General features: G+C 37.7%; 44 protein-coding genes and 5 pseudogenes. 16 read left to right on the forward strand and 33 right to left on the reverse strand.

Features of this window, described 5'->3' with window-relative positions; genetic code table 11:
* Positions 1-24: 24 nt before the first annotated feature.
* A pseudogene (locus LFLEISCH_RS14985) lies at positions 25-682 on the forward strand (YhgE/Pip family protein); the annotation flags it as partial.
* Between the two features lie 207 nt (positions 683-889).
* Positions 890-2,743, forward strand: coding sequence for a YhgE/Pip family protein (locus tag LFLEISCH_RS06040; protein ID WP_479481408.1), 1,854 nt, complete (start codon positions 890-892; stop codon positions 2,741-2,743).
* Positions 2,744-2,771: 28 nt separating this feature from the next.
* Here the strand turns inward: LFLEISCH_RS06040 and gad are convergent, their stop codons facing one another.
* Positions 2,772-4,175, reverse strand: coding sequence for a glutamate decarboxylase (gad, locus tag LFLEISCH_RS06045; RefSeq protein ID WP_007474210.1), 1,404 nt, complete (start codon positions 4,173-4,175; stop codon positions 2,772-2,774).
* A gap of 267 nt (positions 4,176-4,442) precedes the next feature.
* Here gad and LFLEISCH_RS06050 point away from each other — a divergent pair, with 267 nt between their 5' ends.
* Positions 4,443-5,201, forward strand: a complete 759-nt coding sequence (locus tag LFLEISCH_RS06050) for an acyltransferase (RefSeq protein WP_007474212.1) — start codon at positions 4,443-4,445, stop codon at positions 5,199-5,201.
* A gap of 264 nt (positions 5,202-5,465) precedes the next feature.
* Here LFLEISCH_RS06050 and LFLEISCH_RS06055 read toward each other — a convergent pair whose 3' ends face one another.
* The 7 genes from LFLEISCH_RS06055 to LFLEISCH_RS06080 are packed head-to-tail and all read right to left on the reverse strand — an operon-like array spanning position 5,466 to position 11,555.
* Positions 5,466-6,800, reverse strand: a complete 1,335-nt coding sequence (locus LFLEISCH_RS06055) for a GntT/GntP/DsdX family permease (RefSeq protein ID WP_007474214.1) — start codon at positions 6,798-6,800, stop codon at positions 5,466-5,468.
* 18 nt (positions 6,801-6,818) lie between these two features.
* On the reverse strand, positions 6,819-7,832 hold the full coding sequence (locus tag LFLEISCH_RS06060; protein WP_007474216.1) for a sugar kinase: 1,014 nt from the start codon (positions 7,830-7,832) through the stop codon (positions 6,819-6,821).
* A gap of 11 nt (positions 7,833-7,843) precedes the next feature.
* Positions 7,844-8,587: a 2-dehydro-3-deoxy-phosphogluconate aldolase gene (dagF, locus tag LFLEISCH_RS06065; protein WP_373852533.1), complete on the reverse strand. Its 744-nt coding sequence runs from the start codon at positions 8,585-8,587 to the stop codon at positions 7,844-7,846.
* Complete coding sequence (locus tag LFLEISCH_RS06070) at positions 8,587-9,690, reverse strand: DgaE family pyridoxal phosphate-dependent ammonia lyase (RefSeq protein ID WP_007474220.1); 1,104 nt, start codon at positions 9,688-9,690, stop codon at positions 8,587-8,589. The genes dagF and LFLEISCH_RS06070 overlap by 1 nt, the downstream gene beginning before the upstream one ends.
* Entirely contained in the window at positions 9,662-10,573 is a 912-nt protein-coding gene (locus LFLEISCH_RS06075; protein ID WP_241432882.1) for an amidohydrolase/deacetylase family metallohydrolase, read from the reverse strand. The genes LFLEISCH_RS06070 and LFLEISCH_RS06075 overlap by 29 nt, the downstream gene beginning before the upstream one ends.
* Complete coding sequence (locus tag LFLEISCH_RS15860; protein WP_241432883.1) at positions 10,533-10,790, reverse strand: amidohydrolase family protein; 258 nt, start codon at positions 10,788-10,790, stop codon at positions 10,533-10,535. The genes LFLEISCH_RS06075 and LFLEISCH_RS15860 overlap by 41 nt, the downstream gene beginning before the upstream one ends.
* Before the next feature lie 60 nt (positions 10,791-10,850).
* Positions 10,851-11,555 (reverse strand): GntR family transcriptional regulator, encoded by a 705-nt coding sequence (locus LFLEISCH_RS06080; protein WP_007474222.1) that lies wholly within the window; start codon positions 11,553-11,555, stop codon positions 10,851-10,853.
* 199 nt (positions 11,556-11,754) lie between these two features.
* Between LFLEISCH_RS06080 and LFLEISCH_RS06085 the strand changes: the two genes are divergently transcribed.
* Genes LFLEISCH_RS06085 through arsC form a run of 3 tightly spaced genes read left to right on the forward strand, consistent with a single transcriptional unit; the run spans position 11,755 to position 13,769 of the window.
* Positions 11,755-12,075: an ArsR/SmtB family transcription factor gene (locus LFLEISCH_RS06085; protein WP_007474224.1), complete on the forward strand. Its 321-nt coding sequence runs from the start codon at positions 11,755-11,757 to the stop codon at positions 12,073-12,075.
* The gene (gene arsB, locus LFLEISCH_RS06090) at positions 12,072-13,361 is read left to right on the forward strand and encodes an arsenite efflux transporter membrane subunit ArsB (RefSeq protein WP_007474226.1); all 1,290 of its coding nucleotides are present in this window, start codon (positions 12,072-12,074) and stop codon (positions 13,359-13,361) included. Before LFLEISCH_RS06085 ends, arsB begins: the two co-directional genes overlap by 4 nt.
* Before the next feature lie 15 nt (positions 13,362-13,376).
* On the forward strand, positions 13,377-13,769 hold the full coding sequence (gene arsC / locus LFLEISCH_RS06095) for an arsenate reductase (thioredoxin) (RefSeq protein WP_007474228.1): 393 nt from the start codon (positions 13,377-13,379) through the stop codon (positions 13,767-13,769).
* A 37-nt stretch (positions 13,770-13,806) separates the two neighbouring features.
* Here arsC and cshA read toward each other — a convergent pair whose 3' ends face one another.
* From cshA to LFLEISCH_RS06170, 15 genes and pseudogenes are all read right to left on the reverse strand, one after another.
* A complete protein-coding gene (cshA, locus tag LFLEISCH_RS06100; RefSeq protein WP_007474230.1) occupies positions 13,807-15,315 on the reverse strand; it encodes a degradosome RNA helicase CshA in 1,509 nt (502 codons plus the stop codon).
* Positions 15,316-15,724: 409 nt separating this feature from the next.
* Positions 15,725-16,417, reverse strand: coding sequence for an alpha/beta hydrolase (locus tag LFLEISCH_RS06105; RefSeq protein ID WP_007474232.1), 693 nt, complete (start codon positions 16,415-16,417; stop codon positions 15,725-15,727).
* Between the two features lie 33 nt (positions 16,418-16,450).
* Positions 16,451-17,827 carry a UDP-N-acetylmuramoyl-tripeptide--D-alanyl-D-alanine ligase gene (locus LFLEISCH_RS06110; protein ID WP_007474234.1) on the reverse strand — a complete coding sequence of 459 codons (1,377 nt, stop codon included), beginning with the start codon at positions 17,825-17,827 and terminating at the stop codon, positions 16,451-16,453.
* Between the two features lie 59 nt (positions 17,828-17,886).
* Positions 17,887-18,999 carry a D-alanine--D-alanine ligase gene (locus tag LFLEISCH_RS06115; protein ID WP_007474236.1) on the reverse strand — a complete coding sequence of 371 codons (1,113 nt, stop codon included), beginning with the start codon at positions 18,997-18,999 and terminating at the stop codon, positions 17,887-17,889.
* Between the two features lie 312 nt (positions 19,000-19,311).
* Positions 19,312-19,632, reverse strand: a complete 321-nt coding sequence (locus tag LFLEISCH_RS06120) for a DMT family transporter (protein ID WP_007474238.1) — start codon at positions 19,630-19,632, stop codon at positions 19,312-19,314.
* A gap of 1 nt (position 19,633) precedes the next feature.
* The gene (locus tag LFLEISCH_RS06125; protein WP_007474241.1) at positions 19,634-19,963 is read right to left on the reverse strand and encodes a DMT family transporter; all 330 of its coding nucleotides are present in this window, start codon (positions 19,961-19,963) and stop codon (positions 19,634-19,636) included.
* A gap of 13 nt (positions 19,964-19,976) precedes the next feature.
* On the reverse strand, positions 19,977-20,534 hold the full coding sequence (locus tag LFLEISCH_RS06130) for a TetR/AcrR family transcriptional regulator (RefSeq protein WP_007474243.1): 558 nt from the start codon (positions 20,532-20,534) through the stop codon (positions 19,977-19,979).
* Between the two features lie 71 nt (positions 20,535-20,605).
* A complete protein-coding gene (locus LFLEISCH_RS06135; RefSeq protein WP_007474245.1) occupies positions 20,606-21,376 on the reverse strand; it encodes a hypothetical protein in 771 nt (256 codons plus the stop codon).
* Positions 21,377-21,544: 168 nt separating this feature from the next.
* Positions 21,545-21,691 carry an Lmo0850 family protein gene (locus LFLEISCH_RS15380; protein WP_007474246.1) on the reverse strand — a complete coding sequence of 49 codons (147 nt, stop codon included), beginning with the start codon at positions 21,689-21,691 and terminating at the stop codon, positions 21,545-21,547.
* Between the two features lie 227 nt (positions 21,692-21,918).
* Complete coding sequence (locus LFLEISCH_RS06145) at positions 21,919-22,647, reverse strand: amino acid ABC transporter ATP-binding protein (protein ID WP_007474248.1); 729 nt, start codon at positions 22,645-22,647, stop codon at positions 21,919-21,921.
* A complete protein-coding gene (locus LFLEISCH_RS06150; protein WP_007474250.1) occupies positions 22,644-24,062 on the reverse strand; it encodes an amino acid ABC transporter substrate-binding protein/permease in 1,419 nt (472 codons plus the stop codon). The genes LFLEISCH_RS06145 and LFLEISCH_RS06150 overlap by 4 nt, the downstream gene beginning before the upstream one ends.
* Before the next feature lie 253 nt (positions 24,063-24,315).
* On the reverse strand, positions 24,316-24,693 hold the full coding sequence (locus tag LFLEISCH_RS06155; protein WP_040504780.1) for a RidA family protein: 378 nt from the start codon (positions 24,691-24,693) through the stop codon (positions 24,316-24,318).
* Between the two features lie 89 nt (positions 24,694-24,782).
* Positions 24,783-25,121 (reverse strand): hypothetical protein, encoded by a 339-nt coding sequence (locus LFLEISCH_RS06160; RefSeq protein WP_007474253.1) that lies wholly within the window; start codon positions 25,119-25,121, stop codon positions 24,783-24,785.
* Positions 25,122-25,271: 150 nt separating this feature from the next.
* Positions 25,272-27,921 (reverse strand): annotated as a pseudogene (locus LFLEISCH_RS06165) (cation-translocating P-type ATPase).
* 361 nt (positions 27,922-28,282) lie between these two features.
* Positions 28,283-30,006 (reverse strand): annotated as a pseudogene (locus LFLEISCH_RS06170) (ABC transporter ATP-binding protein).
* 120 nt (positions 30,007-30,126) lie between these two features.
* Between LFLEISCH_RS06170 and psiE the strand changes: the two are divergent.
* The 6 genes and pseudogenes from psiE (at position 30,127) to LFLEISCH_RS06205 (ending at position 37,255) form a co-directional block, all read left to right on the forward strand.
* Positions 30,127-30,537 (forward strand): phosphate-starvation-inducible protein PsiE, encoded by a 411-nt coding sequence (gene psiE / locus LFLEISCH_RS06180; RefSeq protein ID WP_007474257.1) that lies wholly within the window; start codon positions 30,127-30,129, stop codon positions 30,535-30,537.
* A gap of 58 nt (positions 30,538-30,595) precedes the next feature.
* Positions 30,596-31,508: pseudogene (locus LFLEISCH_RS06185) on the forward strand (AEC family transporter).
* Positions 31,509-31,742: 234 nt separating this feature from the next.
* On the forward strand, positions 31,743-34,025 hold the full coding sequence (locus LFLEISCH_RS06190) for a glycosyl hydrolase family 18 protein (RefSeq protein ID WP_040504781.1): 2,283 nt from the start codon (positions 31,743-31,745) through the stop codon (positions 34,023-34,025).
* 105 nt (positions 34,026-34,130) lie between these two features.
* Complete coding sequence (locus LFLEISCH_RS06195; protein ID WP_007474265.1) at positions 34,131-34,601, forward strand: hypothetical protein; 471 nt, start codon at positions 34,131-34,133, stop codon at positions 34,599-34,601.
* A 110-nt stretch (positions 34,602-34,711) separates the two neighbouring features.
* Positions 34,712-35,176 (forward strand): GGDEF domain-containing protein, encoded by a 465-nt coding sequence (locus LFLEISCH_RS14640; protein ID WP_159099761.1) that lies wholly within the window; start codon positions 34,712-34,714, stop codon positions 35,174-35,176.
* Between the two features lie 110 nt (positions 35,177-35,286).
* Positions 35,287-37,255: pseudogene (locus LFLEISCH_RS06205) on the forward strand (fructose-1,6-bisphosphatase).
* Between the two features lie 370 nt (positions 37,256-37,625).
* Here LFLEISCH_RS06205 and LFLEISCH_RS06210 read toward each other — a convergent pair.
* From LFLEISCH_RS06210 to tagD, 5 genes are all read right to left on the reverse strand, one after another.
* On the reverse strand, positions 37,626-38,402 hold the full coding sequence (locus LFLEISCH_RS06210; RefSeq protein WP_007474268.1) for a DUF6270 domain-containing protein: 777 nt from the start codon (positions 38,400-38,402) through the stop codon (positions 37,626-37,628).
* 11 nt (positions 38,403-38,413) lie between these two features.
* Entirely contained in the window at positions 38,414-39,283 is an 870-nt protein-coding gene (locus tag LFLEISCH_RS06215) for an XcbB/CpsF family capsular polysaccharide biosynthesis protein (RefSeq protein ID WP_007474270.1), read from the reverse strand.
* A gap of 126 nt (positions 39,284-39,409) precedes the next feature.
* Positions 39,410-40,555, reverse strand: coding sequence for a CDP-glycerol glycerophosphotransferase family protein (locus LFLEISCH_RS06220; protein ID WP_077907963.1), 1,146 nt, complete (start codon positions 40,553-40,555; stop codon positions 39,410-39,412).
* Positions 40,555-41,766: a glycosyltransferase family protein gene (locus LFLEISCH_RS06225; protein WP_040504782.1), complete on the reverse strand. Its 1,212-nt coding sequence runs from the start codon at positions 41,764-41,766 to the stop codon at positions 40,555-40,557. Before LFLEISCH_RS06225 ends, LFLEISCH_RS06220 begins: the two co-directional genes overlap by 1 nt.
* 73 nt (positions 41,767-41,839) lie before the next feature.
* Entirely contained in the window at positions 41,840-42,238 is a 399-nt protein-coding gene (gene tagD, locus LFLEISCH_RS06230; protein WP_007474272.1) for a glycerol-3-phosphate cytidylyltransferase, read from the reverse strand.
* A 451-nt stretch (positions 42,239-42,689) separates the two neighbouring features.
* Here tagD and LFLEISCH_RS06235 point away from each other — a divergent pair, with 451 nt between their 5' ends.
* Positions 42,690-43,355, forward strand: a complete 666-nt coding sequence (locus LFLEISCH_RS06235) for a hypothetical protein (protein WP_007474274.1) — start codon at positions 42,690-42,692, stop codon at positions 43,353-43,355.
* Positions 43,356-43,406: 51 nt separating this feature from the next.
* Here LFLEISCH_RS06235 and LFLEISCH_RS15865 read toward each other — a convergent pair whose 3' ends face one another.
* Positions 43,407-43,733 carry a hypothetical protein gene (locus LFLEISCH_RS15865; protein WP_241432884.1) on the reverse strand — a complete coding sequence of 109 codons (327 nt, stop codon included), beginning with the start codon at positions 43,731-43,733 and terminating at the stop codon, positions 43,407-43,409.
* The gene (locus tag LFLEISCH_RS06240; RefSeq protein WP_241432885.1) at positions 43,715-45,748 is read right to left on the reverse strand and encodes a cation-translocating P-type ATPase; all 2,034 of its coding nucleotides are present in this window, start codon (positions 45,746-45,748) and stop codon (positions 43,715-43,717) included. Before LFLEISCH_RS06240 ends, LFLEISCH_RS15865 begins: the two co-directional genes overlap by 19 nt.
* A 163-nt stretch (positions 45,749-45,911) precedes the next feature.
* On the opposite strand from LFLEISCH_RS06240, the gene LFLEISCH_RS06245 reads away from it, so the two are divergent.
* Complete coding sequence (locus LFLEISCH_RS06245; protein ID WP_007474276.1) at positions 45,912-46,475, forward strand: GNAT family N-acetyltransferase; 564 nt, start codon at positions 45,912-45,914, stop codon at positions 46,473-46,475.
* A gap of 14 nt (positions 46,476-46,489) precedes the next feature.
* Here LFLEISCH_RS06245 and nifJ read toward each other — a convergent pair whose 3' ends face one another.
* From nifJ to LFLEISCH_RS06260, 3 genes are all read right to left on the reverse strand, one after another.
* A complete protein-coding gene (gene nifJ / locus LFLEISCH_RS06250) occupies positions 46,490-50,203 on the reverse strand; it encodes a pyruvate:ferredoxin (flavodoxin) oxidoreductase (RefSeq protein ID WP_007474278.1) in 3,714 nt (1,237 codons plus the stop codon).
* A 203-nt stretch (positions 50,204-50,406) separates the two neighbouring features.
* Positions 50,407-51,252, reverse strand: a complete 846-nt coding sequence (locus LFLEISCH_RS06255; RefSeq protein WP_007474280.1) for an aldo/keto reductase — start codon at positions 51,250-51,252, stop codon at positions 50,407-50,409.
* A 259-nt stretch (positions 51,253-51,511) separates the two neighbouring features.
* Complete coding sequence (locus LFLEISCH_RS06260; RefSeq protein WP_007474282.1) at positions 51,512-52,555, reverse strand: alpha/beta hydrolase; 1,044 nt, start codon at positions 52,553-52,555, stop codon at positions 51,512-51,514.
* 188 nt (positions 52,556-52,743) lie between these two features.
* On the opposite strand from LFLEISCH_RS06260, the gene LFLEISCH_RS06265 reads away from it, so the two are divergent.
* Positions 52,744-53,958 carry an argininosuccinate synthase gene (locus tag LFLEISCH_RS06265; protein WP_007474284.1) on the forward strand — a complete coding sequence of 405 codons (1,215 nt, stop codon included), beginning with the start codon at positions 52,744-52,746 and terminating at the stop codon, positions 53,956-53,958.
* A gap of 3 nt (positions 53,959-53,961) precedes the next feature.
* A partial coding sequence (locus LFLEISCH_RS15870; RefSeq protein WP_007474286.1) for a hypothetical protein occupies positions 53,962-54,091 on the forward strand: 130 nt, incomplete at its 3' end.

A 54,091-nucleotide genomic window follows, 5' to 3' on the forward strand; every position in this document is an offset into this window, starting at 1 on the left:
GATTGGTGATGATAGAACGTGTTAATGTTAAAAAACGAATGGAAACGACTTTTCAATAATAAAATTTTACTTATTTCTTCCATCGTAATCTTATTTATCCCGATTTTATACGGTGCTTTTTTCTTAAAATCCGTTTGGGATCCGTACGGCAAAACTGGTGACTTGCCAGTAGCTGTTGTCAATCATGATGAGAGCGTGAATTATCAAGGAAAAACGCTCGATGTCGGGAATGAACTTGTCAATAATTTAAAAGAAAATAAAGATTTAGATTGGAATTTCGTAAACGCAGATGAGGCAAAAAAAGGTCTGGACAATGGGAAATACTATATGGTTGTGACAATTCCTAAAAACTTCTCTAAAAATGCTTCTACTGTTTTAGATGAAAATCCTAAAAAAATGAATTTAACTTATAAAATTAATCCTTCTCAAAACTACATTGGTGAAGTAGTAACCGAGCAAGGAGCGAATCAATTAAAAAATGAAGTCGCAACAAGTGTGACAAAAGAATATGCCAAGAGCGTTTTTGCGCAAATTAAAGAAGTTGGTTCTGGTATGTCAGAAGCAAGTGACGGAGCTTAAAAAATTAAACGATGGCTCAGTTAAGCTTGCGGATGGTAATCAAACCATTACTGAAAATTTAAATAAACTTGCAGAAAGTACTTTGACTTTTAAAGACGGAGCAGAAAGTGCAAACAACGGGGCCGGAAAATTAAAGAACGGCGCAAGTCAAATCAATGTTGCCGTTGGACAAGCTATTGGTGGCGCAAGTCAGTTGACTGATGGGGCAAACAAATTAAGCAACGGACAAGCTACTTTTTCTAGCAAGTTAAATCAGTATACTGATGGCGTCTCAAAGTCGTCTAACGGGGCCGAAAAACTCTACCCTGCTATGACACAACTAAACGGCGGTATTAATCAATTAGCAGGACAACTCCCTGCTTTATCAGGTGGCGTCAGTCAATTAGCTAATGGACAAAAAGACTTAAATAGCGGCATCACTAAGTTATCTGCTGGTTTAAGCCAAGCCTCTAAACAAGTGGAAGCAAGCTTAAAAGAGGGAAATTCGAAAGAAGCACAAGATAATATCAAAGCATTAGAAAACGGCATTTCGCAAATGGAAGCGGGTATTTCCGAATTAAATGCGACGATTAACGCTACCGGTACAGGTGACAATAATATATTATCGAAACAATTAAAAGAGCTTCAAGCTGGATTAGAACAATTAAAAGCAAGTAATAATACCTCTTACAATTCGGCGATTGAAGAAGGCGTTAATCAAGCTATAAAACAAGCTGGTATTGATCCAAATTCCGCAGAAGCAAGTAAAATTATTGCGGTAGCAAAACAAGGCGCGAAAGCAGGAGCAAACGGGGTTAACAATGTTCAAAATCAAAATATTGAAGAAGCCTTAACTAAAATTAATCAATCACTCCCTGCTATTACTAAATTATCTCAAGGTGTCGCTCAGTTAAATGCGGGAGCTACTCCAGTAAAAGATGGCGTTTATTCGCTTACTAGCAAAACAAAATCCTCACTTGCTAGCATGCAAACATTAGCAGATGGGCTGAATCAACTTCAAACTGGTGCTATGGCGGCACAAAATGGTAGCTCCAAACTGGTAAATGGAACAAGCCAATTACAAGCGAACGTGCCAAGTCTTACAAATGGGGTTAATAAGCTATCGGACGGGTCACAGCAAATCACTTCAGGAATGGGAAGTTTAAATGGTGGCCTGAAAACGTTGGCGGGTAATAACGGAGCACTAAACGGGGCGAGTGCCGATCTTTCAAGTGGGGCAAATGCGCTTAGCGGCGGATTAAATCAACTGTCCGCGAAACTACCAACTCTTCACGAAGGAACAAACGCACTTTCAACTGGTCTTGGCTCGTTAGAAGGCGGCGTTTCAGCGCTTGCGACAGGGGCCGGTCAAATTAGTGACGGGTCACAGCAACTGGCAGATGGTTCCAAAGCACTTGGCACCGGTTTAAACCAAGTAAATGATGGTTCCAAAGAACTTTCTGAAAAACTGGCGGACGGGGCAAAACAAGTGAACGATGCGAAGGCAACAAACAAAACTTACAATATGTTTGCTACGCCTACAAAACTTTCTGAGGAAAAAATAAGTGAAGTTCCAAACTACGGCCATGGTTTAGCGCCATACGTTTTATCGCTTGGATTATATGTTGGGGCGCTTGTATTTAACTTTATCTTCCCAATTCGTCGTCCTTCGATGACACCTTCAAGTGGTCTTGCATGGTGGTTTAGCAAATTCTCAATTGGCTTTATGGCTGCGATTTTACAAGCTGTTATTTTAGATGCCATCATGCTAATGCTAGGGCTAGGAGTGAACAGCCTTCCAGAGTTCTTCATGATTTCAATCCTAACATCGCTCACATACATGTTCTTAGTCATGTTCCTTGCGATGACTTTCGGAAATCCTGGACGATTCATTGCGATGGTGCTACTCGTCTTACAACTAGGCGGCGCTGGCGGTACATTCCCAATGCCACTCACAAATTCATTCTTTAACTTTATTCATCCGTTCCTACCAATGTCGTACTCCGTTTACGGGTTTAGACAAGCCATTTCTTCTGGTTTAGGAAATTCGGTTTATGTGCATAGCGCCATTATTCTCTTCATCATCTTCATCGTGTTCAACATCCTACTAATTGGCACCATGTACTTGAGAAAAAATAGACGCTTTAAAGTCGATAATGAAAGTTTAATTGAACAAGAAGCATAAAAAGAGGGCGCGAATCGCGCCCTCTTTTTTAATGTGTAAAACCATACGTTTTGTTTTCCCCTTCATCATGATACAAAATCCGCGCTGCATTTAGTTCTTGAATGGCATCATGAAAATCCAAAACAAGCTCTTCCGCCATATTAAAACCTAAATCCGCACGGCAGACATAACGCTGAATCACAGTATCTTCCATCGCATTTGGTAGCGGATAAGCCGGCACTTGCCAACCTTTCATTAATAACCGGTCCGCCAAATCATAAAGCGTCCAAGGCACGCCCGCATCCTCTTTTAACTTATAACAAACAATAGGAATATTTTCTCCGTTGTTATAAATTTCAAAAAGCCCCGTTTTGTCTATTTCTTTTGCTAAAAATAGCGCGACCTTTTTTGTCCGTTCATGGATTTCCTGATAACCGCTAAAGCCAAATCGCAAAAAATTGTAATACTGACCAATAATTTGACTCGCACTCCGCGAAAAATTAATCGCCATTGTAGGCATCTTGCCGCCTAAATAACTCACTTCAAACACTAGTTCTTTCGGTAAATATTCCTTGTTCCTCCAGACAATCCAACCAACACCAGGATAAACAAGCCCGTATTTATGTCCCGATGTATTAATCGAGACCACATTTGGAAGCCTAAAATCCCATTCCAATGAGGGATCTACAAACGGAGCAAACATCGCCCCACTCGCCCCATCAACATGAATCACAAGCTCATGCTCATGCGTTTCATTATAATCGCCAACAAGCGCATCTAATTTTTTAATATCATCAAATTTCCCTGTATAGGTAATGCCTAAAATCCCAACAATCCCAATCGTATAATCGTCCACATAGTCCAAAACCTTTTCCGTATCTATGCTTAAATGGGCTGCGTCCATTGGCACTTCCCGCATTTCAATATCCCAGTACACACAGAATTTTTCCCAACAAACCTGATATCCTGACGAAATAACTAAATTCGGTTTTTGACGCATCACATCGAGCCCTCGTTTTAGTGCTAAATTACGCCATCTAAATTTCATCGCCATTCCGCCAAGCATGCACGCCTCACTAGATCCGACCGTTGAGGTCCCCATATACGTTTCACTAGGTGGGGCATTCCAAAGGTCCGCCAAAATGTTGACACATCGATTTTCAATTTCCGCCGTTTGCGGGTATTCTGATTTATCTATAGCATTTTTCTCCAACGTTTCCGCCATCAAACGCTCTGCCTCAGGTTCCATATACGTTTGACAAAACGTCGCCAAATTTTGTCTGGCATTTCCTTCATCGATAAGTTGATCTTTCACAAGTTGGTAAGCAATCCTTGGTTCCATACCACTTTCTGCCATTTTATATTTAGAAACCGTCATTCCCTCTTCTTCTGAACCAAAAATTGGAACTTCATATCGCTTGTCCCATTTTTTATCTTTCTCACCATAAAGCATATTCTCTTACCTCCTTTTCATTTCCCTCTACAGATACCCCTAATTGAAATTCAAAAACTAATTTAGTTTCGCATACTACTTTTCTAAGATCACTCTTTTGGCAAAATTTTTTTCAGAAATTAAAAAAACCAAATATAGATTATAATTAGAAATTTTTGATTAAAAGGTAATAGATTGCTATACTAAAATTGTGAATTTTTAGTATAAAAGTTCATTTATACATAGAAAAAGTTACAACAACTTATGATTAGAGGGGGATAATCAATAATGTTTGAAACTGAAATGGATGCTAATCAAAATCTATTTTTCAACCAAGATAAAGTCCAATTGAATCATTCAAAAGTAGTTTTTAAAGGTAAAAATAATTGTCTGATTTTAGATGAAGGAGCTATCTTAGACCATTCAGAACTTATATTTTACGGAGATAATGCTTTAGTTTATATTAAAAAAACGTATAACAAACATATCCATACAAAATTAAGTGTCCATACAGGTTGCACCGTTTTTATTGATGAAGGCGCTTCATTCAATGGCCGCCTAAATATTATGGTATCCGAACATCAAAGCCTAATTGTCGGAAAAGATGTTATGTTTTCCTTTGAATCTTGGATACGCACCTCTGACGTTCATGCCATCTACAATGTTGAAAACGGCAACCGAATAAACTCCGGGAAATCTGTTTTCATCGGTGAACACGTCTGGCTAGCCCAAGATGTTAAAGTTTTAAAAGGGGCTACAATCGGTTCTGGAAGCGTGGTAGGCGCTGGGGCAGTCGTTACCTCTACCGTACCAAATAATAGCATCGTAGCTGGAAATCCCTCTAAAGTAATTAGACATAATATTTTTTGGGAGCGACCTTCTATGCACAATAAACATCCCGAAACACTCCCATCAAAACAAAACCCTGTCAATCCTTTTTTCTATAAAGGGGCATCCAATCAAAAAGAATGGCAGGAAAATGGAAAAAACTTATCTAATACAGAAAATCCACTAGATAAAAAAAAATTTAATAGATCAAGCTTATAGTGGATTAAAACTACTTTGTGATTTGCCTTCCCCAGCAAAAAAATGGTGGCAATGGCGTAATACAAAAGCTTAATTATTTCCTCATTAGATTCTATTTTAGAATTATGCAAACATGTAAAACTAGAATTCTTTATTTAACAAAAAAGCACCCCTTATCATTTACTCAGCTAAGTATCATATTTTTTAATAGCCAAACACCCAAAAGGTTAGATTTTCCGTCTAACTTTTTTGGGTGTTTGTAAATGTTTTTATGGGGTTCTCTCCTTAAACAAATATATCTACAATAAGAACCATAAAGAACACACTAAAGGATAACAAAGTTTCTAAAACTGTCCATGTTTTAAATGTTTCTTTCACTGTTAATCCAAGATACTCTTTTACTAACCAGAAACCAGCATCGTTAACATGGGATAACATAAGTGATCCAGCCCCCGTAGCTATAACAAGCAAAGCCGTGTTGACACCTGTCATACTCTCAACAATCGGAGCAACAATTCCAGCAGCTGTCGTTAATGCTACTGTAGCGGACCCTGTCGCAACTCGAATTAATCCTGCTACACAGAAACTCATTACAATAGGTGATAGGTGCATTTGACTCGACAAGTTAGCAATCGCTGTTGCAACGCCTGTATCAATTAAAATTTGTTTAAAAGCTCCACCAGCACCTATGATTAAAATAATGGATGCAAGAGGCTTCATACTCTCATCCGTTAAATCCCGAATAATATCTGCTTTTAATCCTAAACGGAAACCTAAGAAATAATAGGCCACAAAAACTGAGATAAGTAAGGCAATAAGCGGGTTTCCAATAAATTCAATGACATTTGTAATCTCTGTTGGCAGTGTAAAGAGTGCTGCAATCATAGTAAGGAGCATTAAGATAATCGGTAAAAATACGATGAAGAATGAAATCCCAACAGAAGGTAACCGTTCATTATCTTTTATGGTATCAGGACGTATTAAAGTTGGTTCATGTTCTGGTGTAATTCGTTTACTAATGAATTTGGCATACAGTGGTCCGGCTATAATACCGGCTGGTAAGGCAAAACAAATAGCATAAAGTAATACTTGGCTCACGTTAGCATTATAGATACTAATCGCTGTCATCGCACCTGGATGAGGAGGAATTATACCGTGCGCAATGGATAAACCTGCTAGCACTGGCAAACCAAGCAATAAAATATTCTTTTTAACCGTTTTTTGTATAGATAATACAATAGGTAATAAAATAACTAAACCAACTTCAAAAAAAACTGGAATTCCGATAATTAGACCTGAAAAGAACATAGCCCATGGCAAGCGTTTAATTCCAAATTTTTCAATAAAGAAATTAGCAATTTGCATACCCGCGCCTGAGGTGGACATCATTTTACCCAAAATAGTTCCTAATGCAAGTATCCCTACAAGATGGCCTAAAACCGCGCCAACTCCAGTTTCAAATGCACCAGCAATTTTTCCCCAAGGCATTCCCGCAAATATAGCTAAAAAGATAGTAGCAACTGACAAGCTTAGATAAGCGTGCCATTTCCACCAAGACACTCCCAAGATAACGATTAAAATAGCGATAATGGTAATTGAAAATAAGTAAATATCTTGCATATTTTTCTCCCTTTCTTTTTAGCGAATCAATGTTTGCCGTTCGCCGTTCATTAATGATTGCACTTCTTCTACGTTTGTATACGGCACATCTCCTGGAATAGTATGGGCTAAAACTGCATTACAGGTAGCAAATTCCAGCACCTCTTCTTCCGACCACGTTTCTTGATTTAATCCATAAATAATACCTGCTGCATAAGCATCTCCTGCGCCGATACGATCATAGATTTCAACAGGCCACTCTTGACTCATTTTGAAAGATTCTCCGTCCATAAATCCACTAATCATGTGCTTTCCGTCTCTATCATTACGACTTGTTCCAACATACGTTTTCACACCATACTTTTGTTTTAAAATTTGTATTCCTTCTTCTAATTGGGAGCCATAAGATTTTTCTTGATTAACCGAAATATCTAGAAGTTCCTTAATGTCCCGAATACCTCCAAATACAACATCCGCTTTATAAAGAATCTTTTCATACTGTGCTTTAATAAACTCGTGACTGTGCTCCGTATTTAAACTTGGACGATAATTAAAATCAAAATACAATTTTTTCCCTAATCGATTGGCATAGTCTGCAAGCTCTAGCGCAGTAGTTCGTGTTTTTTCATTTAACAATAATGTAATCCCACAAATATGGATGATATCATTCGCCATAACGGCTGCTTCCAAATGATAGCTTTCTGGATTTGCTTGACAAAAAGCGCTCGCAAGTCGATTTTGGTAGGTCACAACAGTTGGCCGAATGCCATAACCTAACTCTACAAAGTAGCTTCCAATATGGTGATGTTGATTAAAATAAATGAAATCATCTTGAATCCCATATTTCCGTATATCTGAGGCAGCCGCTTTCCCAACATGATTATCAGGTAAACTTGTTAATAAACTTACTTCCATACCAAAGGACTTTAAATTAGTAAGTAAATTAACACCTGTGCCAGTAACTTGATAGGTTAGTTGATTCGTTTGTTCAAGAAGCATGTAATCTGGGGGACTAAAGCGCAAATTTACTTCTCCATATGATAATACTTTCATACTCCCTACCTCTAATCCGTTAATTTTTTCATCATGTTATAAAGTGTTTGAACATCTTCTGGTCTTGTATCATTGCTTTCTTTATCAATAATAGAACTATATACATGCGGAATGACTTTCTTCACACCAGCATCTAAAGCAATTTTTACAATCTCTTCAAAATTATCTAATGTAATGCCACCAGTTGGCTCTAAATAAAAATCGTTCTCTGCACACGCTTTAGCCACAGCACGATATTCCTCAACATGCTCTAAACCTTTCATTGGGAAATATTTAATAGAGCTGCCACCCATATCTTTTAATAAAGCAATAGCCGTTTCTATAGGTACTTCCGCCGCAGCTTCTTGACTACTTAACGGTCCCGTTGCAAGATTCACATAACCTACACGTCCTGTTGGTGAAACAAGACCATTGACAATCGTATCATCTTGATTTAACAAAGCGCGACTCGCACCGACACCAGTAAATACTTGGTTCACATGTTGCGGTTGAAGCTTAGCTGAAATACGTGTAACCATTGCGCTTTGATTTGGATTTCCAGCACCTAATCCTACTGATAACGCATTATCCGTTGCTTCAATATATTTTTGCATATCCTCTATAGCTGCTTCATCTGTTTTGTAATTAATAGAAAGTACCCCCAGCACAACATGACCTTCTGCAGCTTCATAACATTCTTTCGCATTTTCTACTGAATTAGCTAAGACATTTAAGCAAATACGATTATTTAAATAGTTTGGTTCTTTTTTCATGATTATTTCCCACTTTCCATAATTTCTTTTAGACGATTTTCGATAAGTTTCATTTCTTCTTGATCAACCGCTCGAATATCAAACTCGATAATACCGTTATTCGCTTGATATTCGCGCGTATAAATCGCAGGATTTTTTTCTTTTAGTAAAGCAATGACTTCCATAGCACTTTTTTCTAACACTTTAACAGAAGCTCTGTAAATATCTCGTCCAGCAGCATCTTGTACTTGTTTAACTTCGATACCGTGAATTTGATTTAAAGATTCGATAAAAGGAGCTAATCGCTCTTGCATTTCCTGACCTGTTTCTCCTTGTGTGGTGATGTAGCGCTCGACTGCTCCAGTGAATGCAATAATATTTTCTTTACCAATTTTCATTGCTCGTCCGATACCTTTTGATTGCATTCGCACCCAACTAATAGGCTCTTTCTTTCCTATTACTAGTCCAGATGTTGGACCATCAATTGCTTTTGCCCCACTATAAATAACTAGTGTTGCTCCTTCTCTTGCGTATTTATACAAATCTTCTTCTGCAGCAGCATCTACAATAAGAGGAATATGATATTTCTCGCTAATAGACACCATATCTTGCACGGTCAGCATACTTTTTTGAACGGTATGATGACTTTTAATATAGAGAAGTGCAGCGGTCTGGTCGGTTATCATCATTTCAACATGCTCTTTTGAACACATATTCGCGTAACCTGCCTCGCGCACCTTACCTCCTCCTAGCTCTACCATAACTTCTACCGCTGTGCCGTAATCCACATTATGCCCTTTTGGGAGAATGATCTCTCGCTTTGTTATTTCTTCGGCATACGGATGATAGGTATGATAGACATTTCCTTGTCCAATAAGTGCTGCTACAGATTGCGCAATACCTGCTGAGGCACTGGACACAATCACAGCATCCTCAACTTTTAATAAGTCCGCAATATAAGCCCCTGTTTTTTTGACTAAATCAGCCATTTCGAAAAAGTTTTGGCCACCAAATTTCTGCAAGGCAACAATGTCGTCTGGGGTTTTGGAAACACCTAAAATGGTCATTTTACCAGAAGCATTGATAACTCTTTTTAAATTATATTTTTGATATAGGTTCATTTTCATAAATCTCTCCTCCAACAATTGTACAAGTAGGGATGATTAATTCTCGAGTGACTTCTTTATTGCCATTAGAATCGACAAGCTCTTTTGTTCCTTTGACAATATCAAATATCGTAATGTCGGCATCGTAGCCTACTTCTAACCTCCCTTTATTTTTCAAATGAAAGTTATCCGCAGCATGTTCTGTTACCATCAACATAATTTCTTCTAGGGAGTATCCTACCACGCGTAATTTTTCCATTGTAGTAGCTAAATCAAAAACCGGACCAGATTCTCTATTTTTATAATAAATATCTGTACTTAAGGAAAACGGTGTCATGCCGGCTTTTTTTGCAAGACTTGCTGTTTTAAAATTAAAACTATCTGTCCCGTGCCCAATATCAAAACGAACCCCACGTTTATAAGCATCCCATGCACATTCTTTAATAGTTTTTGTGGTTTGATTGATTATGCCATTTTCTTTTCCATTAAAGCAGTGGGTTAAGACATCACGTTTATCGAGTCTTTCTAACACCTCATTTAATTCTGGCGGATTAGAACCAATGTGTACCATAATAGGCAAATCATGAAGTTCAGCTTGTAATTCCTTCGCTATCTCTAGTGGAATGTAATTATTATCGCCAACCACCGTTTTACTCATACGTGCTTTTAGGCCTAAAATAAAATGAGGTAAGGCTTCTACGCATTGTTTTACGAGTTCTTTTTGAATGTTCTTCATATTTGCCAATTCATTTTGAGCGATAATCCCCGTTTTTGAGATATTAATTAACGCATACACATTTGTCTTCGCACTGCGAGTATGTTGATAAAATTCTTGAATGGTGTCAGCACCTGTCGAACCAGCATCAATTATTGTCGTAACACCTTTTTTTAATTCCAATTTCATCTGGAGAATCGTAATAAATGGGCATATCATTATCACAATGCACATGATTATCAATCCATCCGGCCGAAATAAAGCGCTTACTTTTTAAGTCTACTATTTTTTCCGCTTTTTCATTTTGGATAGAAGGAGCTACTGCTACTATTTTTCCTTGTTTAATGGCTACACATAAATTATTACCATCCACCGTTTTAGCATTTTTTATTAAGATATCAAACACAATATAACCTCCTTCTGAAAACATTGTAACATTATAATGTTTAAAAAGTCAATGAAGTATTTATACTTCATATTCAATCCTATACGGAAATACTTGTGTATTGTAGGTCCCGGTGGAATACTCAATTAAATTTCCTTTCTGGTCATAGGACTTTCTTGTTCTCCTTAACCCCGTTGCTGTATCTGTTTTCAGTAGTGTTTGTTCCTCTTTATTTAGTGCAATACCTTCGAAGGCATCATCAAAAAAAGCAACAATTTGATGGTTTTCTTTTAACAATTGATATAGTGAAATATGATCTAAATTTAAGTTTCCAGAAGATATCTCATTTACTTTTCGGATATAGTGACGATAAATAATATAAGGTATGTCATTTAGAAAATACATTCTCTCAATGTATGTCACTTCACTATCAAAAGCTTGTTTAATACCGTCAATTTCTGGATTAGCGATGGTTTCAATGCTTAGAATTTTCTTTTCGATGCTAAATCCTGATTCCTCCACGATTTTAGAAAACGATTTGGCTTTCGATAATTTATTAAACAGTTGGTTACTTACGACTAAAGTTCCTTTTCCGCGCCTCTTTTCCACATACCCTTCTGCCGCTAATAAACTAACAGCTTGTCGGATTGTCACTTTACTTACATGAAACATTTTTTCTAGTTCAGGCTCACTAGGGATATAGCTACCAACTGGATAACTCCCATTTAAAATTTTCTTTTTAATCTCTAGGGAAATTTCTTGATATAAGATAATATTATTTTTCACTCCTTACCCCTCCCAACTTATCACAATTTATAAATGTAAATGATTTACTGAGCATCATTTTTCTAATTTACATTCCATCGCCTATTATATCATATACAATCTTAGTCGTGATGAATTTCATTTTATAGTATAAACACTCTAAATATAGACAATCGTCTATATAGATGATATTCTATATTCAAAAGGAGGAGATAAAATAGTGTCTTACAAAGATTTAGCTGCTGTTCTAAAAATACTATCTGATTCAAGTAGACTTGAGATTTTGGATTTACTATCATGTGAGGAAAAATGTGCGTGCGATTTATTGAAACACTTTCAATTTTCACAGCCCACACTTAGTTATCATATGAAATTTCTAGTTAATTTTGGAATAGTAAAAGCTAGAAAAGAAGGAAATAAACAAATGTATTCCCTAGACCATGAAAAATTTACGGAAATTATTCAAAAATTAAATTTGATTGAGTCATCCAACCAACTATGTATTTGTCAAGATATGAAAACCGGAGTTTGTGAGCCATGATATTTTTAGCTATTTGTATTTTCATAGTGACATTACTATTTGTAATTTGGCAACCAAGGGGTTTAGATATCGGCATAACAGCTTTAGCGGGCGCGGCCCTAGCCATTATTTTAGGTGTAGTCCACTTTAGTGACATCATAGAGGTTACAGGAATTGTTTGGAATGCAACCCTAACATTTGTGGCTGTTATTTTAATTTCTCTTATATTAGATGAAATTGGTTTTTTTGAGTGGTCCGCCTTACATATGGTTCGCGCTTCAAAGGGAAACGGCTTAAAAATGTTTATTTTTATTATGTTGTTAGGCTCAATAATTGCTGCTTTTTTTGCAAATGATGGAGCCGCTTTAATTTTAACACCCATTGTGTTAGCAATGGTTCGCCATTTAGGCTTTCAAGACAAAGTTATTTTTCCTTTTATTATCGCCTGCGGATTTATTGCAGATACAACTTCTTTACCACTAATTGTAAGTAATTTGGTTAATATTGTTTCTGCCGACTATTTTAATATTGGATTTATTGAATATTTTAGTCGAATGATTATTCCCAATCTATTTTCGTTGCTAGCAAGTATTGTAGTTTTATGGCTATATTTTAGAAAATCCATTCCAAGGCATTTTGATTCGAAGCACCTCAAAAATCCTAAAGAGGCTATCAAAGATCCTAATCTGTTTGCTATTTCTTGGATTGTTCTGGCATGTCTACTTATAGGCTACTTAATTAGCGAATTTATTTCTATCCCTGTTTCATTTATAGCGGGAACAATCGCCATTATTTTTATTTTACTAGCTCGTAAATCAAAAGCCGTTCATACGAAACAAGTCATTAAAAGCGCACCTTGGAATATCGTATTATTTTCCATTGGAATGTATCTTGTAGTATTTGGGTTAAAAAACGCAGGAATTACAACACTTTTAGGGTATCTATTAAGCAATTTGTCATCTTACGGCTTAGGAAGTAGCATTTTTGGGATGGGATTTATTGCTACTTTTCTCTCCTCCATTATGAACAATATGCCTACTGTATTGATAGATGCTATTGCCATCAGCCAATCACATGTTTCAGGCGTCCTTCAAGAAGGGATGATTTATGCCAATATCATAGGTTCTGATTTAGGACCAAAAATTACACCTATTGGTTCACTAGCTACCTTGCTTTGGCTCCATGTCCTCACACAAAAAGGTGTAAAAATTTCGTGGGGAACCTATTTTAAAACAGGGATTATGATTACTATCCCGGTATTATTTATCACATTGCTTGGCCTATATATTACGCTATTATTATTTTAGAAAAGAGGGTTTTCTTTGAAAAAAACAATTTATTTTATTTGTACAGGAAATTCATGCCGTAGCCAAATGGCGGAGGGCTTTGGAAAAAAATTTTTAGGTTCTGATTGGGAAGTATATTCTGCCGGAATTGAAACGCATAGTGTTAACCCTAAAGCAATTGAAGCCATGAAAGAAGTCGATATTGATATTTCAAACCAAACTTCTGATTTAATTGACCCGGCTATTATAAATAAATCCCATTTAGTTGTGACACTTTGCAGCGATGCTGATAGTAAATGTCCCGTTTTACCGTCTCATGTTACAAAAGAACATTGGGGATTCGATGACCCTGCAGGAAAAGACTGGTCAGAGTTTCGGCGTGTGCGAGATGAAATTGGTCAGGCCATTAAAAACTTTAAATTAAGATAAAAAAATTACCCCTGTCTATTATGACAGGGGTAATTTTTTATTTAGATTTCTTATAGTTGCCTTTTCCACCAGAACGTTCTCCGTTCGGGCGACGGTCACGACTGCCGCTATTTGAACCACGACGGCCTTTTCCGCTATTGTTACGATCACGATAACCGCCTTTTCCACCACCACGGTAGTTTCCTTTACCTTTGCCATTACCGCCGCCTTTTCCACCATAACGAGATGGTAGAGGACGTTCTTCTGTAATGTGTACCGGTGTTTGGTCTGGCTCTTTAGCAAGCATCTTCAACATAGCTGCAGCAATATCAGTCGCATCATATTTTTCTAGTAATTCACTAGCTACAGCTTTATAATCCGCAAGATTTTCTTCTGTTACAATTTCAGTAATTTTCTCAGTTGCAATGCGAAGTTGTCCAGCAAAAGCCTCATCCCAAGTCGGCGGCTTAAGAGGTTGCATACGTTTTTTCGTTGTTTGTTCCACTGTACGAAGGTAACCCATTTCGCGTGGTTGCACAAAGGTAATAGCCATACCTTCCTTACCAGCACGACCAGTACGACCAATACGGTGAACATAGCTTTCTGGATCTTGTGGAATATCATAGTTATAAACGTGTGTGACACCTGAAATATCTAGACCACGAGCCGCAACATCCGTCGCAACTAGTACATCAATTTTTCCTTCTTTAAACTTACGGAGAACACTCATACGCTTAGCTTGCGTTAAGTCTCCGTGGATTCCTTCAGCGACATAACCGCGCATATCAAGAGCTCTTGAAAGCTCATCCACACGGCGTTTCGTACGTCCAAAAACAATCGCAAGTTCTGGGGATTGTACGTCAAGAAGACGACTTAATACATCAAATTTTTCTTTTTCATGAACTTTAATGAAAAATTGTTCAATTAAAAGAGCTGTCATTTCTTTGGCTTTAATGCGAACCATTTCCGGATCGTGCATAAAGCGCTCACCAATACGACGAATTGGATCTGGCATTGTTGCTGAGAATAAAAGCGTTTGGCGTTCACTAGGAACTTCTTTTAAAATCGATTCGATATCATCGATGAAGCCCATGTTAAGCATTTCATCAGCTTCGTCAAGTACGAGTGTTTGTACGTTATCAAGTTTTAAAGTACGACGATTAATATGGTCTAAAATTCGACCAGGTGTACCGACAACAATTTGAGGTTTCTTTTTAAGCGAACGAATTTGACGACTGATGTCCGAACCTCCGTAAACCGCTAAAACACGCACATGTTTGTCATAACTTAATTTGTATAACTCCTCTGAAACTTGAATGGCTAATTCACGCGTCGGTGCAATAATAAGTGCTTGCACATCACCATTTTTTTGGTCAATTTTTTGAATCATTGGCAGACCAAAAGCCGCTGTTTTACCCGTACCAGTTTGCGCTTGTCCAATTAAATCTTTTCCTGCTAAACCAATTGGAATTGTTTTTTCTTGAATCGGCGTTGCCTCTTCAAACCCCATACGCTCTACTGATTTCACAATTTTTTCGTCCAGACCGAACTCTGAAAACTTTGTCAATGTCATTTCTCCTTTACCTAATTAAAGTTTGGGTAGGAGAGCTTTATTTTCTCATCTACATTCTCCAAACGAATATTTTGATGAAAATAAACGTTCTAAGTTTCATTTTATGGCATAAAAAAATTGATTTTACAATCAATGCCATTTCGCACCTTCCAAAAATGTTATAAATTAACAATTTCGATGCACATAAATAAAAAAAGCCCTCATATTATCACTAGGCTGAATATTTTAACCTAATAAACTTCCACTATTCATAATAACATGTATTTCACTACTTTTCAATGCGAAACAATTATTTCCCTTGCCATTTTGCGAATAAAAATATAGAAAGCGCTTCAAATATACGGAAATAATCATAAATTTTACTTTTTAACTCTTTTAGTACCCACTAAAAAAAGGACTTGTTTCACAACAAATCCTTTTCTTTTTGTAAAAAGCGTAACAAAGACTCAAAAAGCAACTCGCTTTCTGAATCCTCACAAATATAGTGCCCGGATTCCTTTAAGTAAAGCAACTCTTTTTGCGATTTAATCGTATCCATCAAAAATGCAACACTTGATTCAGCGGGGATTACTTTATCTTTTATACCTTGGGCAATAAAAGTGGGAACATCAATGTACTCAAAAACAGGCTTTGCATGTGTCAACATTTTTGCAAGCTGCAATTTAGACGGATCAGGCACGTCCTTAAAACGTTTAAAATAACGGCTTAGAACGGACTCCGGTTTAACATTTTGAGCTAAAACTTGTTCTTTTTCAGAAACTAAATCAGGCCAATCTAAAAAATTAGCAGACGTGCTAAGTAAAGCAAGCTTTCTAACGCCCGGATGGTGCCTTGTGAGCCAGCCCGCTAAAAGGCCACCAGAACCAAAGCCAATGATATACACTTCATCATCTTCCTTTAGCAACTGCGTCAAAATGCTTTCAATGAAAACATGCCAATCCAGAAACGTAGCATTTTTTAAAAAGTTAGCGCGGTTTTGTCCGGGAAAAGTGGGTGTTAAGATATCCCAATCCGTATGCTTTTTCAAAAAATCACTAAGTGGCATAATTTCATCAGGTGTCCCCGTATAACTATGGATACACAAACATGCTACCATTTTTGTCAACTCCTGTTTTGTAGTTACAACATATTACCCTATCATAAGTTTTTCCACGATATCTTTCAAGCCCATTCCATAAGAACCTTTGACCAGAAGCCACTCATTTCCATCAACATCCGCCAAAATGGCTTCCTGAAGCGCTTCTTTTGTTTTAAAATAGTGGATTTTTTCTTGACCAATTTGACTCGCACAAGCTTCGCAAAAAGCAGACATCGCCTCACCATAAGCAAAAACGCTATCAATACTCCCCTTTTGCAAAATTTCGCCTGATTCGCGGTGAAAACGTTCCGAATCCTCACCAAGTTCGAGCATATCTGCCACTAAAATCTTTTTCGCCTTTCCTTCCGAATCCATATGCATAAACGTATTCAAAACTGCCTTTAAAGCCGTTGGACTCGAATTGTAAGCATCATTTAAAATTTTGGTACCATTTGGTGCCGTCAGCCATTCTAAACGGCTTTTAGAGCGCTCCATTGACTTAAGCGCCGTCTGAACTTCAAGAGTAGAAATATCAAGTGCCTTAGCAGCTAGCATAACAGCCATTGTATTATATACATTATGTTCGCCAATAATAGGTACAAAAACAGGGACATCTGCCGCCCAATTTGTCGTAAACGAAGTTCCATCTGATTTTGTATCAATCGACAGCGGATAAATCGATGCCGTTTGTTCGCGCCCAAAAGTCGCTGTCTGATACCCTCTTTCTTTATCCAAATGCTTCCGAATTAATGCCTCTTCATTCGGGTAAATGAGCAGTCCATTTTCCTTCAAACCAGCCGTGATTTCAAGTTTTGCTTTGGCAATCTCATCCCTTGAACCTAAATATTCAATATGGGCCTCCCCAATATTGGTGATAATCGCCATATCAGGTTCTGCAATTAATGATAATTTTTCAATTTCATAGCGGTGATTCATGCCCATTTCTAAAATCGCCACTTCCGTATCTTCCGGCATCGTTAAAATGGTGTAGGGCAGACCAATATGATTATTAAAGTTGCCTTTTGTCGCATGAACACGGTATTTCGAACGGATAGTTGCGCTTGCAATATCCTTGGTTGTCGTTTTTCCGTTACTTCCTGTAATCGCTATAACAGTAGGTTTCACTTCTGCTAAATATTGCTTTGAAAGCTCTTGAAGCGCAAGAAGCGTATCTTCCACTATCATAATCGGGAAATCAGTTGGCGGATGCGGCACATCTTTTTGCCAAAATGCAGCAGCTGCCCCAAGTTCAATGGCTTGTTTTACAAAAGTATGCCCATCGCGCGTATCCCCTACAAACGGAATAAACAGGTCTCCCTTTTTAATCTGACGCGTATCAAAACAAATGCCCGTAATGAGTGTATCATCAAAACTAGCATCCTTTTTCACCTCAATAAGTTTTCCAATTTGTCCAATTGTTTTTTTCATGTCGAATCTCTTCTCCTATAAAAAAGCAGTTTGCAAAAAGTCAAACTGCTTTTCCTATTTTAATCTTCTAAACTATGTTTCAATTTACTTTTCGTCTCATAGCGTTCAAGCGCTAATTCAACCAGTTGTTCAATTAATTTATCGTAAGGTAAGCCACTCGCCTGCCAAAGAAGTGGGTACATACTGACAGGTGTAAATCCTGGCATCGTGTTCACTTCGTTTAAATAAATGTCTTCCTGTTCTGTGACAAAAAAGTCCGCACGCACAAGGCCACTTCCGTCAATACCTAAAAAGGCTTGAATCGCAAAATCTTTAAGTTTAGCGAGAACCTCATCTGTCACCTCAGCCGGAATCACAAGCGTTGTATCATTATCCTGATACTTGGCTTTATAATCATAGAAGCTAGAATCAGCCCCTTTTGGTAAAATTTCGCCAGGGACGGAGCACACAGGCGTATCATTTCCCAGTACCGCTATTTCGATCTCGCGTGCCACAACACCTTGTTCAACAACCACTCGACGATCATATAAAAAAGCCTCTTCCATAGCCGCTTCAAGCTCTTTTCTATTCGAAGCTTTACTAATACCAACACTGGAACCTAAATTAGCTGGCTTAACAAACATAGGGTACACCAGTGCTTCTTCCATATCCGTTAACATTTCTTCTTTAAACTCGCGCCAATCGATTTGACGAACGGCTACAGCTGGAAGTTGCGGGATACCTGCATCTGCAAATATTTTTTTCATCACAATTTTATCCATCGCAGAAGAGGAAGCAAGAACACCGTTACCAACATAAGGCAAGTCTAAAACTTCTAGCAAACCTTGCACCGTGCCATCTTCACCATTTGGTCCGTGTAATAGCGGAAATACAACCGTGTTTTCCGTTTCCCCAGAAATGGCAGCAGGACTTACTGCATAACCAGTAGAAGTTTCTCCTTCTTTTTCAGAAAGCTTCAAAGTATCTTCTGGTGAAAAGCGTAATTGCTCGCTAAAGCCTAACTTTCCTGTAATTTCCGGACCGCTAACCCATTTTCCATCGTTTGTTATGTATACAGGATTGGCTTCAAATTTATTTAAATCAAGCGCATTTATAACAGAAAAGGCTGTCTGAATGGACACCTCATGTTCGGCTGATTTCCCGCCATATAATAAAATTAATTTTGTTTTCAATACTACCCCTCCGAAACTTGGATTTCTGTAGTCTATTTTACCATGTTTTAAGCAGAAGAAAAGAAATTTCTATATAAAGTTTTAAAAAAAATAAAAAAGGAGCAATCGCTCCTTTCAGCTTGTAGAAAAACTCAAAGCTTTCGCAAAACAAAACGATCCTCGCCAAAATCGGACTGCTGAAAAATGGTGAGATTCTAGGCAGTGGCGAGTACCGGAGCGGAGCGTACTCGAGTACGTGAGCACCGGAACGGAGGCCCTAACGACGAAGATTGCCGTTTGTCAGCAGTCTGAAAGGAGCAATCGCTCCTTTTTTTATACACCTGATGTAAGCTTAAGTCCAATGACTCCTGCAATAATCATACTAATAAAAAGTAATTTCATCGCACTTTTACGTTCTTTAAACAAAATCATTCCCATAATAACACTTCCGACCGCCCCAATTCCCGTCCATATCGCGTATCCAGTACCAATCGGAATCGTTTTTAGCGCATGAGACAAGAGAAAAAGACTGATTGCCATAAAAAGAATCGTTAAAATTGAAAATTTAAGATTTTTAAATCCGTTTGATAGTTTCATCGTCACAACAAATGCCATTTCACAAATCCCAGCGATAAATAAAAACAACCAAGCCAATTTAATTCGCCTCCTTCCCATCCACTAATTTTAGCCCAATAATGCCCGAAATAAGGACAACTAGGGACAAGATTTTAAAAATACCTGCCGCTTCGTTTAAAAAGAGTATTCCAACAATCGCCGTACCTGCTGCACCGATGCCAGTAAAAACCGCATACGCCGTCCCAATTGGAATTTCTTGCATCGCCCTTGCAAACAAACCAAAACTAATAATAAGAAAAAGAGCCGTTAATAAGCTCCAACCTAACATCGTAAAACCATGTGATTCTTTTAAGCCAAAAGCCCAAACAATTTCCGATAAACCTGCTAAAACAAGATATAGCCAAGCCAATTTTATTTCCTCCTCAAACCATTAATCCGTTTAAAATTTCAAATGCCGATTTACGTCGCTTCTCAAATTCCAGTTTGTTATATAATTCATGCTCTACAGAAAGTCCGTCAATGAAACAATAAAACGCATGAATCCACCGTTCTTTTTCTGCTTGATTCATATGAATTTCATTTAAAAATGAACCAATCATTTCAAAAGTGAGGGCTTCATAGCTTTCCGTTTCTTGAATTAAACGCTCTTTTAGACTTGTGGGCGGGAAATAAACGGAGCGTTGAAAAAATTTTTTTGTTTCAGGACTTGTTTCAAAATCCGTCGCATCATAAAATACCGCTTTTAAATAGTCTTGCAGCGTTTTATATTCATCTCGATTAAGCCCCTTAAAGCTTTTCATTTCCGTTTGAATAACATCTTTATAAACCGCCATATAAAGTGCTTCTTTTGATTCGAAATGCGCATAAATGGAAGGTGTTTTAATCCCTGCTTCTTTTGCGATTTCAGAAAGCGCTGTACCGTCGTATCCTTTTTCTGCAAACAGGTGAAGTGCAGCTTGTTTTAGTTTTTCTTTAGACATAAAAAAGCCTCCTTAACTAACGTTCGTTAGTTTTAGGATAACAAAAAATAGATTAAAAGTAAAGCATTAATCTATTTTTCTAAACAAGTCCATTCATTTTTCTTTAAATCATAAACAAGGTGCGCAATAATTTTTGAATACGCAATCTCTTCTCCCGTGTGCTCAAGCTCAATGATATCATCATCTAATTGAACACCAACTGGGATGCGTATTTGCGTTCTCGTTTTTTCAGCTGCAGCAAAAGCAATGCACGCGCCTTCTTTAAAATAAGCTGAAAAACGTTTTAGTAAATCCATAGACGGACTTTTCACGTATTTGCGTTTATTTAGCGACAAAAAGGTTTTTTCATTTAAAATAGCGGCTGTCTTTTTGGCAACAACAAAGCCTAGAACAGCATAAAAATGATTCATATTTCGGTAATACGTTTTATTATAACGACCATCTTTTTTGGTTAAATAAACAAAGTTATTTTGTAATTTATAATAGAAAGGTGAACGTAAATGTCTGCCTGTGTGCGCCAAATAAAGCATTTCAGCAACTTCTTGAGGTGAAAGTTGATTGACAAGATCAATATCTTCAAAATCAATCCAACAAAATTCACCTAATTGTAAACCTGGGTGTGTTTTTAATTGTTGCAAATCGCTTGCCTCTAAAAAGTCAAACGCTGTGTGCGTATTATAAGACGAATCTTTTATGTGATGCTTAATTAAAAGAATGTTTTCAGGCGGAAGTGTTACACCTTGCATGAAATCACAAAAAGTAATGCCACTCGTGACTACATTGTTGATGACATTATCCATATGTATGTAAACAGATTTTTGATTAAAAGTATCTTTTCTCATCGCCTATTCCCCATCTAATCAATTTATCGGATTCTCGCCGTATAGAACTATCATACACCATTTCATTCAAATTTGTATAACAATACAATCAAAACTAAATTACTTTACGATGACAAATTTATAAAAAAGAGCCTTCTAAACCATTTAAGGAATAAAAAGCTCTTTTTATTAACGTAAACCTAGTTTAACATTTGGCATTTGCTTTACTTTTAAAGCTTTCCAAATATCCGTACGCGATTTCGTTTTTTCGACAACAATGCCTTTTTGTTCTAAATCTCGAATGATTTTATTAAGTTCTTCATGGCTTTCTCTCATATATGACCACTCCGTTCCCAAAATTAAGTTTTCATTCATATCTCTCTCTTTATTCTCACTTTAACACAAATGTAAACATAAAAATAGCCCTATTTTTAAATTTATAACAAAAAACAGCATCACTTTTCTAAGAAAGCGATTGAAAAACGAATTTTAATGTTCACTAGCTAAATTATCATTAAGATTTAAAATAAAAACAGGCTGGCATACACCAAACCTGTCTTTATTTATAAAACTTTATCAAGAAAACTAATGGTACGTTCATGTTTAGGGGCATCGAAAATCTCTTCCGGTTGCCCTTCTTCTACAATATAACCACCATCCATAAAGATAACACGGTCTCCTACTTCACGCGCAAAGCCCATTTCATGTGTAACAACAAGCATCGTCATTCCCTCTTTCGCAAGGTCTTTCATGACATTTAATACTTCCCCTACCATTTCCGGATCAAGCGCTGAAGTTGGTTCATCAAATAACATAATATCTGGATTCATCGCAAGCGCTCGTGCAATCGCTACACGTTGCTTCTGTCCACCCGATAATTGGCTCGGGTAACTTGTTTCCTTATCCGCTAAACCAACACGTTTTAGTAAATCTCGACCTAGTGCCTCAGCTTCACTTTTCGTTTTCTTTTTTAATTCTACAGGTGCAAATGTAATATTTTCAAGAACCGTTTTATGTGGAAATAAGTTGAAATGTTGAAAAACCATCCCAATATTCTCACGTACTTTATTAATGTCAGTTTGCTTATCTGTTAAATCGAAGTCATCAACAATCACTCGGCCGCTATCAATTTCTTCTAATTGATTCATGCAACGTAAAAACGTACTTTTTCCAGAACCAGAAGGACCAATAACGCAAACAACTTCTCCTTCTGCCACTTCAAGGTCAATGCCTTTTAATACTTCATTTTGGCCAAAGCTCTTTTTTAAATCTGTGATTTTTAACTTTGTCATTTAGAAAGTCTCCTTTCAAGCACGTTTGAAAGTTTTGTAAGTAATGTGATTACAATCAGGTACATAATCGCTACAACAAGCCAAATGCCAGATGTTTCGAACGTACGCGCGATAATGATTTTACCTGATTGCGTAAGTTCAACAATCCCGATAACACTCATGATAGAGGTATCTTTAAGCGTAATAACAAATTGATTAATAAAACTTGGCACCATAACACGAACGGCTTGAGGTAAAATAATTTTCATCATTGACTTCCCGTAAGGAATCCCTAGAGAACGAGCGGCTTCCATTTGTCCCTTATCTACGGCTAAAATACCACCCCGAATAATTTCTGTGATATACGCCCCAGCATTTAAACTTAGTGTTAAAACGGCAGCAAGATTCGGATCCATTTTAAAGCCAAACGCTTGTGGAATCCCGAAATAAATGAAGAACGCTAAAACAATAAGCGGAATTCCTCGGAAAATATCCACATAGACAGTCGCAATACCGCGTAAAAACGTGCTACGACTTACTTTTAAGAAGCCAAAAACAAGCCCTAAAATTGCGGCGAAAAATAGAGATATAAAGGTCAATTTAATAGTGTTCCAAAGACCTAGAAGAAGCGCTGGAGCACTTGCAACTAGCGTGTCCCAAAACGAATCTTTTTCAACATCAGAACCAATATAACGATCTAAAATGTCATCATAAGTTCCGTTTGCTCGAATATTTGTTAAACCTCGATTAAATTTCTCAAGAAGTTCTGTATTTTGATCTTTCTTAACAGCAAAGCCGTATTGTGCTCCGCTTTCTTTTTGCGTGACAATTTTAAGGCCATTTCCGACTTTTACGCCATATGCTAATACAGGATAATCATCGAATGCGGCAGATGAATTGCCCGTTTTAACATCTTCATACATACTGGCCGAATCATCAAAAGGGACTAAGGTATAGCCATATTTGTCTTTATTTTTTTCAGCAAAAGCATAGCCTTCTGTGCCTGTTTTAACCGCAACTTTTTTCCCTTTTAAATCCTTATAAGATTTGATGTCATTATCATCTTTTTTAATAGCCATTACAACACCAGAATCAAAGTACGGATCAGAGAAATCAAATTTCTTTTTACGTTCATCCGTGATACTCATTCCGGCAATTACACCATCAACTTGGTTTCCTTCAAGCGCTTGAACCGCTGCATTAAAGCCCATCGGTTTAACCGTATAGGTAAAACCTTGATCTTTTGCGATGGCTTTTAAGATGTCCATATCAATTCCGATAAGTTCACCTTTTTTATTTTGGAACTCAAACGGCGCGAAAGTTTCGTCCGTTGCAATTTCATAATCGACATCCGCTGCATGTGCAGGTGTTAGAAAGCCTGTAAAAATAAATGCAAATACGAATAGAATAGGTAATAGACATTTAAATCGTTTCATTGTATCCTCCCTTATGTATGAACAAATAACTATGGAAGCTTTAAACTTGTTGAAAAACTTTTCACTTTTAGCATTTTACCATAAGGGAACGTTATTGACCATATTTATTTACGATAAGTTTTTTCATATGACACATCAATGTTAGGTTTTATATCATTACTTTTTCTCCCCAAAAACAAGACAACTAAACTGTTTATTTAAAGCAAATAAAAAAAGTTGCACCTCACATAAGAAAGGACAACTTTTTATATTTTTATACTTCTGCTACGACTTCAATTTCCACAAGAGCATTCATTGGTAAAGCGGCTACTTGAAAAGCACTTCTAGCTGGAAAAACACCCGTAAAATACGTCGCATAAATTTCATTCACTTCTTTAAAATCTTGTAAATCTTTTAGAAAAACCGTCAATTTAACCGCCTTTTCAAGACTTGACCCTGCTTCTTCCAGCACATTATGAAGGTTTTGAAAGACTTGTTTCGTTTGGTTAGCAATTCCTTCTTGTAACTCACCCGTTTCTGGATTTACGCCAATTTGACCGGAAGTAAAAACAAAACCACTTGCTTTCACTGCGTGAGAATACGGTCCAATTGCTTGAGGTGCTTTATCACTATGTACTTTTTCTTTCATCATAACCCTCCAAAAATCATATTTCTATTATATTAATTCAATTAGAATTCTTTTTCAATACTTTATTTTCTAATTTTTCGAAATCCATATACTTATGTGGCTGAAAAGAGTTGTTTTTTTTCGCATTGAACCTGATATAATTTCCGTCCAATCTCCTCTTCTTCCACTAAAAGCTGCTCTTGACACGTTATCATACAGCGTTTAATTTGCTCTTCTAAATTATCGAGACTTTCAGACCTTAATTGATGAATGAGTTTTTGCAACTCGCCCGTTTCAGAATATTCGTTTGAACAGCTCTCTTGATGATATTCGTTGCCACTTGGGTTTTTAAGAAGTAACATCATTTTAGCTTGTTCATCTCTAATATGCTGCAATGCCTTTTGTAGTTCTTCTTCTCTACTTAGTATGATGGACATTTTATCTCTATACACAAACCCTACCCCCTATGTTTAATCTTCCACAATATAAGTCTACCACGAAACACTTGCAAAATCTGTGACAGTTTCATGAACGTTATGGCGATAAAAGGGATAAAAAGGATGTATTAAAAAAGCCAGATGTTCGCACATCTGGCTCACTTATTACGCTTGTCTCATTTTATTTGACACAAGTTTGACAACTTCCATTAAAATTACAGCTGCAATAGCAAGCCCGGCTGCAATACCCCATTCACTCCAGCCAAAATTTTGAGGAATAGAGAAAATCTCGCGCGTAAATGGTAATATAGTCAGGATATAAAGAACAAAACAAACCGATACCGCTAAAAGAACATATTTATTGCTGAAAAAGCCAGCACCAAAGGCAGTTTGAGTGTTCGATCTAGCCGCAAAAGTTTGCAAGGTTCGCGCTAAGATAAGCGTTGTAAAGGCCATCGCAACACTCATTTCCGGACTATGCTCTAAACCAATATACTGAGAAATAATAACCGCAATACCGATTAGCGTTCCCCTAATAACAACCGCCTGCATAGTACCACCAGCAAAAATGCCTTCTTCTACATTTCTTGGCTTCCGTTTCATCACATCAGGTTCTGGTTTTTCCATTCCAAGCGCTATCGCAGGAAGTGAATCATTTACTAAGTTGATGAATAAAAGTTGGAGTGCTGTGAACGGATTAATCCAATCTACAATAAGAGCAAATAAAATCGCAATAATCGCGCCTAAATTACCCGCAAATAAATAACCAATCGCTTTTTTTATATTATCAAAAACAGTCCGACCGACGCTTACCGCATCCACAATAGAAACAAAATTATCATCCGTTAAAATCATCGCCGAAGCATCTTTTGCCACATCTGTTCCGCTACCCATAGCAACACCAATATCCGCCTGTTTAAGCGCCGGCGCATCATTCACTCCGTCTCCAGTCATAGCTGTAATTTTATTTTTCTTCTGCCATGCTTTTACAATTCGAATTTTATTTTCCGGCGAAACACGTGCATAAACCGCAATGTGTTCTAATTTTTCTTCAAGCTCCGGCTCACTCATCGCATCAAGTTCTTGCCCTGTAACTGCGAAATCTGTTTCATCCATCAAGCCAATATCGCGACCAATCGCTTGCGCTGTTGTTTTATGGTCACCCGTAATCATAACCGTCCGAATGCCTGCTTTTTTGGCCTCCTCAATCGAGCCATAAACCGCTTCACGAGGAGGATCAATCATCGCCGTTAAGCCAACTAAGACAATATCATGCTCATCCGCAGTCGAAATATCTACTTGATTACTGTCTAAACGCTTGTAGCCATATGCCAGAACACGCAAAGCTTGATTAGAAAATTCCTCATTGACGTTTTGTAGCTCCGTTAGCATCTCTTCCGTCATTTCCACTTCTTCGCCGTCTTTGTAAACATATTTCGCACGGCTGAACATAACATCAGGCCCGCCTTTTGTAAGCATCGCCTTTTTCCCGTCAAATGTATGAACCGTTGACATTAATTTCCGATCCGAATCAAACGGAATTTCGCCTTCCCGAATAAAAGCATCGCGAATTTCATTATAGTTTTTATTTTTTCGATTACTAAACGCAATTAATGCCACTTCAGTCGGATCCCCGAGTTCCAAGCCCTCCTCATTAATATTTGAGTCATTACATAAAACAGCAATATAAATGAGGCGTCTCTCCCCCTCCGTCCAATTTTCAGGATTATCAGGAAAATTTTCTTTCGTGCCATCGGGTAAAAAGTAATCGACAACCGTCATTTTATTTTGCGTCAAAGTCCCCGTTTTATCCGTACATATGACACTTGTCGAGCCTAAAGTTTCAACAGCGGGCAACTTCCGAATGATGGCATGTTGTTTCGCCATTTTATTCGTCCCAACCGCCAGCACAATCGTTACAATAGAAGAAAGAGCTTCCGGAATCGCAGCCACCGCAACCGCAACGGCAAACATGAAGGCATTTAAAATCGCCTGCGTAAAATCGACACCTTCGCTACCCCCAAAAAAAGACGCGGGAAGCCTCTACGGCAAAAATCAGAATACAAAGCGCTAAAATCGCAAACCCTAGCTTTTTACTAAAACTTTCTAATTTTTGCTGTAATGGGGTTTGTTTCGCTTCAGCTGTTTCCAGCAACCCAGCAATTTTACCTATCTCCGTTTGACTCCCCGTACCAGTAACAACGAAAAGCCCGCGCCCATAAGCTACTAACGAGCCACTAAAAACCATGTTGACACGGTCGCCTAGTCCCACTTTTTCCGGAATGACATCAACAGACTTTTCAACCGTTTCCGATTCCCCAGTTAGCATGCCTTCATCTACTTTTAAAGTCCCACTTTCAAGCAACCTACCATCAGCCGGTATAAAATCTCCTGCATCAAGTAAAACAATGTCACCCGGGACTAATTCATTGGCATGGATGGTTTGTTTTTCGCCATCTCGAATTACTTTTGCTGATGGTGCAGACATTTCACGTAGCGCATCAAGCGAGCTTTCTGCTTTCCTCGTTTGCACCACACTAATAATAGAATTAACAATTAAAACAACAAAGATGATGAGGGATTCAATGATTTCACCTAAAACAAGTTGCACGAGTGCGGCGGCAACCAAAACGATGACCATCGGATCCTTAAAAGTTTCTAAAAAAAGTTTCCAGATGGGATCTTTTTCCTTTTGCTTTAATTCATTTAACCCATATTTCTCTTGACGACTTTTGACGGAAGGACTTGTTAAGCCTTTGTCTGTTGCATCTAATGCCTTTAATGTAGCATCCACTTCCTCACGATAAAATTCCACAGATAAAAAACAGCTCCTTCCAATTTAGCTATACCTTTCAAGTATATCAGTTCACTATGTAACATTTCTCACGATTTACAAAATCTTAACATTATTTACCCGAAAATTTACAATTCCAAGCATGAAAAAAAGAAGAGAAATCACTCTCTCTCTCAGTCTTGTAGAAAAAACTTCAAAAGTTAACAAGCAAAAACAAAACGTCTTCATCCAACCAAAATCAGACTGCTGACAAAATGGTGAGATTCTAGGCAGTGCCGAGTACCGGAGCGGAGCGTACTTGAGTACGAGAGCACCGGAACGGAGGCACTAACGACGAAGATCGCCGTTTGTCAGCAGTCTGAGAGAGAAATCACTCTCTCTTTTACATATTTCTTCCAAATTGAGCTTCATAAAGACGCTTATACACCCCATCTTGTTGTAAAAGTTCCGTATGACTGCCTTGTTCCTTAATCCCCTCTTCATTTACAACAATAATCCGGTCCGCATGCTGAATGGTTGCAAGGCGATGTGCAATAATTAGCGTTGTCCTCCCATCTGCCAGTTTATCAAGCGACTCTTGAATCACTCTTTCTGTCTCTGTGTCTAAAGCTGAGGTTGCCTCATCTAAAATTAAAATAGGTGGATTCTTAAGAAACATACGCGCAATCGCAAGACGCTGTTTTTGACCGCCGGACAGCTTAACACCGCGTTCTCCAATAATCGTATCAAGACCAGCTTCCATATTTCGAACCACATCTTCTAAATTCGCTAATCGAATCACATCGTAAATTTCTTCATCCGTAGCATTTAATTTTCCGTAAGCAATATTCTCTCGCACAGAACCTGAAAACAAAAAAAACATCCTGTTGCACAACACCAATTTGTTCACGAAGAGAAGCAAGCGTTAAGTCTTTTATATCATGATTATCAATTGTGATAGTACCGTTTGTTGGCTCATAAAAACGAGGAAGCAAATTACAAATAGTGGTTTTACCCGCCCCACTTGGTCCAACAAAAGCGACCGTTTCCCCCGCTTGAATACTCAAATCGATATTTGTTAATACATTTCGTGATGTTTTATAATGAAACGAAACATTTTGATAGCGGATATCTCCTCGAAAAACAGGCGCTTCTTTTGCATCTTTTTTATCAACAATATCCGGTTTCGTATCCATAATTTCTAAGAAACGTTTAAAGCCAGCAATACCCTTTGGATAGCTTTCAATAACAGCATTAATTTTCTCAATCGGTCGGATAAAAACATTCGTAAGCAAAATAAAGCTAACAAATTGTCCGTATGTCATTTGGTCTTGAATCGTAAAATAGGCCCCAAATAATAAAGCGAATAACGTAATGAGTCTCATTAAAAAGTAATTAAAAGAAAAACTTAATCCCATCACTCTATAAAACATTAATTTGGCTTGGCGATACGCCCCATTCAATCCCGCAAAACGCTCTCGCTCATGCTCCTCATTAGCGAAAGCCTGCACGACACGTACCCCGCTAATCGCATTTTCAACGCCCGCATTAAAAGTCCCTAGCGTTTTAAAAATTTGTGAATTCACTTTCGTCATTTTTTTATTAAAGAAAACAATCAAAACAGTTAAAATCGGTACGAGCACAAAAGTCGCGACCGCAAGCTTTACATTGATGGTTAACATAATGAAAAAAGCACCAAAAAGTGACATGACGGAAATAAAAATATCTTCCGGCCCGTGATGGGCGACTTCTCCAATTTCAAATAAATCAGTGGTCATGCGAGACATCAATTTCCCCGTTTTTTGATTGTCATAAAATCCAAACGGTTGTTTTTGAAGTTGCTTATATAAATCCCGGCGCATATCCGTTTCAATATTTAGACCAAGCATGTGGCCAAAATACGTGACAATATATTGCATAAATGTATTTAAAAAAGTAAAAAAATAATAAGGCGAGCGAAGCTGTTATAATCATTGAAAAGTCTTTACCTGGCAGCAATTTGTCAATGACGTAATTGACCGCAAGTGGAAAAGCTAATTCCAAAAGCGCGGCAATCACTGCACAACCAAAATCGAGCGCGAATAATTTTTTATACGGCTTATAGTAACTAAAAAAACGCTTAACCATGAAAACTCCCCTTTCCACAAAAACACATTATACGGGATTAAAATGCGAAAAACAAGCTTACGGACAGCGTACTAGTCAAGAGGCACCGCATTTGGTAAACTAAAGAACAGGAGGTGGATTATGAAATTTTTAGAAAAAATAAACCATTATGTGCCCATTTTTTTGCAAGCGATGTTAAATTTGGCGCTGATTGTTGTCGGCATTACGCTCGTCGTCTTTTTATTTAGTGAAGCCTGGCTGATTTTTAACAATCTTTTTACTACACACTCAAGCTCCGCCTATTATAAAATGACAGAAGAAATTTTAATTTTCTTCCTATATTTTGAGTTTATTGCACTTATTATTAAATATTTCCAAACTGGCTATCATTTCCCGCTACGCTATTTTATTTATATTGGGATTACAGCCATTGTTCGTCTTATTATTGTGGATCATTCAGACGCCCTTGCCACATTTGTATTAGCAGGAGCGATTTTATTGCTGGTCGCTGCCCTTTACTTGGCGAATACAAAATTATTAAAACGAGAATGAACTTTTTGCGCCTCAAAACTAGGCGCTTTTTAATTTTACATAGAAAGAGGCGCAACTTATGTCATTTATCCTTATTTTACTTCCCGTATTCGGAATTTTTGCGATTGGTTTTGTAGGTCAAAAATTACTGCATTTTGACATTCCGAACCTTTCTAAACTCACACTTTATTTGATGTCACCTTTTTTAGCTCTTGGGACTTTTTATAAAAACCCTATTACAATGGACTACGTCTACTTAGCCGTCTATATTTTCGTCCTTTGTCTTGCCTTAATTCTTATCATTACATTAGTGGCTAAAATAATGGGTTACTCTCTTCGCGACCGGTGCGCGCTTATTTTAGCAAGTGCGTTTATGAATAACGGTAATTACGGGACACCTGTCGTGTTACTTGTTTTTGGCAGCACGGGCCTGAATATCGCTGTCATTTTAATGGTTTTACAGCAACTTGCAATGAGTACTATTGGCATTTATTATGCGGCAAAAGGGAGTTCAGACGCTGGTGGGTATAAAGTGGTTCTAAAACGCGTTGTTCGTATGCCCATTGCATACGGAGCGCTTCTTGGCCTTACGTTGCAGCTTCTTCATGTCTCGATTCCCGCTCCCCTTTTAACCTGTATTAATCTTGTAGGAAATGCGGCTATTCCAACGATTATGATTGTTCTAGGGATGCAACTTGCGGTTATTTCTTTTCGTAGGATTGAGCTTTTAAAAGTGGGCTTTGCACTCATTATTCGCTTATTGCTCTCACCTATTATTGCGTTTTGGAATTGCTTTTTTTCTCCCTGTTGATACGATGACAAAGCAAATTATGATTTTACTTGCGGCTATGCCTACTGCTGCGAACACGACTCTTATGGCTGTTCAATTTGATACGAAACCCGATTTAGTTTCAAGCGCCACGTTTATAAGCACTGTCCTAAGTATTATCACCCTCCCAATTGTTTTAGCGCTCGTTCATTTCGTTGTATAATTTTTAACGTTTTCTGACATCTGTGTACACGTTTACACAGTAATGCTATAAACGTGTGTAATTTTAATCCGTTATGTTAGCGCTTTCAAATTGGCATAGAACTTGCATCTTATTCGAAAGTCATGAATTCAAAATGCAAAAAAGGGAGGGAGATTGGCTAGCGAATTCTGACATAAGAGATGACAGATACTTTTAGACAAAATTCTTAAAAAATAAAAAATCGGGGTGAGAGTTTTGAAGAAGTTGAAAAAGAAAATTTTTAGTATGATTTCGATTGCTGCGCTCGTTTTATCTGGTTTTGCCATTACACAAGTGAACTTACCAGAAAAAAGTGTTCAAGCAGCAGAAACGACGAAATATCGGAATGTTATGTATTACGGAGATTGGTCGATCTGGGGAGGAGAAGGCAATTTTTATCCAAAAGATATTCCGGCAGATAAATTGACCCATTTAAATTTTGCTTTTCTTGATTTTGATAGCAATGGTGATTTAAAATTCACCGATAAAGATGCAGCAGTTGGCGCTCCTGTTGGACAAGACGGGGTTCAGTGGAATAGCGCAAGTTCTGGCATTTTAAATGCTGTTCAAGATTTACGAGCAAAAAATCCTAATTTAAAAATCGGCGTTTCTATTGGAGGATGGTCGAAATCAGGCGACTTTTCCGAAGTGGCTGCTAATCCAACAAAACGGGCTAATTTTGTAAAAAATATTACCAAATTCATTCGATACACCAACATGGATTTTGTAGATTTAGACTGGGAATACCCTGCTTCTGTTCGACAAGCAGATTTAGTTGATAATAAAAATGATGAAGGAACACCTAAAGCAACACCTGCTGACAAAGAAAACTTCATCACATTACTAAGTGACATCCGGACAGCGATTGATAAACAAGGCACCGATTTAAACAAAAAATATGAACTATCGGTAGCCCTTCCGGCTTCACAAGCTACTCTTCAAAATGGAATTGATACAGTAAAACTATTCCAAATTGTCGATTTTGCTAATATGATGACTTATGATATGAACGGTGCTTGGACACCAAATAGCGCTCATCAGACTGCCCTTTACGGAAATCCGGCTGATCCCAATTATTCGAGTGGATTTTCTGTTGATCAAACGGTTACTTATTTGAAAAATCAAGGGGTGCCTTCTGATAAAATTGTCATTGGTGCAGCATTCTACACACGCGGTTGGAATAAAGTAGCTGCCGGGCAAGACCCACTTCACCCAGGCCTGTTCCAACCTGCTGAAAAAAATAATAAAGATGCCGATCAAAGTCCAACTTACGGTGCGCCTAATGCAAGCCCGTTAACAGTTGGTGACGGTGGTCGTGCTGGCGGTGTATGGCCGTATCGTTTACTTGATCAATTGAAGACAAAATCACCTGATCTTGTTGAATACTTTGATGATGTAGCAAAAGCGCCATATATGTACAGTAAAACAACAGGCGAATTTTATACTTATGATAATGTTCGTTCTATTGGCTATAAAACAAATTATGTGAAAGAAAAAGGGCTTGGCGGCGTTATTTCTTGGTCCCAATCGCAAGACAAAGCAACGACTTCTACTAAACGAGATGAGCTGACAAATGCGATTAAAACGGGTTTGTTTGGAAGCACTTCTCTTCCATCAAATCAAACCGTTTATTCAGATTTAAACTTAACTGTAAGCGTTACTCCTTATAGTGAAAACGGCGTGGGCTATGAAATCACAGTTAAAAACAATGAAAAAGCTGATGAAACAAACGATGTTTTAAAATCTATCGAGTTTGCGCAGGAAACTGTAAAATTACCTAAATTTTATATTCCAGTTAGTGCAAACGAAACGCTCACAGCAGGCGATTATAAAGCAGGTACAGTTCAAACCGGAAATGGATATGTGACAGTAGACCTCGCTTCCGTTTATGACGGGCAACAAATTCCGCAAGGGGCATCGTATTCGTTCCGCCTGAAATCTAGCGCATCATCCGTTGATGTAAACCGGATTTCTCGCATCGATTTAACACAACGCATGTCTAAAACGGGGGCTGAATTCAGTCGTCAAACCGTATTTGGCGGAGGCGCGATTAATCCAGATCCTTCTGATACAACAGCGCCAACTGTCCCAACTAATGTGACTGCTTCAAATGTAACCGATAAAACATTGACACTTACTTGGAACGCTTCTACCGATAATACGAAAGTAGCTGGCTACCAAGTATTCCGAAATGATGTTTTAGTTGGCACAGTGGCCACACCGAGCTTTAATGATAGCAACTTGACAGCAGATACAACTTATTCATACAAAGTAAAAGCTTATGACGCTGCAGGAAACCTTTCAAATTCAAGTACAGCCCTTTCAGTTAAAACGAGTTCACAGACAACACCGCCTGAATCAAATACTTGGAACGCAAGCACAGCCTATAGCGGTGGGGACATTGTGACTTATGAGGGCAAAACATATAAAGCAAAATGGTGGACACAAGGAAATATTCCAGGAACCGAGCAATGGGGGCCTTGGGAATTAATAAGTTAAACTGAAAAAAGCGGTCCGAACTGGATCGCTTTTTTAAATTCAACCTGTTTTCATTGACGATGAAATACTTCTTCACTAAGATAAACTTAGGGGGTATTTTTCGATATGGATATGTGGAGTTTTTTTAAAATTTTAAGTTATGCTTTTGCAAATATTGCTGTACTTGTCTTTGCCTACTTTTTATTAGCTCGTTTTATGAAATTTCAATTCGATGAGCCACCAACCTGGTCCATCCGAATTTTATCTGGTGTGCTTGGCGGATTTTTTGCTTTTTTGTTAATGAATTTTTCGATTGTGGCAGAAGGGTCTAGAACATTAAATTTAATTTGGGTTTTTATTGTTTTAAATGCCTATTATTTCGGTGGTACCTCTGCTTTTATCACTTGCCTGTTTATCACTTTTGAACGATTACTCTTTGGTGATATGCAAGTAGCTATTGTCTTTTCGATTGTCTACCTTGCGATTGGCATACTCCAACTAGTCATTGGCCCTTTTTTACGAAAAAAAACAAATTTTGTTCAGCTCTTTATTGTTTTTGCGCTAACAATTGTCCCCTATCTACAATGGGTTTATTAATCGCTCCAAATATCAGCTTGAAAGTTATTATTGAAATCGCCATTTATATATTATTAGGTACTTTCGCATGTTATTATATCGTCACAGATTTAACTACACTGGGAAAACAAATGAGTTTTTTCGAACGCACCTCAAAAATTGACTTTTTAACTAAAATTGAAAATCGCTATATGTTTACAGCAAAATTAGAACAATTATTTGGAAAAGAACTTTTTTATTTATTTTTACTGGATCTAAATCATTTCAAAAAAATCAATGATGTTTATGGTCACGATATCGGGGACCTCGCGCTTAAATTATTTGCAGAAAAACTTTACGAATTATATCCAGATTGTTGTTATCGTTTAGGTGGAGATGAGTTTGCGATTCTCATTCCTAGCCACTCTGCTTTTAACCCGGAATTTGCTTCTAGGGAACTAAAAAAGACAATCGCAGGGATTCGAGTGGAATTACCAAATAAAGAAATCATTTTCTTTTCCACTTCCATCGGCTATATGCGGTCAGACCATGCGAGCTCAGAAGAAAAACTTTATCGTCTAGCGGATAAGGCGCTATATGCTGATAAGCAAACTTAGACGTCTATACCAATAAGAATCAAAAAAACCTTTTATATTGATATAAAAGGTTTTTTTAGTTATACTATCGACATAAAATAATATACCAATTTTAAAAAGGAGGGATTTTTTTGGAAGAAACAAACTTAAAATATTTGAATTTATTAGCTAAAAGTTACCCGACCATCGCTAAAACGGCGACGGAAATTATTAATTTGGAGGCCATTTTAAATTTACCAAAAGGAACGGAACATTTTTTAAGTGATATACACGGCGAATATAGCGCATTTCTACAAGTTTTACGAAATGGTTCAGGGGTTGTGAAACGGAAAATCCATGATGTATTTGGTAATCAATTATCTGAGACGGAAATTAATACGTTGGCTACGCTGGTTTATTATCCTGAGCAGAAATTAGATTTACTTTTAGAGTCAGAAGAAAATCCTGCTCTTTTTTATAAAAAAACACTCTTTCAATTAGTTGAACTTTGCCAGTATGTTTCTTCCAAATACACGCGCTCCAAAGTGCGAAAAGCAATGCCGGAAGATTTTTCCTACATATTAGAAGAGTTGCTTCATGAAAATGACAATGATCAGGATAAAGAACTTTATTACGCGGAAATTATTCAAAGCATCATTTCTTTAAACCGCGCAAAGGAATTTATTGCTGCTCTATCGAAACTCATTCAACGCCTAGTTGTCGACCATTTACATGTTGTGGGTGATGTTTATGACCGTGGTCCTTATCCTGATAAAATTATGGATACGCTAATGGATTATCATTCGATTGACTTTCAGTGGGGCAATCACGATATGCTTTGGATGGGGGCGGCATCTGGTTCAGCTGTTTGTTTGGCGAATGTTGTTCGTATTTCCGCACGCTATTTAAATTTGGACATTTTAGAAGATAGTTATGGCATTTCGCTTCGACCACTTGCTCTTTTTGCTGATGAAGTCTATGAAAAGGATCCATGTACTTGTTTCCAGCCTAAAAACGAAACGAGTATGACCTATAGCCACGCGGAAATAGCACAAATTGCCCGGATGCATAAAGCGATAGCGGTGATTCAATTTAAGCTTGAAGGTCCCATCATTTCACGGCATCCTGAATTTGAAATGGATTCTAGACGCGTTTTAGATTTCATTGATTTTAAGAATGGCACGTTTTCAGTAAAAGGCATGATTATCCCCTTTTAGACCAACATTTTCCGACGATTAACCCTAACGACCCTTACCGTCTAACTGAAGAAGAGGAGGAGGTTATCGAAAAACTTCTAGCTTCATTTAAAAATTGCGAACGCTTGCAGAAACATGTTCAATTTTTATATGCAAAAGGTAGCATGTTTTTAACATATAACGGAAATTTGCTTTACCACGGCTGTATCCCTATGGAAAAGATGGTTCGTTTATGTCACTAGAACTTCGGGGGGAAAAATACGCCGGAAAAAACTTGTTCGTCCAGTTTGAGCATTTAGCGCGTGAAGCCTACTACCTCCCTTTTAAACAGCCTGAAAAAGAATATGCCTTAGATATTATGTGGTATTTATGGACGGGCGCCGCGTCTTCGTTATTTGGAAAAAGTGAGATGACAACGTTTGAACGCTATTTTATTGCCGACAAAAAAACACATGTGGAGGAGAAAAACGCCTATTATAATTTGCGCAATGATACGAGCATTTGTAAAAAAATCCTACGCGAATTTGGCTTAGACGATTCCGGTCACATTATTAACGGCCATACCCCAGTTAAGGAAGGCAACGGGGAAAGCGCGATTAAAGCGGACGGGAAAATGTTAGTGATTGACGGCGGCTTTTCGAAAGCTTACCACAAAACAACGGGACTTGCGGGTTACACCCTACTATACAACAGCTACGGTTTACAGCTCGTCAGTCATCAGCCATTTACAACGACAGAAGAAGCCATCCAGAATGAAACGGACATTTTATCCACTAGAAAAGTCATTGAAACGGAAATAAAACGAAAACGCGTTTCGGACACAGACATCGGTAAGGAACTCAAACAACAAGTTTATGATTTAAAATGTTTACTAGAGGCTTATCGTAAAGGCTATTTAAATGAGCGTAATTCTGCTTCGTCATAAAACTTTCACAATTTGAGAATCCTTATTTTATCAGCATTTCTCAACTTCTTGCTTTAAAGCGGAAAATTTTTTAGATGCAAGATTCGGGAAATCCATTATAATAGTAATGGTAGTTAGTCCTTTTTATAAAAGATTATCTATTCATACATCCCCTTTATCTAAAATACCCACAAATTTTAGGTAATAGCATTTCTTGATTGAGATATGCTAAAAATCAAAAACACACTTTTCTCTATTCGAAAAGTGTGTTTTTTTACAAAGAAAAGCGCTAGGACTAAATCTACCAATATGCAATTTTATATTGGCTTTGATTTAGAAATAATTCTTGATTTGAAGGCTATTAATATTCCGTAACACTTAACCCCTTCCACTAGTCATTTTTCTGCGTTAATGCTATTAATTGTTCCAAAAAATCATGATAAAACGCTTTCGTATAATGTACATAAAATTTTCCCCACGGATGTTCGTTATCTAAAAGATATGTTTTCTTCGTCATATCTAGCACTTGAACTTGAAAGTTATCTTCCACATAACCATTTAAATTGCTCCAAATTTCATTTAATCGTTCAATATCAACCGTTTGATAATTCCTCTTTTTACGCCATTCATTAAGCGAACTTCCCCCTTCGAAATTATCTTCAAATCGCGCCTTCACTAGGATGATTTTGCATAACGGAACTTCCCTTTGTAGAAATTGAAAAAAGGATTCTGCGTACTGTTTCCAAATTTTAAAGTAAGAATCAAAATCTTCCGCTATTTTCCGCACTGTTTTGGCGTTTTTCAGAGGAAGCAGATCTTTAAATTTAGCATTATAAGTAAAAAAGGCTTGTTCTAGCTCTACAACACCTAAATAAATATCCGCATAAAAATCGATTAGTAAGTACTCTGGTTTTCTTGATTCCAGTAAATTGAAAAATTCTTTCGTGTGCTCCGTCTTATATTGCCATTTACTAAAGGCATTCATTTGCTCTATCTCTTCACTCTCTTTATAAGGTAATGCTGGTGACATAAGACTTAAAAGGCTACATTGGTGCTGATGAAGCACACATTCAACAAAATTTTTATAATTAGGATTAAATATTGTATTAAAATTATCTCTAGTTAAACAAGAGCCTACAATTGCAATTTTTTTAATTTTCTCCTCCATTTTCCCCTCCTTTATTCAGTTAACACATGGAGTTGCTCTTCGATTTTATGTAAATTGCTCGATGATAGTAGTAATTTATTTATCCATGTAATTTGCTCTATTACTGTATTACGTGAAATGTCAGCGTGTTTATGTACAGAAGAATCAAATACATTATGAACTTCAACTGAATTAGATGCCAATTGATTGTACAGGTTGTAATTGAAAGAAATTAAAGGATAACCAAAAATAATTTTTTTCGTTGATGTTTCTTTATTCGAAAGTGCGATTAAATCATTCAAAACGCTTCTTTTCCGAAAATCACGCAAATAATGCAAATCGTTTTCTTGATTATACTGTTCGGTACTAATAATGGGATCTACTGTAACGGAATTAAAATCACCAAGAAAACTATGATATAAAGCACCGGTTCCACCTTTTGATCCCCCGTATAGTACAACATCTTCCTTTACAATATGGTTGGACTGCATAACATATTGGATAGCACTTTGGACATCTGATTCCATTTCCATATAATTAAATGTATTAATATAATGACTCCCATAGGATAAATTTAAGTCCATTATTCGCATTATAATCGTATTTTTCACCAAATGCTTTTGCATACTTGCGAACGAAGTTGTAAAACAACGATGCGCAATATTAGCGCTATGATAATTTTCTTTTGCTGGCATAGGAGAGAAAATAACAACAAGACGCTTAGGAGCCAATTTATTTTCCTTCTCAGGAGGAATTTTTTCTAATGAATAAAACAATGCTCCATGTTGAATTAAATCTTTTCTTTGCCAAATTGTATGTACATCTTTACGTCGTATAAAATAAGATGATTGTCCCGCATGCATATATAGAACATAATCATGTGCCAAAATAGCTTTATACATTTCTAAAATCGGTTGTGTTTCTCGTGATAATTCTAAAATATTCTTATCTGAAAAAGTTTTTATAACTAGTTTTTTTTCTTTTTATATTCACATTGAAAATTATAAATATCTGTAAACTCAATATCTTTATTTGTTGTCATTATATGATAGCCTCCCGTTTAAAAATAATAATTGCATTAACTTCTCATTTGTCTCTATATTGTCCTTATTTAGTAAATTTTTCTGGACTGCTCTACAGTATCGAAAAACATCTAAATTATCACCTTGGATAGCTTCTACTAAATCTGTAGTTGTATAAGACTTCCCTTCTAACAAACATAATTTTTTTATATCAAAATACCAACCAACTTTTTTCTGGTAAGTTTCAGAATCCTCTTGCAGAATAATAATTTTTTTATTTAAATGAGCAAAGTCAAAAATTGCAGAAGAATAGTCAGATATCAATATATCCACTAATAAAAATAATTCCTGAATATCCACAAGTTCATTATAAAAACAATGAATTCTTGAATCTAATGCTTTATAAAATCTACGTAACGATGATTCTAAAGGATGAAGTTTTACAATAATTTCATATTCAGGTGGTAGATGTTTAATCAAGTCCTCTAAGTCAATGCTCGTCACTTCTTTTCGTTCTTGCTTACGCCATGTCGGACAAAATAAAATATACTTTTTATTCATATCTAACGGTCGATTAAAGTACTTAAAATGAATATGTCGTTTTTCTATATAATTATTCTTATTCTCAATCAAATAGGCATTTCGGGGTGCTCCCATTTCAACTACCTTTAGATTTGAATTTTCTTTTAATGAAAATGCCGAATGAAACAAACTAGTGTTCATGGAGGATGATGTTAAAAGATAATTCCACTTTTTCATCCGGGGCAAAAAGGCACTTAATTCTTGTTTGCGCTGTTTCGGGTCTTCTAAATCTGCGACCATTTTTTTTAAAGGGAAACCGTGCCATGTTTGAATAATGATTTGATTAGGGGATTTCCCAACTTTATCGAGCGTGTTACCGTTCACAATAATATACTTGCTCTGTTCAAATTTACGTTGATACTCCGCACTCCCTAGCCGAAGAGGCTCAAAACCAAAATAACGTGCTTCCATATCTACCAATTGATTTACAGAACTAACAAATATTTGAGCATCAGGCATGTGTTTTTTTACCCAAAGAGCGATGTATTTAGGATCTCCTGAAAAAGACTTTCCGTGAAAAGATTCAATAAAATACATATTATCACTTACTGATTTCACTCTTCGTTGCATTATTTTTTTTTTGCTTTTAATCGATGAAATAAAGCAGTTGCCATTGTTTTAAAATGAGAATTCGTCAAAATTCTGCCAACTATCGGTTTATCTTTTAAAAGCCCATACATATAATAGAGGGAAGGTATCTGTTCCATTTGAACTAACATAACTTCTGCCCAAATTTCTTCTACTTCTCTATTTAAAACAAACTTCTTTTGTTTTCGCTTTTGAAATAAATGATAATAGCTCACATAATGAGAAACATAATTATTTTGTTTTAAAATAGATGAAATTCCTTGGCGATAATTGATGTTCTCAATTGACGAGATAAATTTTAAAACTCGCCTTGCATCTATTGATATATCTTTTGTAATCCATTGAATATTTGGTGGATTTTTATAGATTTCTTGTAAGACTCTGTCTTCCCCTGGAAATAAGACAGCGCGTTTTCCTTTAGCAAGAGCTTCAAGAATGGAATAACCAAATGTTTCATAACGTGAGGTTGAAAAATAAATATATTCAGCAGGTGTTCCTTGATTTAAAAATACATTAGCCTGTAACCCGTAGTGATTAATCAAATTGCGGTACAATGTTTCAGATGGTCCGTACCCTTCAATATAAAGCTTGATATGTGTGGCTTTAAGATAGTGAATCAGATAATCCAGGAGTCGAATAGCATATGAGATATCTTTTACGCCATCCTCGAACCGAGAAAGAACATAAAGATTATTTGTTAATTTTGGTATAAAATCACTAGGCAAAACCACATGATTTGTGCTTACTTGATGAACAAGTATTGTCTCATATTGATATTTCTTTTTGAACTCTTTTTTGATGGATTCTGTGGATACACGTATGTAATCTAAAGCATATAAATTTTCATCCAAGTTTTCCGGCAACATACTAAGCGGTGCATGTATTTCACCTATCGTCATAGCCTGTGGACAATAAAATTTTATAATTTGCGCAAGGGGAAAGAATGTTTCGCGCGTTATAATATATAAATCAATAGAACTATCCTTACCTAGTTCTATAAGCGGTTCGAAATAAACCTTCGTACTTAGCTTCTCTTGGTAACGAATACTTAATATATCTGTAGGGGAAAAAGGACGAGCATTGTAAATAACAACTTCTATGCCTTCATTATTAAATTCTTTTGTCAAGTTTAGATTACTACGACTTGTTCCACCTGGTGAAAAAATATTAAATCCTAGGATAGCAATCTTCATTATGTTAACTCCCCAAATTTTAAAAATCTCTCTTCTTACTGATATGAATTATCTATTATAGAAGAGGAATACTTTAGCTTTGAGCAATTCCAGCAAGTTGTTGTTTAATATACGTTGTGGAAATATTTTTTGTTCGCTCTAGATAACAGACTTCACAGTAACTGCTCAAAAAATCAAAATGACCTTTCCAATCATCGCCCATGACAAAAATATCAATATCATTTGACTGAATATCGATTATTTTTTGATCCCACGTTGTTTCAGGAATAACTTTATCTACATGTTTAACCGCCTCAAGTAAATACTTGCGCTGTTCATATTTATGAAAAACCTCCTTTCCTTTTAAACGATTAAATTCATCCGTAGAAAGTACAACTGTTAAATGGTCGCCTAACTCTCTAGCACGTTCTAATAAACGAATATGTCCCCAGTGCAATAAATCAAATGTTCCATATGTAATCACTTTTTTCATAAAACTCTCCTTTCATTAAAAATAATTAAACAAAGTTACACAATCATATGCTCTATCTTTTAGCATTGTATTTATAATTATATTATAGAAATGATGTTAAAAATTCGAATATATAGACATAATAAAGTTAAATAAATATCGTTTTTTAGCAAAATTCCACTTGACAAAATAAGTTCATCTATAAGCGCTCAATTTAAGTTTTTTTCAGAAGAATTTTAAGTGAAAAATCTCTCCTTGATTTAATACGATGAACGATAATCCTATAATAAAAGTAGATAACTTTTTATGTTACTCTTTTTATATATGCAAATCAATATCTTTTTTTGTTAAAAAAAATCACAAAAATAGAATAATAAGTAAATATTGTTAAATATTCCATTTTATATTTACTTAACAATTATATTAAGTATACAATAGAAAAGTAATAACTAATAAAAAGGAGGAGTTTTATATGTTTAGAAAATTGATTATGGTTAGTTTGTCAGTTCTATTGCTCAGTTCTTCATTTGTACTTTCTTCGTCCATTTCAGCGAATGCTCAAAGTACAAATCAAGAGCTAAAACCTCAGCCACGAACTTTAATTTTAACAGCATCTGGTGATTTAGACGGTACATTTGTCCCTTACTATGAAAAAGCTGATATTCCTGGTTTAGAGACGGGATATATTGATTTGCACTACCACTCCTTTAATACTGGTTTTGTGGACGGGGACCATGCATACTTAACCATCGAACTTCCTAGAGAATTCTCAACATTAGCGAAACAAGCTTCATTTAAAGAAAATATTAGTGGAACCATGCAACGTAAAGGCTTACTTGGAGATCGTACTTTTACCATCACACAAGATGATCTTACAGTAAGTGGTACACGAATTGCTGTAAAAATACCAAGGGAGCTTTGGATTATATCTGGAGAAATCATGGCCGATATTTCTATAAATTATGGAAATGTCCAAAAGAATTACCCTATCCGCCTCGTACAAAACAATTCAGAGGGATTCCTATTTAAATCAGCACTCAGAAGATCCATGGCACCTTGGGATCCAATTCAATATCCGCTTATAGGTACAAATAGTGATACATGGCAAAGTCCATACACAACGGCATACTGGGAATAGTCCCTCCTATTTTCAGGAACAAATAAAAAGCACATCAAGTTGATGTGCTTTTTATTTGAAGAACCGTAGCATAAACGCTCGAATAAAGTGGAAATATGGATACACACTAATTAAAAGTGGGATATAAATCATAGCCATATTCACATTCCAAACCGGTGCAAGCGAGAAGAATTGGCCCGCAAATGAAAACAGTAAGACGAACGCTGCCATTAAAAGTGTAATTAAAACTTTAATTTTAAAATCAAATGGCTTCGCTACTGTAATGAGTGTTGTAAAACAAACAGCACCCGTTAGAAGTACATTAATGGTTGATGTTTGGGCAAACGTTAAATGAATAAGTTGGCCAAGAAGCATTGTGACTATAATATAGGAGACCACTGCAAGTGCTGCTGGAAAAGCATTATGCAGTACTTTTTTTTAAAAAACTCGCCTTGAATGCGTTTGTAATTTGGCTTAATCGCTAGGAAGAAAGAAGGAATTCCAACGGTCAAGGAAGAAATTGGACTTAATTGGATGGGCTGGAATGGATAGGGACTATTTACAAAGGTAAAGATAATCGTTAAAATCACTGAATAAATGGTTTTAATTAAATAAAGTGAGGCCACTCGTTCAATATTATTAATGACTCGGCGCCCTTCTTTTAAGACATGAATCATTGAATCAAATTGATTATCCAGTAAAACAAAATCTGCCACGCTCGTTGTTGCGTCACTTCCCTCAGCCATGGCGATACTGCAGTTAGATTCTTTTAATGCAAGCACATCATTCACACCATCACCTGTCATAGCCACTGTATGTCCAGCTTGTTGGAACGCTTGGATAAGCGCCTTTTTTTGATGCGGCGTTACACGACCAAAAACAACATAGTGGTCCGCAAGCTCCTTAAAATCGGTATTTTCAGCAATTCGCGACATATCTACATATCGATCACTATTTTCAATTTCTGCTTGCATGGCAACGTTTGAGACTGTCATGGGATTATCTCCTGAGATAACTCGAATAGACACTCCTTGATCTTTAAAATAACGGAATGTATCTTTTGCTTCTGCTCTTAATTCATCTGCTATTAAAAAGTGACCTACCAATTTAGGCGCTTTCCCATCATTTAGCTCTCCTTCTTTTTTAGCCAAACATAAAACCCGATAACCTTTTTCAGAAAAAGCATTTACTCTCTCTGCATGTTTTGGATGCATATCCTTGAAAACAAATTCCGGCGCTCCGATTATGTACGAGCCTCGGCCGCTAAAGGTAGCACCGCTCCATTTCCGTTCAGAGGAAAACGGAATTTTTGTGTGTGCCTCCCAGCCAGGATTGTTTGGAAAAGCCTTTTTTAGAGCTAAACTAGTGGCATTATTATCATTTAGTGCATATATAATCGCCGAAACGGCCTCTTCCATTTCCAAGTCTGTCGAATAAGATTCTGGAAGGACATCTGTAACGTGTAAATTTCCATTTGTAATAGTGCCTGTTTTATCTAGGCAAAGTACGTCAACACGTGCAAGGGTTTCAATCGCAGGCATGGTTTTTACTAATACACGATGTTTGGCGAGATTCACAACCCCAACCGCAAGGGCTATGGATGTAAGTAACACAAGGCCTTCTGGTATCATACCAATCATTGCCGCGGCAGTGCCTAAAATTGAAGCGTTTATGTCCCCACTTTTTGAAAGCTGTGAGAAAAATAAAATGAGGCCTAGCGGAATAATAATAAAAGTCAAAATTTTAATTATCGTTTTTATCGACCGAAGCAATTCACTGTAGACTGTTTTTTCTTGCTTTGCCTCAAGAGATAGTTTTGAAATAAAACTTTCTTCCCCAATTGCTGTTGCCTGGACAAGCGCGCGCCCACTGATAATAAAACTTCCGGACATTATATCATCACCAAGTACTTTTCGAACAGCGTCTGCCTCGCCAGTAAGTTGCGATTCATCGACTTCTATACCAGCCGTATCTAAAACTATACCATCCGCGCAAACTTGGTCTCCTGCCTCAAGTAACATCACATCGTCTTGAACTAAATCGGACTGTTCAATCTGCTCCTCATTTCCCGAGCGAATCACTTTAATTTTCGATTGCGTTAAAATGGTTAGTTTATCAATTTGCCGTTTCGCGCGAATTTCTTGAAAAATCCCCATCGCCGTATTACAGAGCGCGACACCAAGAAACAACAAATTTTTATAACTTCCTGTATAAATAATAAAGCAAGCAATCGTCACATTAATCAGATTAAAAAGCGTCAGCGTATTATCAGCAAATATACGTTTGATACTTCTTGTCATCGGTTTAAGAGGGTTGTTTTTACGCCCTTCTAAAACACGTTCCGATACTTCTTTTTGGGTTAATCCGACGTGTGGATCGACTTTTTCTACGTTTATTTCATTATTTATTTTCAAATCCATCACATCCTTTCTCGTACTATACCCTTTTCTACTTTAAAAATATCAGAAAGCTTACAATCAATCCATTTATTTTACTTACAAAGTATGACAATTTTGTAAGTTAAACAGAAACTTTTCGGGTATAATAGAATAATCATGATTTTGGAGGTGAAAAAAGTTGAATCACATTAAATTTCAACCTTTTCCCGTACTACTTACAGAACGCCTCACTTTACGTGCTTTAGAAGACGCCGATTTACCAGCACTTTTTCAACTAAAAAATGATCCAAAAGTTTCTAAATATACAAGTAAAACTGTTCACACAAGCCTAGACGAGACGCAAGCTTTTATGGCTAAAATTCTCTCTGGGATTGAAAAAAACGAATCAGTTTATTGGGTCATTGAAAACAAGGCCGACTCTACATTTTTAGGTACGATTTGTTTGTGGAATATGGACTTAGACGAAGAAATGGCCGATGTCGGCTATGAACTCCTACCAGCGTTTTGGAAACAAAATTATATGAGTGAAGCCTTAGAAGTTGTCATGAACTATAGTTTTAATGTTCTTCGATTAAAAAAACTTGGCGCCGTTACAAGTGCCGGAAATTTAGCTAGTATTCGTCTTCTTGAACGGCATCATTTTACTAAAAACCGTGAGCTAAATGATTTTGACCTCACAGAATCAGGCGAAAAAATCCCACTAATTTTTTATATTTCAAAAAAGGGAACGCACTTTAACTAAGCGTTCCCTTTTCATCATTCTTTATTGTCTAGCTTGGCTTTTTTTCGCGCCTCTCTGGCTAATCGCCTTGCTTCACGTTCAGGATCCACCGTTTTTTCGGAACGATTAGCTAAACGCTCTTTTCGTCTTGCTTCACGTCTTGCTTTAGCATCCTCCGCGCTCTCCGTATTCTCACCGGCAGCTTCTGTTCCAAGCACTTTAGAGATGTCTACACCTGCCATATTCGCATAGCGTGTAAAACGACGGAGGGCATCTTCTTTTGTGGCATTTGAAATAGAAAGCGCCGTATCAGGATTGGCTTTGTAAAGCGCAGAAAATCTTGTTTCTCGTTTCAAAAAGTCATAGAACTGGTTGAAATCTGGTTTTTTAAAGTCCATGACCATCGGATTCTTCCCTTTTTCTATTAAGTCTGGGTTGTAGCGATATAAATTCCAGTAGCCGCATGAAACAGCCAAATCCGTCTCTGTTAACATCGTTTTCATCCCGGCAGAAATCCCATGTGTAATACACGGCGTATACGCAATAATAAGCGATGGTCCGTCAAATTTTTCCGCTTCAAGAAAAGCTTTCATCAATTGCTTTTTATTTGCCCCCATAGCTACTTGTGCCACATATACATTTCCGTAACTCATTGCCATAAAGCCAAGATCTTTTTTCCCCATGCGTTTTCCAGAACTTGCAAACTTCGCAAGCGCCGACATTGGTGTTGCTTTCGAGGATTGTCCGCCAGTATTCGAATAAACTTCATTATCCATCACAAGCATATTCACATCTTCCCCAGAAGCCAGTACATGGTCAATGCCACCAAAACCAATATCATACGCCCAACCATCGCCGCCAATCATCCACTGCGATCTTTTTAGGAATAAATCGCGTTTGGCATAAAGCGCTTCAAGTTCAGCATGACCATCCATTTCCGCTAAAAGGGCCAGTTGTAAGTCTTCCGCGCGTTCTCGCGTCCCTTCGCTTTCATGCATCCCGTCCCGCCAATTCGAAAGCGCTACATGCAGATTTTCTGACACTTCGTTTTGTTCTAAAACAACGTCCACCTCATGTGCTAAAGCTTCACGAAGCGTCTTATTCGCAAGATGCATCCCAAAGCCGTATTCCGCATTATCCTCTAAAAGAGAATTGGCCCATGCCGGACCATGCCCATCTTGATTTACCGTATACGGCGTTGCAGGCGCTGAGGCTCCCCAAATAGAAGAACAGCCCGTCGCATTCGCAATCATCATTCGATCACCGAAAAGTTGCGTTAAAAGTTTTACATATGGCGTTTCCCCGCAACCCGCACACGCACCAGAAAATTCGAGTAGCGGTTGTTCAAACTGACTACCAGGCAGCGTTTCTTTTTTCCCAGGATTTGGCTTCGGCGTAACTGTTACTGCATATGACCAGTTATCCGCCTCTTTTTCTTCCATTTCCTCAAAAGGCTTCATAACAAGCGCCTTATCTTTAGCCGGGCAAGCGTGGGCACATAAATTACAGCCTGTACAATCTAACGGAGAGACTTGAATTCGGTAACCTAGCCCGTCTTTACCGCGCATTTCTCGCGTTATAAATCCAGCTGGAGCAGCCTCTTTTTCAGCTTCGTTCACCAAAACGGGCCGAATTGCCGCATGCGGACAAACAAAAGCACATTCGTTACACATCGTGCAGTTATCTGAAACCCATTCCGGCACTTCAAGCGCAATGCCACGTTTTTCGTAAGCCGCTGTACCTTGCGGGTAGCTGCCGTCTACCATACCGTTTTCGATGAGGGCACCAACAGATAGCGAATCTCCTTCTAGGCGGTTTACGGGTTCCAAAATGCGGCTCACATAAGCTGGTTTGTCCGCATCTTGCGGCACGTTTTCTATTTCGCTGTTTTTCCAAGAAGAAGGAATTTCTATTTTTTTCAAATGCGCAAGTGTGTCATCCATGGCACGAATATTTTTTTCGGCAAGCCTCATATCTTTTTTCCCATAGGTGCGAACGGCAGAATCCTTAAGTGCCTGAAAAGCTTCCTCAAACGGTAAAATAGAAGTTAATTTGAAGAACGCCGTTTGCATCACCGTATTCATTCGACGTCCAAGACCTGCATTTGCGGCAATTTTAATCGCATTGATCGTATAAAATTGAATGTTTTTTTCAGCTAAATTGCGTTTCATTTGCGCCGGTAAATGCCGTTCCAATTTATCCTCATTCCAAACGGTATTTAAAAGGAACGTTCCGCCTGGCTTAAGCCCTTTTAATAAATCATATTGGGTGACATAAGACGCCGAAGAGCAGGAAACAAAATTAGGCTCTGAAATTAAATAGGCTGACCGAATCCGGTTTTCACCAAAACGCAAATGGGATATCGTTAGCCCGCCTGATTTTTTCGAGTCATAGGAAAAATAGCCTTGTACATTTAAATCCGTGTGGTCGCCAATAATTTTAATCGCCGCTTTGTTTGCCCCAACGGTCCCATCAGATCCAAAACCAAAAAATTTACATTGAAAAGTTTGTTTATTTGTTAAATCTTTGGAACCTACGGACGGGATAGATAGATGCGTCACATCGTCAATAATACCAATTGTGAAGCGGGATTTTGGCTTGCTACTTGTTAGGTGCGAATAAACACCCAGTATCTGGTCTGGCGTCACATCTTTTGAACCTAATCCGTAGCGTCCGCCAATCACAAGTGGTCTCGTTTCTGCATCATAAAGCGCGCTTTGAACGTCTAATAAAAGGGGCTCACCAGACGCGCCTGGCTCCTTCGTTCTGTCAAGCACGGCGACACGTTCGACTGTTTTTGGCATTTTTTCTAAAAAAACCTCCGCCGGAAATGGACGATACAAGCGAATATTTAGCAGTCCGACTTTTTTCCCCTCACGCATAAGCTCATCGATGACTTGTTCGATTACGGGTGTCACTGATCCCATCGCGACAATAATATCGGTCGCCTCGGCGTGTCCGTAATAGTTAACTAAATCGTAATTTGTCCCTCTTAATGTATTTATTTCGCTCATATAATCACGTATGATGGTAGGGATGTTTTCGTAGTATTCATTGACGGTTTCTCGTTGTTGGAAGAAAATGTCCGGGTTTTGGTTGGATCCAGACGTTGTAGGATGATTGGGTGACATGGCTCTTTTTCGAAACTCGGCGAGGGAACTTTTATCCAAAAGAGCTTCTAGTTCTGCGTAATCGAGCACTTCGATTTTTTGAAGTTCGTGGCTCGTTCTAAAGCCATCAAAAAAGTTGATAAACGGCAGTCGCCCTTTTAATGTGGAAAGGTGCGCAACGGCTGATAAATCCATTACTTCTTGAACCGACCCTTCTGCAAGCATCACGAAGCCGGTCTGTCTAGCCGCCATCACATCACTATGATCTCCAAAAATATTTAGTGAAGCAGCTGAAATCGTTCGTGCGGACACGTGAAAGACGGTTGGGAGTAATTCCCCTGCAATTTTATACATGTTCGGTATCATAAGTAGTAACCCTTGCGAGGCGGTATACGTACTCGTTAAAGCTCCTGCACGAAGCGATCCGTGAACGGTTCCAGCCGCTCCTGCTTCTGATTGCATTTCGACAACTTTGACTTTTTTCCCAAATAGATTTTCCTTACCCGCTGATGACCACTCATCTACAAGCTCAGCCATTGTGGAGCTTGGCGTAATCGGATAAATAGCGGCTACTTCAGTAAACGCATAGGAAATATAGGCCGCTGCTGTATTTCCATCCATTGTTCTTTGTTTTCGCATGATTGCACTTCCAGTCTCTATTTTTTTGCTCAACCTTTATCATAGTCATTGTACACCAGTTTCGCCCGCTTCTCAATTGGCATTTTTTCCTGTTTTTTACATGTGGAAGATTATGAATGAAAAAAGAACGAACAATCAAGTTTATTTCATTTCCAAACTTGATTGTTCGTTCTCTACTATTTTTGTCTGTCAAAAGAAGCATGTTAATCATGTATTTTTATACTATTCAACCGTTCGACAAATTCCGGGTTTTCTTGAGGATTCGGCGCTGCTTTGTCTAATTCGCCAATTTGGGCCATTTCTTCTGCGCTAAGTTCAAAGTCAAATAGATTAAAATTTTCTTCAATCCGTTCTTTATGGGTCGATTTAGGAATGACAATTTGGCCATTTTGTAAGTTCCAACGCAAGGCCACTTGAGCCACTGTTTTTCCATGTACTTCCGCTACTTTCTGTAGAATAGAATTCGAAAAAATCCCTTCTTTCCCTTCTGCAAGAGGCGCCCAAGCTTCAAGTTGAATATTGTGACTTGCCGCGACTTCCTTTAGTTCCTTTTGCTGATGAAACGGATGAACCTTTACCTGATTCACTGCAGGCGTCACCTTATTATTTAAAAGAAAATCTAAAACTCTTCCACTCATAAAATTAGATACGCCAATTGCGCGAATTTTTCCTTCCGCGTATAGTTCTTCCATGGCACGCCAAGCGCCATAAATGTCATTATAAGGCTGGTGAATCAAATATAGATCCACATAATCTAGGCCTAGTTTTTCAAGTGACGCATAAAATGCGCGTTTAGCCCCCTCACTTGTGGCATCTTGAATCCAAAGTTTAGTTGTAATAAACAATTCCTCACGCGGGACGCCACTCCGTTTAATCGCCCTACCGACAGCCTCTTCATTTTGATAAACAGCAGCTGTATCAATTAATCGGTATCCCGTTTGAATGGCATGTAATACAGCCTCCTCACACACTTGTAAATCATCTATTTGATAGACGCCAAAACCAATTTGCGGCATTTCAATTCCATTATTTAGTAGAACCTTTTGCATATTTACTACCTCCTAACTAATAGATTGGTCTACATGATATGCAGACCGCTCAGACTGCTGACAAACGGCAATCTTCGTTGTTAGTACCTTCCGTTCCGGTGCTTACGTACTCGAGTACGCTCCGCTCCGGTACAGAGGCACTGCCTAGAATCTCACCATTTGTCAGCAGTCTGATTTTGGTGAGATTCGTTTTGTTCTGCGTAAACTTTGAGTTTTTCTAAAAGCTGAGCGGTCTACATGATATGCAGACCGCTCCAATTTATTTTTCATCTAAAAATTCTTGAATTAAGTTATAGGTTTCTTCTGCTGCCGCTGTTTCAGTATTCATGAAATCATGCGGTACTTTATCAAAGCGTTTTGCAAAGACTGGTACACCAGCATTTTTTAATTTTTCCGCATACGCCTCGCCTTGGTCACGTAGTGGATCGTATTCTGCCGTAACGAGGAAGGTTTTCGGTAAATCGCTCAAATCTTTACTGCGAATTGGTGCAACGAGTGGGTCATATTTACGGTCCGTTGCATTACGCAAGTATAGTTTGAAATATTTATCAAGCGATTCTTTCGTAAGTACATACCCCTCACTAAATTCATCCATCGATGGGTATAAAACAGAAGCATCACGGCTAAATATATCCGTAGCCGGATAAAGTAAAATTTGCTTGCTGATTTCTGGCTGTCCTTTCGCTTTAGCAAGCTGTGCCACAACCGCCGCAATATTTGCTCCCGTGCTATCACCTGCTACAATTAATTGATCGTTTTTGTTACGCAAGCTAGTACGGTGACTTGCTGCCCAAAGAAGTGTTGCATACGCATCTTCAATAGCTGCTGGGAATGGATTTTCTGGCGCTAGACGATAATCAACGGATACAACACGTGCGCCCGTTTTTTGAACTAACTTACGCGCAATTGTGTCGTGCGTTTGAAGTCCCCCAGTAATAAAGCCGCCCCCGTGAAAATAAATAATAATGTCATATGGACCTTCTTCTTTTGGCGTATAAATCCGTAGCGGAATTTTCCCAGCTGGACCATCAATTTTTTTATCTTCGGTATCTCCAATTTCAATTTGTTTCGCTGCCGGAATAGCTTTTTCAGCGAGACGCATGTATTTATAGCGTGAATCCACATCAGAAAGCGGCGCCTTTTTCTTCACATAATCTTGCGCGGCCTCTTCTAAATTATCCAAGACTTCTGGATCATAATCACGTTTTCCAACTGCTTTTTTATAAATAAATAAAGCGGCTAGAAGTGGTAATAAAATGATACCAAAAATAAGGATACCTACCCATTTCAATGTATTTTTCAATTGCGCTCATCTCCTTATCAGTAACTTACCTACTAAGTATAGCAGGTTTATTTCCGTTAACCAATTATAACGCTGTATGAATTTTTAAACATAATTTTGAATAAAAATAAATTATTTGTTGTCAAAACTTAGAATTAATGTTAATATAAATTAAATTAATTGTATATTTATGAATAGGGGATGTTAAAATGGTAAAAGAAAAACTCGTTCTGGCTTATTCTGGGGGACTTGATACATCTGTTGCAATTAAATGGTTGACCCAGTCCAATTATGACGTCATTGCTTGCTGTTTAGACGTGGGGGAAGGGAAAGATCTTGATTTCATTAAAGAAAAAGCTTTAGAAGTTGGGGCTTCTGCGTCTTATACGATTGATGCAAAAGAGGAATTCGCTCAAGATTTCGCTTTAGTGGCACTTCAAGCGCATACGTATTATGAAGGTGAATATCCGCTTGTTTCCGCCCTATCCAGACCTTTAATTGCTAAAAAACTCGTTCAAATTGCAGAAAAAGAAGGAGCTAGCGCCATTGCACACGGTTGTACAGGAAAAGGGAATGACCAAGTTCGCTTTGAAATCGCGATTCATGCACTGGCTCCACATTTAAAAGTGGTGGCTCCTGTACGTGATTGGAAGTGGTCGCGTGAGGAGGAAATTGCTTATGCGAAAGAAAATAATATTCCTATTCCCATTGATTTAGAAAACCCTTTTTCCGTTGACCAAAATTTGTGGGGACGTAGCAATGAATGCGGCGTTTTAGAAAACCCGTGGGCAGCCCCACCTGAAGAGGCTTATGATTTAACCGCTGCACTTGAAAATACGCCTGATGCGCCAGATAATATCGAAATTGCGTTTCAAGGTGGCGTGCCCATTTCTATTAATGATGAGGCGATGCCGCTTGCGGACTTGATTCTTGCGCTGAATCAATTGGCCGGTAAACACGGAATCGGACGCATTGATCATATTGAAAACCGTTTAGTGGGGATTAAATCGCGCGAAGTGTATGAATGTCCCGGTGCCGTTACCTTAATCACAGCTCATAAAGCGCTTGAAGACTTGACTTTTGTCCGTGAAATGGCGCATTTCAAACCGATTATTGAGCAAAAAATTAGCGAGACCATCTATAACGGACTTTGGTATTCGCCGCTCACAGAAGCACTTATTAACTTCCTCAAAACAACACAGCAATACGTAAATGGCGTCGTTCGCCTTAAACTTTTCAAAGGACACGCGATTGTAACAGGAAGAAAATCTCCAAATTCCCTTTATGATGAAAACTTGGCCACATATACATCGGCAGACACTTTTGATCAGGAGGCAGCAGTTGGCTTTATTAAGCTTTTCGGTCTGCCAACAAAAGTAAATGCTGAAATAAATGCACAAAAAAAGGCGATTAGCGAGGTGTAAATTATGGAAAAACTATGGGGCGGCCGTTTTGAAGGCGTTAGTGAAGACTGGATTGATGCGTTTGGTGCCTCGATTCCATTTGACCAAAAATTGGCTAGTGATGATATTACAGGTAGCCTGGCGCATGTCAAAA

The organism is Listeria fleischmannii subsp. fleischmannii LU2006-1, from assembly GCF_000344175.1.
Lineage (GTDB): Bacteria > Bacillota > Bacilli > Lactobacillales > Listeriaceae > Listeria > Listeria fleischmannii.

What these genes read in the sequence shown, in the direction of transcription:
- LFLEISCH_RS06040 (WP_479481408.1), top strand. Translation starts at nt 890, where the DNA reads ATGACACAACTAAACGGCGGTATTAATCAATTAGCAGGACAACTCCCT.
- gad (WP_007474210.1), bottom strand. Translation starts at nt 4,175, where the DNA reads ATGCTTTATGGTGAGAAAGATAAAAAATGGGACAAGCGATATGAAGTT.
- LFLEISCH_RS06050 (WP_007474212.1), top strand. Translation starts at nt 4,443, where the DNA reads ATGTTTGAAACTGAAATGGATGCTAATCAAAATCTATTTTTCAACCAA.
- LFLEISCH_RS06055 (WP_007474214.1), bottom strand. Translation starts at nt 6,800, where the DNA reads ATGCAAGATATTTACTTATTTTCAATTACCATTATCGCTATTTTAATC.
- LFLEISCH_RS06060 (WP_007474216.1), bottom strand. Translation starts at nt 7,832, where the DNA reads ATGAAAGTATTATCATATGGAGAAGTAAATTTGCGCTTTAGTCCCCCA.
- LFLEISCH_RS06070 (WP_007474220.1), bottom strand. Translation starts at nt 9,690, where the DNA reads ATGAAAATGAACCTATATCAAAAATATAATTTAAAAAGAGTTATCAAT.
- LFLEISCH_RS06075 (WP_241432882.1), bottom strand. Translation starts at nt 10,573, where the DNA reads ATGAAATTGGAATTAAAAAAAGGTGTTACGACAATAATTGATGCTGGT.
- arsB (WP_007474226.1), top strand. Translation starts at nt 12,072, where the DNA reads ATGATATTTTTAGCTATTTGTATTTTCATAGTGACATTACTATTTGTA.
- LFLEISCH_RS06105 (WP_007474232.1), bottom strand. Translation starts at nt 16,417, where the DNA reads ATGGTAGCATGTTTGTGTATCCATAGTTATACGGGGACACCTGATGAA.
- LFLEISCH_RS06110 (WP_007474234.1), bottom strand. Translation starts at nt 17,827, where the DNA reads ATGAAAAAAACAATTGGACAAATTGGAAAACTTATTGAGGTGAAAAAG.
- LFLEISCH_RS06130 (WP_007474243.1), bottom strand. Translation starts at nt 20,534, where the DNA reads ATGTCTAAAGAAAAACTAAAACAAGCTGCACTTCACCTGTTTGCAGAA.
- LFLEISCH_RS06135 (WP_007474245.1), bottom strand. Translation starts at nt 21,376, where the DNA reads ATGAGAAAAGATACTTTTAATCAAAAATCTGTTTACATACATATGGAT.
- LFLEISCH_RS15380 (WP_007474246.1), bottom strand. Translation starts at nt 21,691, where the DNA reads ATGAGAGAAAGCCATGAAGAACTTAATAAAATCATTCGAGATTTAGAA.
- LFLEISCH_RS06145 (WP_007474248.1), bottom strand. Translation starts at nt 22,647, where the DNA reads ATGACAAAGTTAAAAATCACAGATTTAAAAAAGAGCTTTGGCCAAAAT.
- LFLEISCH_RS06150 (WP_007474250.1), bottom strand. Translation starts at nt 24,062, where the DNA reads ATGAAACGATTTAAATGTCTATTACCTATTCTATTCGTATTTGCATTT.
- LFLEISCH_RS06155 (WP_040504780.1), bottom strand. Translation starts at nt 24,693, where the DNA reads ATGATGAAAGAAAAAGTACATAGTGATAAAGCACCTCAAGCAATTGGA.
- psiE (WP_007474257.1), top strand. Translation starts at nt 30,127, where the DNA reads ATGAAATTTTTAGAAAAAATAAACCATTATGTGCCCATTTTTTTGCAA.
- LFLEISCH_RS06195 (WP_007474265.1), top strand. Translation starts at nt 34,131, where the DNA reads ATGGATATGTGGAGTTTTTTTAAAATTTTAAGTTATGCTTTTGCAAAT.
- LFLEISCH_RS14640 (WP_159099761.1), top strand. Translation starts at nt 34,712, where the DNA reads ATGAGTTTTTTCGAACGCACCTCAAAAATTGACTTTTTAACTAAAATT.
- LFLEISCH_RS06210 (WP_007474268.1), bottom strand. Translation starts at nt 38,402, where the DNA reads ATGGAGGAGAAAATTAAAAAAATTGCAATTGTAGGCTCTTGTTTAACT.
- LFLEISCH_RS06215 (WP_007474270.1), bottom strand. Translation starts at nt 39,283, where the DNA reads ATGTATAAAGCTATTTTGGCACATGATTATGTTCTATATATGCATGCG.
- LFLEISCH_RS06220 (WP_077907963.1), bottom strand. Translation starts at nt 40,555, where the DNA reads ATGCAACGAAGAGTGAAATCAGTAAGTGATAATATGTATTTTATTGAA.
- LFLEISCH_RS06225 (WP_040504782.1), bottom strand. Translation starts at nt 41,766, where the DNA reads ATGAAGATTGCTATCCTAGGATTTAATATTTTTTCACCAGGTGGAACA.
- tagD (WP_007474272.1), bottom strand. Translation starts at nt 42,238, where the DNA reads ATGAAAAAAGTGATTACATATGGAACATTTGATTTATTGCACTGGGGA.
- LFLEISCH_RS06235 (WP_007474274.1), top strand. Translation starts at nt 42,690, where the DNA reads ATGTTTAGAAAATTGATTATGGTTAGTTTGTCAGTTCTATTGCTCAGT.
- nifJ (WP_007474278.1), bottom strand. Translation starts at nt 50,203, where the DNA reads ATGCGAAAACAAAGAACAATGGATGGAAATACAGCAGCGGCCTATATT.
- LFLEISCH_RS06255 (WP_007474280.1), bottom strand. Translation starts at nt 51,252, where the DNA reads ATGCAAAAGGTTCTACTAAATAATGGAATTGAAATGCCGCAAATTGGT.
- LFLEISCH_RS06265 (WP_007474284.1), top strand. Translation starts at nt 52,744, where the DNA reads ATGGTAAAAGAAAAACTCGTTCTGGCTTATTCTGGGGGACTTGATACA.